The sequence below is a fragment of the Paracoccus salsus genome, assembly GCF_021556615.1.
Lineage (GTDB): Bacteria > Pseudomonadota > Alphaproteobacteria > Rhodobacterales > Rhodobacteraceae > Paracoccus > Paracoccus salsus.
This window is the reverse complement of the sequence record NZ_JAKGGD010000001.1, coordinates 228,525-283,165: the sequence shown is the minus strand read 5'-3', so window position 1 is coordinate 283,165 and position 54,641 is coordinate 228,525. Positions and strand designations below refer to the sequence as shown.

Genomic DNA, 54,641 nt, shown 5'->3' with positions numbered 1-54,641 from the left:
AACACGGCAGCACCATCTGCCGGGTGATGTCCAAGATGATGTGTCTCGAGCCCCGCGGCGCCGTCTTGCCCCAGGCACGGCGCCATCTCCTTTCGTCATGATCCGGCGTCATGGAGGAAATCCGAGATAGGCATGCACCAGATTTGAACGCCGGCTTACGCCTCGGCAAGGAAACGCCGCGCCGCTGCGAACCGTTTCCGTCCGGTTCTGGGCGTCTGCCCGTTGCGATCGAGCCGTCACCATTCATCGACTGACGAGCCCCGATCAGACCCACCCTGGCACAGCGATGCCGTCTCCCCGCCCCCCCGGGGGGGGGGTGGCGGACACATCATCAAGGCCTCGCAGCATCACCAGACCTGCCATTCGCTGCGTTTGCAGGGTCCTGTCCAATGCGGCGTTCGGCAGCCGGCGTTGACGGTTCCGGAGATGGCGATAACGCAGGGCGGGTGCAGGCCGGCCCCCCGGTCCTTGGCAATGGCCTTGCGCAGCGCGGAGCGGTCCATCCGGCAAGCCGCCTCGGAGGGCATGGTGTGGACGGCCTGTCCGACCTGCGGGCAGCGAGCGGAGGCGCCGCGCAACATGCGCGCAACGGCAGCGTGCGTTGCGTGAGGACTTCTGGGGCGCGGGAAGGGGATCCGGGTCAGCGGGTGCTGGGTTTGGGCCCGCACAGAGCGTGCACCAGGGCTGCACCGCGCGTGCACAGGCTGTACACCGACAACGCACGGTGGGTTAACGGGTGGTGACAGGTTCAGGCGGGAAAATTCTGGATCGCGCGCTTGCACAGGTCGTGGAGAGTGCCCCGACCAAGACCATGCTGGCTGGCCACGAAGATCAGTCGATGGCCGTATAGCCTGTTCCTTGCGCCAAACCGCGCGTTCCTGTGCTTCGTGAAATAGGTGAGCGCCGCGCTGACCGTCTCTGACGGCTTTTCCGAATGATGCAGCCGAACAATCAGTTCTTTGGGCAACGACACGCGGTGCAGATAGTCCAGCGCCTTGACGATTTCCGCTCCGTCGACCGGCCCGACGTCGAATTCTGTCCGCCTCTGCCTTTCGCGCGAAGGCCGGGTCAGGGCTTCGGCGCCCAGAGCGTCTGAGGCGCGATCCGTGGCACCGTGCCGGGCACAGACCTCATGCGCGATGCGCAACGCATCGCGAGGGTCGATGCCGTGCAGCCATTCGTGGAGCCGGCCAGTGCGTCCCCTCATCCGGAAGGCGCCGAAGCTGTTTTTCATGTCTCGCTCGACGGCCTCTGTGTCCCGGGTCAGCAGCAGGACCTGAAAATCGACCCGCGCTGCGCCGAAGCTGCGCTGGTAGCTTCTGTATCGCTGTTTCAGATTTCGCGCCTGTCCGAACTTGCTGTTCAGCCTGTTGACCCTGATGCAGACATCGCGCCGCGAGGGGTTGTGATCGATCGGAACAAGGTCGTCGCCAGAAATCCCGACGAAGTAGAGACCGGACGCCTCGGGGATCATGGGGAAAATCACCCCGCCTCCCGCACCCTCTTCTCGACCACCTCGAACGGCACCGAGGGTTCGTCCTTGGCGGCGCGGATGACCAGCGAGGTCTTGACGCTGGCGACGTTGGGGGCGGCGGTGAGGTTTTCGGTCAGGAAGCGCTGGAAGCTGGACAGGTCGGGCGAGACGCATTTGAGGATGAAGTCGATCTCGCCGTTCAGCATGTGGCATTCGCGCACCAGCGGCCAGCGGCGCACCAGATCCTCGAAGGCGGACAGGTCGCGTTCGGATTGCGAGGCCAGACGGACCATCGCGAAGACCTGCACCTCGAAGCCCAGCTCGCGGGCGTCGATATCGGCGTGATAGCCGCGGATGAAGCCCAGCTCTTCCAGCGTGCGGACGCGGCGCAGGCAGGGCGGGGCCGAGATGCCGACGCGGCGCGCAAGCTCGACATTCGTCATCCGACCGTCGGCCTGCAGCTCGGCCAGGATCTTGCGGTCGATGTCGTCCAGTTTCGCGCCAGCCATGCTGCTCTTTCTTGGATTGGATTGCGGCGTTTCGGGAAACTACAATGCGGGCCGGGTGCGCGCAACATTCTTTCGGGGGCAAGGCGGGATGCGGGGTCGCGTTGCAGAAGCCGCGCCCAAGGGTTAGCTGTGCATCAAATGGCTGATGAGGCGCAAGATGACTGAACGCACGCACGTGAAACTTCTGATCGTCGGCTCGGGGCCGGCGGGCTATACCGCGGCCGTCTATGGCGCCCGCGCGATGCTGGAGCCGATGCTGATCCAGGGCATGCAGCCGGGCGGCCAGCTGACCATCACCACCGAGGTCGAGAACTGGCCCGGCGAGGTCGAGATCCAGGGGCCGGAGTTGATGGTGAAGATGGAGGCGCACGCGAAGGCCATGGGCGCCGAGATCGTCACCGACGTCGTGACCCGGCTGGATCTGGCGCAGCGGCCCTTCGTGGCGGAATGCGACAGCGGCCGGCGGGTGACCGCCGATGCGGTGATCCTGGCGACCGGCGCGCAGGCGCGCTGGCTGGGCCTGCCGAGCGAGGAGAAGTTCAAGGGTTTCGGGGTCAGCGCCTGCGCGACCTGCGACGGCTTCTTCTATCGCAACCGCGAGGTGCTGGTGATCGGCGGCGGCAACACCGCGGTCGAGGAGGCGCTGTTCCTGACCAAGTTCGCCAGCAAGGTGACGCTGGTTCACCGCCGCGACAGCCTGCGCGCCGAGAAGATCCTGCAGCACCGGCTGTTCCGGAACCCCAAGGTCGAGATCGTCTGGGACCACGAGCTGGCCGAGGTCACGGGTGCCGACGATCCGTTGGGCGTGACCGGGGCGGTGCTGAAATCGACCAAGGATGGCAGCACGCGCGCGGTCGCGGCCGACGGCGTCTTCGTGGCGATCGGCCATGCGCCGGCCAGCGAACTGGTCAAGGGCCAGCTTGAGCTGCACAATGGCGGCTATGTGAAGGTCGAGGCGGGATCGACGCGGAGTTCGATCCCCGGCGTGTTCGCGGCGGGCGACCTGACCGATCATATCTATCGGCAGGCGGTGACCAGCGCGGGGATGGGCTGCATGGCGGCGCTGGACGCCGAGGCGTGGCTTGCCGAGCATGACGAGGCCGGCATGCCCGATCCGGCCGCCGCCGAGCTGCCCGAGGCGGCGACGGCGCAATAGAGGCGCGTCCTCCGGGCTGTGGCTTTCGGGTCTCGGGGTGCGGAAACGAACGGAATTGCTGCCGCGATGCCGGCGGCTGAACGGATGTTCCGCACCGGCCTGTCCGCCGGGACCGCTGTTCGTGCGGCATGCGCCCGCGACGCAGGGGCGTTCCGCGCGTCTCCGCGGCGTTCGGGCAGCATCGCGCGGAAATCGGCGCGGACACGACGGGCGCATGGTTGTATGTCCGCAACGGCGGGTCTATGGGCGTGCCGACGGCGCGAACCGCCCTGCGCAGACGCGGCGCCATTCCGTATACCGAACAGCCGAGCATTCGACATGACCCATCCGAACCAGACGCCGATTCCCGAACTTTACGTCTCTGAAGAGGCCGCCGCCGCGCTGAAGGACGAAGCGGGCAGGATGCCCAGCTGGGATCTGACCCCGCGCCAGATCTGCGATCTGGAACTGCTGATGAATGGCGGCTTCACGCCGCTGAGGGGGTTCCTGACCGAAGCCGATTACGATGGCGTCGTGAAGGACATGCGGCTGTCATCGGGCGCGCTGTGGCCGATGCCGATCAATCTGGATGTCAGCGAGAAATTCGCCGAAGGCGTGGCGCCGGGCACCGACATCGCGCTGCGCGACCAGGAAGGCGTGATCCTGGCGATCATGTCGGTCACCGACAAATGGGTGCCGAACAAGGCGCTCGAGGCCGAACATGTCTATGGCGCGGACGACCTGGCCCATCCGGCCGTGAACTATCTGCACAATGTGGCCGGTCCGGTCTATCTGGGCGGCCCGGTCAAGGGATTGCAGACGCCGACGCATTACGATTTCCGCGGTCGCCGCAACACGCCGAACGAACTGCGCGCGCAGTTCAAGAAGCTGGGCTGGCGCCGCGTCGTGGTGTTCCAGACCCGCAACCCGCTGCACCGCGCGCATCAGGAACTGACCTTCCGCGCCGCGCGCGAGGCGCAGGCCAACCTGATGATCCATCCGGTCGTCGGCATGACCAAGCCGGGCGACGTGGATCACTTCACGCGCGTGCGCTGCTACGAGGCGGTGCTGGACAAATACCCTTCGGCCACCACCACGCTGTCGCTGCTGAACCTGGCGATGCGGATGGCCGGCCCGCGCGAGGCGGTCTGGCACGGGCTGATCCGCAAGAACCACGGCGCGACGCATTTCATCGTCGGCCGCGACCACGCCGGACCGGGCAAGAACAGCGCCGGCGAGGATTTCTACGGTCCCTATGACGCGCAGGACCTGTATCGCCAGCACCAGGACGAGATCGGCGTCGAGATGGTTGATTTCAAGCACATGGTCTATGTGCAGGAGCGCGCCCAGTACGAACCCGCCGACGAGATCGAACCGGGCGTCACCGTGCTGAACATCAGCGGCACCGAACTGCGCCGCCGGCTGCGCGAAGGCCTGGAAATTCCGGAGTGGTTCAGCTTTCCCGAAGTGGTCCAGCAATTGCGCCGCACCTCGCCGCCGCGCGCGCATCAGGGCTTCACGGTGTTCTTCACCGGGCTTTCGGGCAGTGGCAAGTCGACGATCGCCAATGCGCTGATGGTCAAGCTGATGGAAATGGGCGGCCGGCCCGTCACGCTGCTGGACGGCGACGTGGTCCGCAAGCACCTGTCGAGCGAGCTGGGCTTTTCCAAGGAACATCGCGACATCAACATCAAGCGCATCGGCTATGTCGCGTCCGAGATCACCAAGAACGGCGGCATCGCGATCTGCGCGCCGATCGCGCCCTACACCGCGACCCGCCGTGCCGTGCGCGAGATGATCGAACAATATGGCGCCTTCGTCGAGGTGCATGTCGCGACCAGCCTCGAGGAATGCGAGCGCCGCGACCGCAAGGGCCTGTACAAGCTGGCGCGCGAGGGCAAGATCAAGGAGTTCACCGGCATCTCGGACCCCTACGAAGAGCCCAGGCAGCCGGAACTGCGCGTCGACACGCAGGATATCGAGGTGGACAACTGCGCCCATCAGGTGCTGCTGAAACTGGAAGGGATGGGGCTGATCGGCCTGAACTGAACCGGCAGGCGCCATGACCGGATCGCGGCCCCGCCCTGTTCCGGGCGGGGCCGCATGCGTTTGGGGGCAGGATGCGGCCGCGGCGACCGGTCCGACCCGTCCAGGAAAGGAGACCAGATGACAGGCCGCGACGCGGATTACGGGCTGGCGACCGCGCCGTCTGCGCCGGGGTCGATGGCGGGCAGCGATCTTGCCGGGCGCTTCGGGGCGCACGTGCAGGCGCCGATGATCGGGGCGGGCGCGACATGAGCGGATGGAGATCCTCGCTTGAAGTCTTCGACATCGCGACCGGCGGGATTCGTGTGGTGCTGCGCAGCCCGCGGCTGATCGAGGCGCCCAACTGGCATCCCGAAGGATGGTTCCTCGTCAACGCCGAAGGGCGGCTGTGGCGCGCCGATCCGTCGGGGCTGACGCCGATCGACACGGGCGGGCTGGCGCGCTGCAACAACGATCACGGCGTCCTGCCGGATGGGCGGATCGCATTCTCGTGCCACGACGAGAGCGGCGCCGGCATCTACCTGCTGGAGGCCGATGGCCCGCGCGAGCTGGCACTGGCGCGGCCAAGCTGGTGGCATGGGGCGCATGGCCGGCGGATCGCCTATGCCTGCGCGCGCCGCGACCGGGTGGTGCGGATCGCGGTGCTGGACCTGGATCGCGGCACGGAACAGGTGCTGACGCCACAGCCGGGCCATCACGACGGGCCGGACTTCTCGGCCTGCGGACGGTTCGTGTGGTTCAATTCGGACGCGACGGGGCACGCCCAGCTGTGGCGGGTCGGGGTCGATGGCGGGGATGCCGCGCCGGTCTTTCGCGACGCCAACGTGAACTGGTTTCCCCATCCTTCGCCCGATGGGAACCATGTGGTCTACCTGGCCTATCCGCCCGGCACCGAGGGCCATCCGCGCGATCGCGACGTGTCGCTGTGGCTGATGGCGCCGGATGGCAGCCGGCGGCGCCGGATCGTGGATCTGTTCGGAGGCCAGGGCTCGCTTAACGTGCCCTGCTGGTCGCCCGACGGACAGGCTTTCGCCTTCATGCGCTATGCGCCCGAGGCGGTGCCGCTGCGCGCCGACAGGGGCGCGAACCCTGCGCGGGTCAGTGGACGCTGACCGGCGTCAGTTCGTTCTGGCGGGCCAGCATGAAGGCCATCGCGCGTTCGCGCACCAGCGCAAGACGCTCTCCATCGGTGTCGTGCACGGCATACATGCTGTCCACGCCGGGCAGCTGTTGCTGGATCTCGTCCGGCAGGGTGCTGGTCGCAACCCGGCGGATATAGACAATGTTCTGGTCTTCGGTATCGCCGAAATCGAATTCTGTATCCATGGTGATCCCCTTATCTGCGGCTGATCGGAATTGTCTGCACCAACTGCTGCGTGGTCCGGCGCTTGAGGTCGATATGCAGCAGGCCGTTTTCCATGCGGGCGGACTCGACTTCGACGCCATCGGCCAGCACGAAGCTGCGCTGGAAGGCCCGCGCGGCGATGCCGCGATGCAGGAAGACCCGCTGATCGTCCGGTTCGGCCATGCGGCCGCGGATGACCAGTTGACGGTCCTCGGTGGTGACGGACAGATCGTCCTCGGCGAATCCGGCCACGGCCAGCGTGATGCGGAACCCGTCAGGGGCGATATGCTCGATATTGTAGGGGGGATAGCCCTCGGCGCCCTTCGCGGCACGTTCGGCCAGACGCTCGAGCTGGTCGAAACCCAGCAGATAGGGATGCGCCCCCAGAGAAATCTTTGTCATCTCAGCCCTCTCCGTTCAAGCGACTGGTCATTGCGGACCCCGTGACGGCGATCCGCTTCGACAGCAAATATGTGCATCATACCGCCGCGAAACAAGATCCCGCGGCGCCGGGGTCTGGTCAGCGGCTGATCCCGCAGCGCGCCATCGCGACGCCGATCGCCCGCGCCGAGCCGGCCAGCGGAAAGCCCGAGACGCTTTTGCCGGCCGGGTTGCGCAGCTGCGCCGAACGGCCCGCCAGCAGCGCCGCCAGCAGGTCGGAACCGGGCGGCAGCACGGTGTAATGCACCGTGTTCTGTCGCGCGAAGCGGGGCCGGAACTCGCGCCCGTCGACGGTCACGATGATTCCGTCGGACGGCCCCGGCAGCCCGTCGATGCCCAGCACGGCGGGTTTGCCGGGCTGGCAGGAATAGGCCAGCGTGCTGAGCCCGACGGTGATCGAGGCCATCTGCCCGCCACCCGAGGCATCGCCGGTATTGCCCCATCCCGAGGGCTGCGCGCGGGGCGGGGCCGGGTTCACGCACATCCGCTGCACGCAGGCATCGTATTGCTGGCTTGCCGCGCCCGGCGAATCGGCCAGGCAGCGCCAGACACAGCGCTGCATCTCGTCCTCGTCCATCTGGGCCTGCGCGGCCAGCGGCATGGTCACCGCGGCGAGTATGGCCAGTACCCTGATCGCCTTCATCTGATCGTCCCCTGCTGCCGATCCCGGTGACTCGCAGTGTCGCGCTTGCGGCCTCATCACGCAACCGCGCCGAATAGACAGGTCGGCCCCGCGATGCCCGGCAATTGAAGGATTCAGTTAACAGTGCCGTTCCGAAAGGCTATAAGCTGAAAAACAGCGTCCAAGCGCCAACAGGCAGATCGCCAGATGAACGTGCACCATGAAATGTCCCATGAGGAAATCATCCGCGCCAAGCTGGTCGCGCTGCGCTGCGAGCATCGCGATCTGGACGAGGCGATCGCGGCGCTGGCCTCGAAACAGCTGACCTCGTCGCTGGCCTTGCAGCGGCTGAAGAAACAAAAGCTGGTGCTGAAGGACAAGATCGCCCGGATCGAGGACGAACTGACCCCGGACATCATCGCCTGATTGCGATGACAGCGCCTGCGCGCTATGGCGTGCGGCAAGACAGCAAGGGGGACGGGCCACATGGAAAAGCCGGTGGGAATCATCATGGGCAGCCAGTCCGACTGGCCGACCATGCGCGAGGCGGCGGCCGTGCTGGACGAGCTGGGCGTGGCCCATGAGGCGCGGATCGTCAGCGCCCATCGGACGCCGGACCGGCTGTGGGACTATGGCAGGACCGCCGTCGAGCGCGGATTGAAGGTGATCATCGCGGGGGCGGGCGGCGCGGCCCATCTGCCCGGCATGATGGCCTCAAAGACCCGCGTGCCGGTGATCGGCGTGCCGGTCCAGACGCGCGCGCTGTCGGGGGTCGATTCGCTTTACTCGATCGTGCAGATGCCCCGTGGCTTTCCGGTCGCGACCATGGCGATCGGCGCGGCGGGAGCCGCCAATGCCGGGCTGATGGCCGCCGGGATCCTGGCCCTGGGCGATCCGGCGCTGGCGCGGCGGCTCGATGACTGGCGCGCGGCGCTTTCGGCCTCGATCCCCGAGGAGCCGTCCGATGACTGAGATCCGCAGCATCGGGATCCTGGGCGGCGGCCAGCTGGGCCGGATGCTGTCGGTCGCGGCCAGCCGGCTTGGGCTGCGCTGCCATGTCTATGAGCCGGGGGCGGCACCGGCCGGCGATGTGGCCCATGCGCTGACGACCGCGCCCTACGAGGACGTCGCGGCGCTGCGGCAATTTGCCGATTCGGTCGATGTCATCACCTATGAATTCGAGAACGTGCCGACCTCGGCGCTGGATCTGCTGGAATCGATCCGTCCGATCCGCCCGAACCGGCACGCTCTGGCGGTGTCGCAGGACCGGCTGACCGAAAAGACCTTCCTGAACGGGATCGGCCTGCTGACCGCGCCCTTCGCCGACGTGCCGGACCAGGCCGATCTGGATGCGGCGATCGACCGGATCGGCCGGCCCGCGATCCTCAAGACACGGCGCATGGGCTATGACGGCAAGGGGCAGGTCCGGATCGAGGACGGCGGCGGGCCGGTCGAATGGCCGGGCGCGCCCTCGGTGCTCGAGGGCTTCGTGGATTTCTCGGCCGAGATCAGCGTGATCGTCGCGCGTGGCGCCGATGGCCGGGTGGCCGCCTTCGATCCCGGGCTGAACGTGCATCGCGGCGGGATCCTGCGGACCACCACCGTGCCATGCGGGCTGCCGGCGGGGCTGACGACCGACGCCGTGCTGATCGCCGGCCGGATCGTCAACGCGCTCGACTATGTCGGGGTGATGGGGGTCGAGCTGTTCGTGACCGGCGCGGGGCTGATCGTGAACGAGATCGCCCCGCGGGTGCATAATTCGGGCCACTGGACCCAGGCCGGCTGCGCTGTGGACCAGTTCGAACAGCATATCCGCGCCATCGCCGGCCTGACCTTGGGTGATGGCAGGCGGCATGTCGACGTGGTGATGGAAAACCTGATCGGCGACGAGATCGACCGTGTGCCCGAACTGCTGGCGATGCCGGGCGCGCAGCTGCATCTCTATGGCAAGGGCGCCGCGCGTCCCGGCCGCAAGATGGGGCATGTCAACCTGATCGCGCCATGAGGCCGGAGCGGCCTCGGCTGGCGGTGCGCGCGGCGATCCTGCATCGCGACCGGCTGCTGATGGTCAACGCCTATCCGGGGTCCCGCAGCGACCTGTGGTGCCTGCCCGGTGGCGGCGTCGAACCCGGCCAGTCGCTGCACCAGAACCTGATCCGCGAGGTCGCCGAGGAAACCGGCCTGGTGATCCGGGTCGGCGTCCCGATCCTGGTGAACGAGTTCCACGACCCCCAGAGCGGCTTTCACCAGGTCGAGCTGCATTTCCGCGCCACCCTCGCAGGCAGCGATGCGATCGCCCTCGATGACCCCGATTGCGTCGTGAACCGCTTTCGCTGGGTGTCGCGCCGCGGGTTGGCCGGGCTGCGCCACAAACCCGATGGGCTGGCCGGTGCGGTCTGGGGAAACGGCGCGGCGCATTACGACCCGCTTGAGCCGATCGTTCCCTGATCCGGTCCGGCCAGGATGCCGATATCTCGTCGGGCAATCCGGGGGAGGGCGGGGGGCAAGCCTATTCGGCCGCCTCGGTCACCGCCGTCTCGGATCCGGGCTTCATGCGAAAGCCGCGCTCAAGCTGGTCGAAGGGCGCGACCGGGTAATCGCCCGAAAAACAGGCGTCGCAATATTGCGGGCATTTCGTGTCGCGGCCCTTGGCCTCGCCGACGGCCCGGTACAGCCCATCCAGCGACACGAAGGCCAGGCTGTCCACCCCGATCCAGTTCCGCATTTCCTCGGTCGACATCTGCGCCGCCAGCAGCTTGTCGCGATCCGGCGTGTCCACACCGTAAAAACATGGCCACGCGGTCGGCGGCGAGGCGATTCGGAAATGCACCTCGGCGGCGCCGGCCTCGACGATCATGTCCTTGATCTTGCGGCTGGTGGTGCCGCGCACCACGCTGTCATCGACCAGCACCACGCGCTTGCCGCGGATCAGCGCCCGGTTCACGTTCAGCTTCAGCCGGACGCCCATGTTGCGGATCTGCTCGCTCGGCTCGATGAAGGTGCGGCCCATATACTGGTTGCGGATGATCCCCATGCCGTAGGGGATGCCCGATTCCTGGGCATAGCCGATGGCGGCGGGGGTGCCACTGTCGGGGACGGGGCAGACCAGATCGGCCTCGACCGGTGCCTCGCGGGCCAGTTCCACGCCGATCTGGCGACGGGTTTCATAGACCGACCGCCCGCCGATGATCGAATCGGGGCGCGAGAAATAGACATGCTCGAAGATGCAGAACCGGCCCGTGGAGGGTCCGAAGGGGCGCGAGGTCTCGATCTTGCCGCGCGAGATCACGACCATCTCGCCCGGCTCGATCTCTCGCAGGAACTCGGCGCCGATGATGTCCAGCGCGCAGGTCTCGGACGCCAGCACGAAGCCGTCATCGCCGACCTTGCCCAGCACCAGCGGCCGCACGCCAAGCGGGTCGCGCACGCCGATCAGCTTGGTGCGGGTCATCGCGATCACGCTGAACGCCCCCTCGATGCGGCGCAGCGCGTCCTTCATCCGTTCGGGGATGTTGCGCTGGATCGAGCGCGCCATCAGGTGGATGATGCATTCGCTGTCCGACGAGGACTGGAAGATCGAGCCGCGCTCGATCAGTTCGCGGCGCAGGGCGGCGGCATTGGTGATGTTGCCGTTATGCGCGATCGCGCAGCCGCCCATGTGAAACTCGCCGAAAAACGGCTGCACGTCGCGGATCGCGGTGGCGGCCTTGGTGCCGGCGGTCGAATAGCGCACATGGCCGATGGCCAGCGGCCCCGGCAGCGTGCCCATCACATCGGCCTTGGTGAAGTTGTCGCGCACATAGCCAAAGCGGTGGGCGCTGTTGAAGCCATGCTCGGGGTCGTGGGCCACGATGCCGCCCGCTTCCTGTCCGCGATGCTGCAGGGCGTGCAGCCCAAGGGCGACAAAGCTTGAGGCGTCGGCCACGCCGGTCGCACCGAAGATCCCGCATTCTTCATGCAGGCGGTCCGAATCGAACGGATGGGCCAGGAATGGTTGCATCGCGGCATCCTGAATGGCTTTGGGCTGTCGAGAGCTATGTAGGGCCCGTGGAGTGCAAAGTCACGCCCCCGCGCAAGAACGGGGGCGGTTTTTCGTCACGAAACGGTCACCTCCCGGCCAGGATGCGGGCGGGGATCAGTTCGATTCCGGCGCATCCGGCTGCGGGGTGGCGTCGGGAGAAACGGTTTCCGTCGCGTTGCAGCCGCGCACCATCTGTTCGTAGCGGCTGACGATCCAGCCCGGCGCGTCATCGGGGATCTGCTCGTCCATCTGGCCGCGCATCCGCTCGAAGACCTGCGCCGAGCGGGAATTCTCGACCATCGGCACCTGCTGGCTGGTCATCACGCGGTCGTAGACGATGAAGGCGATGGCGACCAGCAGGATGCCCCGCACCACCCCGAACAGGAAGCCCATGCCCTGATCGATGCCGCCCAGTGCCGATCTTTGCACCACCGACGAGAACAGCGGCGTGACGATCGAGAACACCACCAGCGCCAGCGCGAACACCACCGCGAATCCGGCGATCGTGGCGAGTTCGCAACTGTCGCCCAGGAAACGGTCCAGAACCGGCAATTGCGCGATCATGGGGCGCGCGGTGGCGGCGAACAGGAAGGCCAGGACGGCGGCCGCGATCCAGCCCAGGATGGCCAGCGATTCGCGCACGAATCCCCGCGACCAGGCCAGGATCGCCGAAAGAATGATGACTGCGGCCACCACCGCGTCAATGATCGTGAATCCGTCCATGTTCTGCCCCTGCGCCGGATATCGTTGAAATTCAGGTGGTTCAGCCGGCGCCGAAAACCTCACCCACAAATCCCGTCAGATCGGCAATGCGCCGTGTGCTCATGCCGCCGCGACTGTTTCCCGTGCCCTCGACCTTCTGGCCTTCGGGCAAAATCGCCTGTGAAAAACCAAGTTTCTGTGCCTCTTTCAACCTGTTTTCGGCCTGTGCGACGGGACGGAGCGCGCCGGACAGGCTGATTTCGCCGAAAAGCACGGCTTCGGGCGGCAGGGCACTGTCCTCGCGCGCCGAGAGCAGCGCCCCGGCGATCGCAAGATCGGCGGCCGGTTCGTTGACCCGCATCCCGCCCGCCACGTTCAGGAACACGTCGAGACCGGCGAACGGAATGCCGCAGCGCGCCTCGAGGACGGCCAGGATGGTGCTGACCCGGCCGCTGTCCAGTCCGACGACCGTGCGGCGCGGCGAGGCCAGCGTCGAGGGCGCGACCAGCGCCTGCACCTCGGTCAGCACCGGGCGCGTGCCCTCGATGCCCGCAAAGACCGCGCTGCCGGGCGAGGGCTGCCCGCGTTCGCTGAGAAACAGCGCCGAAGGATTGGCGACCTCGGCCAGTCCGGCGCCGGTCATCTCGAACACGCCGATCTCGTCGGCGGGTCCGAAGCGGTTCTTGACGCTGCGCAGGATGCGGAACTGATGGCCACGCTCGCCCTCGAAATACAGCACGGTATCGACCATGTGCTCGACCACGCGCGGGCCGGCGATCTGGCCGTCCTTCGTGACGTGGCCGACCAGCACCACCGCGACGCCACGGCGCTTGGCGAAGGTCACCAGCTCGTGCGCGGCGGCGCGGACCTGGGCCACGCTGCCCGGCGCGGCGTCGACCGTGTCGGACCACAGCGTCTGGACCGAGTCGATGATCGCAAGGTCCGGGCGTTCGGTGTCCAGCGTGGTCAGGATGTCGCGCAGATTGGTCTCGGCGCCCAGCCTGACGGGTGCGTCGGCAAGCCCCAGCCGCTGGGCGCGCATGCGAACCTGGGCGCTGGCCTCTTCGCCGCTGATATAGATGGCGCTCAGCCCCTTGCGGGCGAAGGCTGCCGCGCCCTGCAGCAGCAGGGTCGACTTGCCGATGCCGGGATCGCCGCCGACCAGCACCGCCGAGCCATGCACCAGGCCGCCGCCCAGCACCCGGTCAAGCTCTGCCAGGCCCGACTGCCGGCGGGGTGGTGGCGGCTCATCGGTGGCAAGCGCGGACAAGGCCACCCTGCGGCCCTTGGCGGCGCCCAGTCCGCGACCGGGACCCTGCGACAGAGGCGCCTCTTCGACGATGCTGTTCCAGGCGCCGCAGGCGTCGCAACGCCCGGACCATTTCTTGTGTGCGGCGCCGCATTCCGAACAGGTGAAGGCAGAGACGGGTTTGACCATGCCACATGTTGTGGCATCTGGGGGCCCAGCCCGCAACATGAGTATTGCCTTGCTGCGGCGCGCTCACGGCTTTGTCGGCTTGATCTTTGCCTGCCGCGCGGTCAGGGTCTGCGCGATTTCCGCAAGGTCCGCCCATGTCCAGTCCAGCGCCCTTTTCCCGCTACGAGTTCTTGATCGCCTGGCGCTATCTGCGCGCGCGCCGTGCCGAGGGCGGGGTCAGCGTGATGACGTGGATCAGCCTGATCGGGATCGCGCTGGGGGTAATGGCGCTGATCGCCACGCTGTCGGTGCGGGCCGGTTTCCGGGCGGAATTCGTGGACACGATCCTGGGGGCGAACGCCCACAGCACGGTCTACATGGCGCCCGAGCGCGTCGAGAACGCGTTCACCGACGATGTCTATGTCGTGCCGGGGCGGATCCGCGACTATGACGCGATGGCGGCCACGCTGGCCGGGATTCCCGGTGTGGTGCGGACGGCGCCGATCATCCGCGGGCAGGTGATGGCGACCGCGAATGACAGTTCCAATGTCGCCGAGGTGTTCGGCGTGTCCGCCGGTGATCTGGCCGCGATGCCGCGAATCGTCGATCCGGCGACGTCGGTCGGCGATGTGGAAAATTTCGGCGGCGGTATCGCGATCGGGTCGGGGATCGCGCGCGAGTTGGCCGTCGGGATCGGCGACAAGGTCCGGCTGATCGCGCCCGAAGGCGCGCGCACACCCATCGGCACAACGCCGCGCGTCAAGGCCTATGAGGTGACCTATGTCTTCAGCGCCGGGCGCTATGACATCGACCGCACCCGCATCTACATGCCGATCGCCGAGGCGCAGGGCTATTTCAACCGCGAGGGCGTGGCCGACGAGATCGAAGTCTTCGTCGATGATCCCGAAAAGGTCGGCGACTGGACCCTGCCGCTGTTGCAGGCGGCGGGGCCGGGCGCGCAGGTCTGGACCTGGCGCGACGCCTCGGGGTCGTTCCTCGCGGCGCTGGACATGGAAGACGACGTGATGTTCGTGATCCTGTCGGTTCTGGTGCTGATCGCGTCGATGAACATCACCTCGGGGCTGATCATGCTGGTCAAGAACAAGGGGCGCGATATCGGCATCCTGCGGACGATGGGGCTGACCGAGGGCGCGGTGCTGCGGGTGTTCTTCCTGTGCGGCGCCTTCACCGGGGTGCTTGGCACGCTGGCCGGGGTCGTGCTGGGCGTGCTTCTGGCGCTGAACGTGGACAGCATCATGGCGGCCATCAACGCGCTGACCGGCGGCGGGGCGTGGCAGCCCGAGGTGCGTGGCATCTATCGTCTGCCCGCCGAATTGCGCGCCTGGGACATCCTGCGCGCCGTCGGGCTGTCGCTGACGCTGTCCTTCATCGTGACGATCTTTCCCGCGCGCCGGGCCGCGCGCATGAACCCCGTCGAGGCGCTGCGCTATGAGTGAGGTGCTGCGGCTGGAGGCGGTCGGCAAGACCTATGGCCGGACCGGACCGGCGCCCGTCGAGGTGCTGCGCGGGCTGGACCTGACGGTGGCGCGTGGCGAGGTGGTCGCGCTGGTCGCGCCCTCTGGGGCCGGCAAGTCCACGCTGCTGCATATCGCGGGGCTGCTGGACACGCCCGATGCCGGGCGGGTGCTGCTCAAGGGCCGCGACATGACCGGGCTGGGGGACAGGGCGCGCACCGAGGCCCGGCGTCGCGAGCTGGGCTTTGTCTATCAGTTCCATCATCTTCTGCCCGAATTCACCGCGGCCGAGAACATCATCCTGCCGCAGCTTGCGAACGGAACCCGCGCGCGCGCCGCCGCCGATCGCGCGGCCGACCTGCTGGACCGGGTCGGCCTTGCCCACCGCGCCGATCACCGGCCGGCCGAGCTGTCGGGCGGCGAACAGCAGCGGGTCGCGTTCTGCCGTGCGCTGGCCAACGCGCCCTCGCTGCTGCTGGCCGACGAACCGACCGGCAACCTGGACCCCGAAACCTCGGACCGGGTTTTCGCGGTGCTGATGGCGCTGGTGCGCGAAACCGGGCTGTCGGCGTTGATCGCCACGCATAATCACGCACTGGCCAGGCGGATGGACAGGGTGATCCGGCTGAACGAAACGGTTGCCTGAGACAGTCAGGCGGGGCAGAGTCGGCGCAAAGAAACCAGAGGGGGCAGCAATGAAGGCAGTATATTTGGCCGGGATCGGCGCCGTGGCGATGGCGGGACTGATCGCAGCCTGCGCGCCCGAGACGCAGGTGACGACCGGCCGCAGCGACTACATGAACCTGTGCGTGGACTGCCACGGCCCGACCGGGAAGGGCGACGGCCCGGCGGCCGCCGGCATGGAGCCTCGGCCCACCGACATCACCCGGGTTGCGCGCAACAATGACGGCGTGTTTCCCAAGAACCGCGTGATGAGCCATATCTACGGCTACACGATGGGCCGCAGCGAAAGCCCGATGCCGCAATTCGGCGACCTGCTGGAAGGGCGCACGGTGCTTTACGATACCGGCGACGGCATCGAGACGCCGACGCCCTGGCGGCTGGTGGCGCTGATGGAATATGTGGAAGGGATGCAGGAATAACAGAGCATACCTATGCCTTGAACAGCGCGTCCGCAGCCTCCAAGGTGGCTGGATGACCGGGATTGAACGTGACGGGCACCTTGCCATCCGCCAAGAAAATGTGGACGCGCTCGAGCGACTGGTCGAGTTCCTGGTGAATGAACTGGTCCATACCCGCCTTAAATGGCGTGTTTACCGTGCTTTCTACGGCACGAACAACGAGCGCGTTGAGCTGCTGAATGGTGTGTCTGGCACAACCGCCGGTATAATTCAGGATGCGCTCTATGACGATGTGATCCTCAGCCTGTGTCGTTCCGCTGACGCCGCGAGATCAGCAGGCAAAAGCAACAACAGCTTTGCAAGCCTGTTGTCATTTCTGGACGACGTGCCATTCAAGAAAGACCTTTCTGGGCGGATCAAAGTGTTTCAAGGTCTCTGCCGACCCCTCAGGGATCGTCGAAACTGGCACGTTGCGCATTCAGACCGCGAGGCCACATTCTCCGAAACGCAGATGGGAGGAGTCTCACGGAGCGACGTGGAAGCCTGCATCGAAGTAGCGCGGTCCACGCTTGTTGTCGTCTATTCCGCAGTCTTCAACACGCAAATATCGACAGAGCTTGTGTCGGGCCACAACGATGACGAAGTGGCCTTTCTTAGAACAATTTATCACGGCAGGGAACGATTGGCGGCCATTGAGGTGGAGGCATTGTCGATGGTGGCGCTGCCTGCCGATTCAAGACGAACGCCGCCCGAGATCAGGGCCTTGCGCGAACTACATGAGAAACCGGAATGGCTGAACTATCGGCCGCCACCACGGCACGACTGAACGTCAGACATCCAGTTCCTCGACGAACCGCGCGTTCTCCTGAATGTACTCAAAGCGCAGTTCCGGCTTCTTGCCCATCAGCCGTTCGACCAGATCGCCGGTCTCGCCGCCCTCGTCGTCGTCGATGCTGACCCGGATCAGCTTGCGCGAGCGGGGGTTCATCGTGGTTTCCTTCAGGTCCTTGGCGTCCATCTCGCCCAGGCCCTTGAATCGCTGGACGTCGATCTTGCCCTTGCCGCCCAGGCCCTTGGCCATCATCCGCTCTTTCTCGGCGTCGTCGGCGACATAGATGCGCTGCGCGCCCTGGGTCAGCCGGTACAGCGGCGGGCAGGCCAGATACAGATGCCCGCGGTCGATCAGCGGCCGCATCTGGGTGAAGAAGAAGGTCATCAGCAGCGATGCGATATGGGCGCCGTCCACGTCGGCGTCGGTCATGATGATGATCTTGTCATAGCGCAGGTCATCGATGCTGAACCTGCTGCCCATGCCCACGCCAAGCGCCTGGCAGAGGTCGTTGATCTCCTGGTTGGCGCCCATCTTGGACGACGCGGCCCCCAGCACGTTCAGGATCTTGCCGCGCAGCGGCAGCAGCGCCTGGGTCTGGCGTTCGCGGGCGGCCTTGGCGCTGCCGCCGGCCGAATCCCCCTCGACGATGAACAGCTCGGTCCCTTCGCGCGCATTGTTCGAACAATCGACCAGCTTGCCGGGCAGGCGCAGCTTTTTCGTGGCCGACTTGCGGGCGGTTTCCTTTTCCTGCCGGCGGCGCAGGCGTTCCTCGGCCCGCAGCACCAGAAAATCGAGGATCGCGCCCGCCGATTTCGTGTCGGCTGCCAGCCAGTTGTCGAAATGGTCGCGCACGGCGTTCTCGACCAGGCGCGCGGCCTCGGTGGTGGCCAGCCGGTCCTTGGTCTGGCCCACGAATTCCGGTTCGCGGATGAAGCAGCTGACCAGCGCGCAGCCCCCGGCCAGCAGATCCTCGCGGGTGATCTGGGCGGCCTTCTTGTTGCTGACGCGTTCGCCATAGGCGCGCACGCCCTTCAGGATCGCCGCCCAGAACCCGGCCTCGTGGGTGCCGCCCTCGGGCGTGGGGACGGTGTTGCAATAGGACTGGATGAAGCCGTCGCGCGAGGGCGTCCAGTTGATCGCCCAGTCCACCTTGCCCGGCGCGTTGAAACGCTTGAAATCGACGCTGCCGGCGAAGGGACGTTCGGCATAGGTCGAGGCGCCCGACAGGGTTTCCGACAGATAGTCGGCCAGCCCGCCCGGAAAATGGAACGTCGCCTCGACCGGCGTTTCGCCGTCATCGATCGCGGATTTCCAGCGGATCTCGACGCCCGAGAACAGATAGGCCTTGGATTTCACCATCTTCAGCATCCGCGCCGGCTTGAAGCGGTGATGGCCGAAGATCTGTTCGTCCGCGTGGAAGGTCACCGTGGTGCCGCGGCGGTTCGGGGCGGCGCCGATCCTCTGTACCGGACCCTCGGGCACCCCGCGCGAGAACCGTTGCTCGAACAGATCCTTGTTGCGTGCGACCTGGACGATCAGGCTGTCGGACAGCGCGTTCACCACCGATGCGCCGACCCCGTGCAGGCCGCCCGACGTCTCGTAGGCGTCGCCCGAGAACTTGCCGCCCGCGTGCAGCGTGCAGAGGATCACCTCGAGCGCCGACTTGCCGGGAAATTTCGGATGCGGGTCGATCGGAATGCCGCGCCCGTTGTCGCGCACCACGACGCTGAAATCGGCCAGCAGTTCCACCTCGATCCGGGTGGCATGGCCGGCGACGGCCTCATCCATCGAGTTGTCGAGGATTTCGGCGACCAGATGGTGCAGCGCGCGCTCGTCGGTGCCGCCGATATACATGCCGGGCCGCTTGCGGACCGGTTCCAGCCCCTCGAGCACCTCGATGGACGAGGCGGAATAGCTGTCAGCGGCCGCGTCGGCGGCGGAGAGAAGGTCGTCGGCCATCGGGTCTGCTCGTTTCTTGCGGGCTTTTGAGGACTATCTCATGCGCGGGGTGGCAGCGGCAAGGGGTTGTGGCGCGGGGCATTCACTGCCGCAATCGGTTGCGCGTGGACCGGCGCCCGCGGCGGGATCATTCCGGCTCGGCCAGCCGCGATTCCCACATCTTGCGAAAGGCGGGGCGCGCCTGACAATCCTGCAGCCAGGCGCGGATCGCGGGAAAATGGTCCATCAGCGGCGCATGGGGCTGCGCGTAGCGCAGGACCTCGGCCATGTTGATGTCGGCCACGGTGAAGCGGCGGCTGACCATGTGGCCCTGACGCGCCAGGTGATCCTCGACCACCTGCAACGGACGGAGCAGACGTTCGGCCGCCGTGGCGACCGCGGCCGCCTCGGCTCCGGCCAGCGCCTTGCCCGGCGCGTTCAGGAACAGAATTGTCAGGGCATCGGCCTCGATCGTGGTGGCCGCGTAAAAGCTCCATTGCAGCATCAGCGCGTCCTCGCCGGTGTCGGCAGGACCGAAGGGCTGCCCGAACTTGCGTGCCAGATACAGCGTGCAGGCCAGAGACTCGCTGAGGCACAGCCCGTCATCCTCGATCACCGGGATCGACCCGGCGGGCGACATCTTCAGGAACGATGGCGAGCGGGTGTTCAGCGGCGCGCCGGGGGCGTGGGGATCGGGCAGGCGATAGGCCTGGATCACCGGAACCTGCTGGAAGGGAAGGCCGATTTCATGGCACAGCCAGATGATGCGCGACGCGCGCGATCGCGTGACGCCGTGGATGGTCAGCATGGGCGGGCTCCTTCGGTTGTGCTGTCTTGCGGCGCCACGCTAGTCGCAAGCCTGGATGACGGGAAGTCGCATGATTTGATCCCGCTCAAGGCGCGCATCGCGAAAATGTGACAGAATGATGTCAGTTCAGCGCCATTCTGCCTTTGGAGATCCTTGCATGACCGACGATGTGACCCCGGCACCGGAAGCCGACGACCCGCAGCGCGCCGATGCTGGCCGCGACCCGGTCGCAAGTCCGGCGCCCGCGACGAAGCCGGCCGCCGTCAGACGAAAGCCTGCCCTGCGCGCGGGGTTTCCCATCGCGACGCCCGACGCCGTCCGGGCCGCCTTCGAGAGCGGGCGTTATCCCTATGCGCGCAAGATGGGACGCCGCCAATACGAGGTCGAAAAGGCGCGGCTTCAGGCCGAACTTCTGAAGCTTCAGCTGTGGGCGCTGGATCAGGGGGAAAAGTTCGTGATCCTGTTCGAGGGCCGCGACGCCGCCGGCAAGGGCGGCACGATCAAGCGTTTCAACGAACATCTGAACCCGCGCAGCGCCCGCGTCGTGGCGCTGAACAAGCCGACCGACGAGGAACGCGGCCAGTGGTTCTTTCAGCGCTATGTCCAGCATCTGCCGACGTCGGGCGAAATGGTGTTCTTCGACCGCAGCTGGTACAATCGGGCAGGCGTCGAACGGGTCATGGGGTTCTGCACGCCGAACGAGTATCTCGAGTTCATGCGGCAGGCGCCCGAATTCGAAAGGATGCTGGTCCGGTCGGGGGTCCGTCTCTACAAGTTCTGGTTCTCGGTCACGCGGGCCGAGCAGGCCCGCCGCTTTGTCCAGCGCGAAACCGACCCGCTCAAGCGTTGGAAACTGTCGCCGATCGACAAGGCAAGTCTCGACCGATGGGACGATTACACCGAGGCGAAGGAGGCGATGTTCTTCTATACCAATACGGCCGATGCGCCCTGGACGATCGTCAAGTCCGACGACAAGAAGCGCGCCCGGCTGAACTGCATGCGGCACTTCCTGTCGACCGTCGATTATCCCGACAAGGACCACGACATCGTGGTTCCGCCCGACCCGCTGATCGTCGGGCATGCCGGCCATGTCGTTCACAGCGCCGAACACATCCTTGGCACCGCGCTGCATCCCGACACACGGAAGACGGCCGCAGGCAAGCCTGGCTAGCGCAGTCCGGCGCGGTTGGCGGCACGGTCGATGGCGTCCACCACCTCCTGCGGGGCGGCGTGATGCGGCATGTGGCCGACGCCGGGCAGCACGGTCAGGCGGGATCTTGGCATTTCGGCGGCCATCCTGCGCGAGTGATAATCCAGCCCGACGGTCCTGTCGCGGTCGCCATGCACGATCTCGATGGGCTGCGGCAGGCCGGGATAGCGCGGCGCCATCTGCGCCAGATAGGGCTTGAGGTTGTCGACCTGCCTGGCATTGGCCAGAAAGCTGTCCCGGCGCAGCGACAGCCCGATGCCGACATGATCGAGATAGCCGTCCGGCACCGGGTTGGGCGCGAAGATGCGCGCAACGACATCATCGGCCCGGCTTTCCGGCGCGAAGGCCGAGATCAGCGGGATGGCCAGGTTCCGGCCGATGGCACTTGTGACGAATGGGTAGAACGCGCCCAGATCCGCCTCGTCGGGCCAGGGATGGGTCGCGCCCGACAGCAGGACGATCGCGGCCGGGCCGCCGGGGTCGCGCAACGCCCAGGCCATCGCCACCGCGCCGCCGTAGCTGTGGCCCAGCAGGATCGGGCGGCGGATGCCCAGCTGGTCGGCGGCCGCCCGCAGCAACTCGGCCTGGGCGATCGGGTTGTCGTTCTGCGCGCCGATATTGTCGGTCCAGCCCAGCCCCGGCCTGTCGAAGGCGATGACGCGATAATCGTCACGCAACCGGCCGATCAGATCGAAACTGAAATCGCGGGTGTTGCCGCTGGCGCCGTGGATCAGAACCAGATCCGGACCGCTGCCCTCGACATGGGCATGCACCCTGTGTCCGTTCACCTGCAAAAGCCGGCCGGTCGGCGGATAGGCCCGCTCGGCCTGCTGCTCGCGGGCGTCGGCGCGATCCTCGACGATGGCCGCACATCCGGCCACGGAAACAGCCAGCAGCACCAGCGCCGCGAGTCCCGGTTTCAATCCTGCCATGTCGTTCCCGCTCCTGTCGCGCCAATACCATGAACAGTCACGGCGGGACTGCGGTTCCCGTGCGCGCCAAAGCCGCGACCTCGCATGAATGTCATGGCCCGCCGCTACTTCGTGCCCGGCGCCGCCGCAAGTCGCATTTGCGCTGAGGCGTCGGGCGCACTAATGGGGGGGGTGAACAGCCGCTCGATAGGATCGCCCCCCGTGACATTGCGCCGCCTTTGCCTGTCCCTTGCCCTTGCCCTGTCTGCGCAGGCCGCGTCCGCGCATCCGCATGTCTATATCGATGCGGCGCTGGGGCTGGTCTATGACGATGCCGGGCGATTGAGCGCGGTCGAGGTGGGATGGTCCTATGACGAGCTTTACTCGCTGCTGATCGTCGAGGATCTGGGACTGGATCCCGATGGCGACGGGGTTCTGACGCCCGAGGAAAACGCCGCGTTGCAGGGCTTTGACGCCGACTGGGAGCCTGGTTTCGACGGCCGGCTTTATCTTGCCAGCGACGCCGGGCCGGTCAGCTTGCTGGCCCCCGCCGATTTCACCGCCACCTATCGCGACGGGCGCATCATCTCGCGCCATCTGCGCCCGCTGGCCACGCCGCTGGCCGGCGAGGAGCCGGCGCGTTTCCAGGTCTATGACCCCGAATTCTATGTGGATTTCAACCTGCTGGCGCAGCCGCGGATGCTGGGCCGCGACGATTGCAGCGCCAGGCTGACCGAGGGCGACCCCGACGCCACGCGTGAGGCCTATCGGCGGGCGCTTGAGGACGCGCTGGACGGCGCCACCGATGATTCCGAGGCCGAGATGGTGACGGTGGATATCGGCGCCGTCGGCGCGGGCGAGATGGAGGTGATCTGCGGCACGGGGCAGGGCAGTTGAGGATGGCCGCCACGCCACGCCATGTCGCGGCGCGCGCGCTGGCGCTCAGCGGACTGGCTGTCGCGGTGCTGCTGGTGCTGGTCTGGCAAGGCGGCGGTCTTGCCGGGATCGAGGGCTGGGCGGCGGAACGGCAGCGCGAGGCGCAGACCCTGATGGCCGGGGCGCTGCGCGGCCTGCGGGCGGGCGAGCCCGGGGCCACCGCGGCGCTGCTGTCGATCTGCTTTGGCTATGGATTCGTCCATGCGGTCGGGCCCGGCCACGGCAAGTTGCTGATCGGCGGCTATGGCTACGGCACGCAGGTGCCGCTGCAACGCCTGGCGGTGCTGGCGGTGCTGGCGTCGCTGGCGCAGGCGCTGACGGCGGTGGTGCTGGTGTGGGGCGGGATCGCGCTTCTGGACCTGTCGCGCCAGACGCTGACCGACCTGACCGAGGATGCCATGGCCCAACTCAGCGCCGGCATGATCGGTCTGGTCGGGTTATGGCTGGCCTGGCGCGGCCTGCGGCAGGTGTTGCGGACGGCGCGCGGCGCACCTGAACGGGACGCGTCGCGCGCAGATCATCATCATGACGAGGATCACGGCTGCGGCCACGCGCACGGCCCGACCGCGTCCGAGGTCGCCCAGACCCGGTCCCTGCGCGATGCGCTGGTGCTGATCGGTGGTATTGCGGTGCGACCCTGCACGGGCGCGCTGTTCCTGCTGATCCTGACCTGGCGGATGGGCATTTTCGGAACCGGCGTCGCCGGCGCGCTGGCGATGGGATTGGGCACGGCCTCGGTCTCGCTGGTCGTGGCGCTGCTTTCGGTCTGGGCGCGCCAAGGCAGCATGGCGATGCTGCCGGCAAGCGGGCCGCTGGCTGCCCTGGCGCGCTGGCTGCCCGGGATCATGCAGGTGGCCGCCGGGATGCTGATCGCCCTCGTCGCCGCCGGGCTGATGGTCTGACCGTCCTTTTCGGCTGCGACAACCTGCCGGGCTTCCCGAATTCATGCTAGGGAATACATGTCGCCACGGGGGTTGATGCAGGTCAATGCAGCTCATTGGCTCCGGCCCTAAGACCCGAGGCGCGAAACAGGAGCGATTCAGACCATGTCCACACCCCAGATGGACCCGCCCAGCCTCTACGCTGCGCGCGAGCCGATTTTCCCCAAGCGCGTCAAGGGCCGTTTCCGGAATCTCAAATGGATCATCATGGCAGTGACGCTGGCGATCTACTATGTCACGCCGTGGATCCGCTGGGATCGCGGCCCGAGCATGCCCGATCAGGCGGTGCTGGTGGACCTGGCGAATCGGCGCTTCTTCTTCTTCTGGATCGAGATCTGGCCGCATGAATTCTACTTCGTGGCGGGTCTTCTGGTGATGGCGGGGCTGGGGCTTTTCCTGTTCACCTCGGCGCTGGGTCGGGTCTGGTGCGGCTATTCCTGCCCGCAGACCGTCTGGACCGACCTCTTCATGCTGGTCGAGCGCTGGATCGAGGGGGACCGGAACGCCCGCATCCGCCTGCACCGCCAGAACTGGAACGGCCAGAAGATCCGGTTGCGGGCGATCAAGTTCACGGTCTGGCTGCTGATCGCCCTGCTGACGGGCGGGGCGTGGGTGTTCTACTTTACCGACGCTCCGACCCTGCTTGCGGACCTGCTGACCGCGCAGGCGCGGCCCGTCGCCTATATCACGATCGCCATCCTGACCGCGACGACGTTCCTGTTCGGCGGTTTCGCCCGCGAGCAGATCTGCATCTATGCCTGCCCGTGGCCACGCATCCAGGCGGCCATGATGGACGAGGACACGCTGACTGTCGCCTATCGTGAATGGCGGGGCGAGCCGCGCGGCAAATCCGGGCACGACCGCAGGCAACCCAAGGGGCAGGGTGCCGCGGGCGTCGTCGGCGACCCGGCGGCCGCCGCCCCCGGCGCCCTGGTTGCCGAGGCGCCGCAGCTGAAATCCGCGGCGCCGGCCGACAGCGCGCATGGCGACTGCATCGACTGCATGGCCTGCGTCAATGTCTGCCCGATGGGCATCGATATCCGCGATGGCCAGCAACTGGAATGCATCACCTGCGCGCTGTGCATCGACGCGTGCGACGATATCATGGAAAAGATCGGCAAGCCGCGCGGGCTGATCGACTACATGGCGCTGAAGGACGAGACCGCCGAGCGCACCGGCGCCGCGCCCAAGCCGTTGCTCAAGCACATCCTGCGGCCCCGCACGATCATGTATTTCACGCTCTGGTCGGGGATCGGCGTGCTGCTGGCGGTGGCGCTTATCATGCGCTCATCGGTGGATCTGAACGTCTCGCCCGTCCGCAATCCGCTTTTCGTCACCATGTCCGACGGTGCGGTCCGCAACACCTACGAATTGCGCTTGCGCAACAAGCAGCATGACGCGACCAGCTATGCCTTCAGCGTCGAAGGCGAGGGGGCAGAGGACCTGTCCCTGGCCATCGAAGGTGTCACCGGCAAGGCTGTCGAGGTCGCCTCCGACGCAACCCTCAGCGCGCGGCTTTACCTGACCGCGCCAGCCGGATCGCCGCTGACGTTCAGCGCAAGCACATCTTTGCAGCTGGTCGTCGACGAGGTGGACGGCGAAGGCAGCACGGCGGTCGAGACCGTATTCCACGGAAGGAGCCGATAATGCGTCGAGAACTGACCGGCCGGCATGTGCTGGCCATCACCGTCTCAGCCTTTGGCGTCATCATCGCCGTCAACCTGTTTCTGGCCTTCAAGGCGGTGAACACGTTCCCGGGGCTGGAGGTGCCGAATTCCTACGTCGCCTCGCAGAGCTTCGACAGGGAACGCAACGCCCAGGCGGCGCTTGGATGGACGGTCACGCCATCCTATGACGGGCAACAGCTGACGCTTGCCATCACCGACGCCCAGGGCCTGCCCGCGCCGGTGGAACGTCTTGCGGCGACGATCGGGCGACCGACCCACAAGCGGGCCGACCGGGTGCCCGAATTCCGCTATGAGGGCGGGCTTTACACGGCGCAATTGGAGCTTGAACCCGGAATCTGGAACATTCACGTCGTGGCCACCGCGCCGGATGGAACCCAGCTTCGTCAGCGGCTGGACCATTTCGCGGGCGCCATGGTGAAATAGGATGACCGATCTCGGCGCCCCAAGGATCAGTGCCTGCCCGGCCTGCGATGCCGCCCCTCTGGCGCAGCGCATGGCCGAGCAAGGCGCGGTGACCGCCCCGGTTGGCGACGTGATCCTGTCGCTTCCGACCGCCCATTGCGCGGTCTGCATCACCGATGTCGAGCGTGCGTTGAATGCCGTGCCGGGGGTGCGCGGGGCGCGGGTCAATTTGACGCTGCGCCGGGTTACCGTCGATGCTCCGGGGTTGACCGCAGGCGACCTGATCCCGACGCTGGAGCGCATCGGATACGAGGCGCACGAGCTGGACCCCGAGGCGCTGTCCTCGACGACCGCCGATCGTCAGGGTCGCGACCTGCTGATGCGGATCGGGATCGCCGGGTTCGCCATGATGAACATCATGATCCTGTCCGTCGCGGTCTGGTCGGGCGCCGAGACCGCCACCCGCGACATGTTTCACTGGATCAGCGCGGCCATCGCCCTGCCGACCATCGCCTTTGCCGGCCAACCATTCTTTGCCAGTGCGCTTGCCGCGCTGAAGGCCGGCAGGCTGGGGATGGATGTTCCGATCTCGCTGGCGCTGGTTCTTGCCACCGCCATCTCGGTCTACGAGACCTCGCAATCCGGTCATCACGCCTATTTCGACGCGGCCGTGATGCTGTGCTTCTTCCTGCTGGTCGGCCGCTATCTGGACCACCGCACCCGCGCCATTGCCCGTTCGGCGGCGGCCGAGCTGACCGCGCTCGAGGTTCCGCGCGCGACCTTGCTTCGCCCGAGTGCGGTGACCGGCGCCTCGATCGCCGACGCGGCCGAGGAGGTGGTGCCGGTGGCAAGCCTGGCCGCGGGCGACCTGATCCGGATCCGGCCCGGAAACCGAATCCCCGCCGATGGCGAGATCGTCGCCGGACGCAGCGAGATCGACCGCGCCCTGCTGACCGGCGAGACATTGCCGGTCGCCGCCGCGCCGGGGCTGATGCTGTCGGCCGGCGAGGTCAACCTGACCGGGCCGTTGGTCATGCGGGTCACGGCGGCCGGACGCGACAGCTCTCTGGCCCGACTGACCGCGCTGGTCGAGGCGGCCGAATCCGCCCGCGGCCGCTATACATCGCTGGCCGAGCGCGCGGCGCGCGCCTACTCGCCGCTGGTCCATCTGATGGCTCTGGCCAGCTTTGCCGGCTGGGTCTGGGCGACGGGGGATCTGCGACTGGCGGTCAATATCGCGGCCGCGGTCCTGATCATAACCTGCCCCTGTGCGCTGGGGCTGGCGGTGCCCGCCGTCGCGACCGCGGCCTCGGGCCGGTTGTTCCGGCGCGGCCTGCTGATCAAGGACGGCACGGCGCTTGAGCGTCTGGCCCAGATCGACACGGTCGTCTTCGACAAGACCGGCACGCTGACGATGGGGCGGCCGTGGCTGGTGTCGGCCGATCCGTTGCCCGCGTCGCTGCGCCCGGTCGCCCTGGCCCTGGCCCGTGGGTCTGCCCATCCGCTGTCCCGCGCGCTGGCCGAGGCGCTGTCCGCCGAGACGGCGGCCGTCATCGAGGACCAGCAGGAACATCCCGGCCGGGGCAGCTCGGCCTGCTGGCAAGGGCGCGAGGTCCGTCTGGGTCGCGCGGACTGGCTGGGCGTGACCGATGACGAGGCCGCGCGGCCCGGCAGCGCGGCCTGGTTCTCGGTCGCGGGCGAGGCTCCGATCCGTCTGGAATTCGCTGACAGCCTGCGCCCCGGCGCCCGGGAATGCGTGGCCAGGCTGCGCGCGGACGGGCAGCGCCTGATCCTGCTCTCGGGTGACCGGCCGGCCGCTGTCGCCGAACTGGCGGCGACGCTTGGGATCGAGCAGTTTCATGCCGGCATCGACCCGATGGGCAAGGCCGACCTGATCGAGGCTCTCGCCGCCGAGGGCGCGCATGTCCTGATGGTGGGGGACGGCTTGAACGACACCGCGGCGCTGGCGCGGGCGCATGCCTCGATCTCTCCGGCATCGGCGCTGGACGCGGCCCGGGTGGCCAGCGACATGGTGCTGACCGGACAGGATCTGAGCCCGGTCGCCGATGCCCTGCTGACCGCGCGCCGCGCCACGGCCCGCATCCGCGAAAACTTCGCGATCTCGATCATCTACAACATCGTCGCGGTGCCGGTGGCGATTGCCGGTTTTGCAACGCCGCTGATCGCCGCGTTGGCAATGTCGGCCAGTTCGATTACCGTGACACTGAACGCGCTGCGTCTGCGGCGCTGAACGGAGGACGATATGGAAATCCTTGCGATCCTGATCCCCGTTTCGCTTGGCCTTGGCGGTGTCGGGCTTGCCGCCTTCATCTGGGCGCTGCGATCTCGACAGTTCGAGGATCCGAAGGGCGACGCCGAGCGGATCCTGAGCGATGCCTGGGACGACCGGCCGCGGCCGGACTGAAACCACGATCCGCTGCTGCGATGCTGTGCGCCCTGTGGGGAAGGAGGGATCACATCCAGTCGAGCGGATGGCCCTCTTGGGCGCGCCTGGCCGAGCGGAGAGCAGGCTTGCGACAACGAGAAAGGGCGAGGCTGTCAGCCCCGCCCTTGTCAGGTTCCATGCCCCGGCGCAATCCGGCTCAGGGGCCGGTGACGCGGCATTCCTGCGATCGGGCTTTCAGCCTTTCGCAGGCCAGATGGGCGTCGGCCTTCGACAGGTTGACGAAGGCCGCCTCGAAGCCGCGCGCCGTATCGGCGATGCGCCGGTCCGCGCCCTCAAGGGCCGTGCCATCCTGCAACGCGGTGCGCAGAAGCAGTTTTTCAGCCTCGACCTGCGAGCCGAAGCGACCCAGCGCGATGCCCCAGCTGCGCCCGCTGCCCGAGGGGCGCGAGACGATTTCCAGCGCCGCCGGCTCTGAGATGTCGCCCTCGCCCATGGCGGCAAGGATCACCGTTTCCGAACGCGGTTTGGGCGCGGGTGAGGCCAGAAGCGACATCGTTCCGGCGCTTTCCGCCGAGGCTTCGGCCACCGCCTGCGCCACGGCATCGGCCTGACCGCTGTCGGGCTGCGCGACTGCGGCGGTGCTGGCCTGGCCGTTGCCGGTGCGCGAACGCGGGGCGGGGACGGGGCGGTCGGACGCCTCGAGGACTGGTGCCGCGAGGCTGGGCGACTGCGCACTGGGTGTCGCGCTTTCAGCCGCAGCGACCGCGGTCGCAAGCGCGTCGGCCACCGCTGCGCGCTGCGCGAGGGGACGCAAGGGCGGCCGTGTGCTGGCGGCCAGGTTCAGGCTCTTTGCGGTGATCGGGGCCCGTGTCGCCTGCCTCACCGCCTCCGCCAGCGGATCAGCGACCGCAATCGCCGCGGTCGAGGCCGTGGGACGGCGGACCCGCGCCGGAGGCTCAGAAGCGGACAGCACAAGCTGTTGCGGTTCGGGGGCGGTCGCCGCGACCGTCGGCGCAACCTGGGCACGGCGCACGATCTTCTGCTGCGCCGCGAAACGGGGCGGAGAGGGGCGCGTCTCGCGCACGCGGTCCGGGATGCGGGTGAAGGACGAATCCAGCAACTCTCCCATCACCTGATTGCGCTGCGCGGTCGAGGTGCCGCCGAACACGGTGGCGATCAGCCGCTTGTTGCCGCGCTGTGCCGATGCGGTCAGGTTGAAGCCGGCTGCGCGCGTGTAGCCGGTCTTGATGCCGTCCGCGCCGGAATAGCCGTCCAAGAACCGCTTGTTGGTGGAGGATACCTTGCTGATCCCCGCATCGGCCGAGCGCCGCGAGAAAAGATTGTAGTATTGCGGGAAATCATAGAACAGGTGACGCCCGAGGATGGTCATGTCATGCGCGGTGGAAAAATGGCCGTCCTGGGTCAGTCCGTTGGCATTGCGGAACTGGGTGTTCTGCATCCCCAGGGCGCGCGCCATTGCCGTCATCTGCTGGCCGAAGGCAGCCTCCGAACCGGCCAGTCCCTCGCCGATCGCGGTGGCTGCATCATTGGCGGACTTGATCGCGGCCGCGCGCAACAGATAGCGGAGTTCGATCTTCTGTCCGGCCCGCAAGCCCAGCTTGGACGGTGGCTCCGCCGCCGCGTTCGATGAGATCGTGAACTGCGAATCCAGTCGCACCTGCCCGCGTTCGACCGCGGTGAATGCCAGGTAGAGCGTCATCATCTTCGTCAGGGACGCGGGATGAAGCCTGGTGTCGGCGTTCTGTTTGTAGATCGGCTGCCCGGTTCGCGCGTCCATCACATAGGCGGCGAAGGGAGCCGCCGAAAGCGTCGCCGGGGCCAGAACAGCCAACATGATATAAGCCCACAACCGGGCCTTCAGGGAAAATCGGGTCACTGTCGCGGTCTCTCTGCCTCGTGCGGGCGTTTCTTTTGTTGCACACCCGTCATTAACAAAGTCACAATAGCACGAGTATATTGTGCTTGAAACCGGGCATTTGACTTATTTGGTCCCTTCTCCCCGCACCGGGGCAACGACCCGCGCGGGGCTTTCATCCACCGCAGAATTGACTATATTTCCGTTTCGGACGGGCTGCCGGAACGGCGGGCCAAGATTTCATACAAGGCCTGCAATGGCCGGAACGTGACCTGATGACGCACTGGATGACCGACAGCGACAAACCCGACGGCCAGTCCGAACTGGCCGTGAAGCCGCGGACCAAGCCGCAGCGTCCGCCGATGTACAAGGTCATGATGCTGAATGATGATTTCACACCCATGGAATTCGTTGTCCATGTGCTGGAGCGGCTTTTCAACATGACCCACGCCCAGGCGATCGAGATCATGCTGACGGTCCATCGCCGCGGCGTCGCCGTGGTCGGTGTCTTCTCCCATGAGGTCGCCGAAACGAAGGTCGCGCAGGTCATGGAACTTGCGCGCCGGCAGCAGCACCCGCTGCAATGCACCATGGAAAAAGAGTAGAACGTGACAGCAAGCAGATTAATGCTGGCCTTTCCGGATGGTCACCCGGCAGGGCGTTTTCTGGTCGTCGGCGCGCGCGGCGATGATGACCTGTCGCCGCTTGACGTGAACGCGACCCGGATACAGCAGGGGTATTTCCCCGATCATCAGGCCCTTGCCGCGCGCGGTTATCACGTGTCCGTCGCGATCGACGGAGATTTCGACGGCGCCCTTGTGGTCCTGCCACGCTCGAAGCAGCAGGCACGGGCGCGCATCGCGGACGCTGCCGCAAGGCTGGTTCCCGGGGCGCCTTTGTGGATCGACGGGCAAAAGACCGATGGCGTCGATTCGATCCTGAAGGAATTGCGTCGGCTTGCCGATATCGACGAGGTTCACAGCAAGGCGCATGGCAAGATCTTTCGGGTGACTCTGCCCGTCGAAAACGGGTTGCCGCCGGAGTGGCGATCCCGGCCCTCCGAGGTCGCACCCGGCTTTGTCACGCGTCCCGGGGTCTTTTCTGCCGACGGGATCGATCCCGGTTCGGCCTTGCTGGCGCAGCATCTGCCCGATCGCCTGCCGACACGCGTCGTGGACCTGGGCGCGGGATGGGGGTGGCTGGCCGCGCAGGCGCTGGCCCGTCCTGGCCTCGAGATCATCCATCTGGTCGAGGCTGATCACGCCGCGCTGCAATCCGCCCGCGACAATATCAGCGACCCGCGCGCGCAGTTTCACTGGGCGGATGCGCGTGATTTCACCCTGCCCGAACCGGTGAACGGCGTGATCATGAATCCGCCCTTTCACGAGGGGCGCCAGCCCGAACCGAAACTGGGGGCTGCCTTCATCGCGACCGCGGCACGGCTGTTGACCGGGGCCGGCAGGCTCTGGATGGTGTCGAACCGGCATCTGCCCTATGAAAACGTCCTTGCCGGGCATTTCGCCAAGGTCACGGAAATCGGCGGCGACAGTCGCTACAAGATCATCGAGGCCACCGGCGCAGGGCGCCAGGCGGGGAACAGGGGAGGCCGCCCATGAGCCTGTCGATCCAGGGCAAGACTGCAATCGTCACCGGCGCCTCGCGCGGCATCGGGCTGGCAATCGCCAGGCACTTCGTCGAACGGGGCGCCAACGTCGTGTTTGCCGACAGCGACGAGGAGGCGCTGGATCAGGCCATGTCGGACCACGTCAAGGAAAACGCACATCTTGTGAAATTCGCCGGCGACATCTCGCAGAAGCTGGCGATGGCCAATCTGCTTTCGGCCACGCTGGATGCGTTTGATCGGGTCGATGTGCTGGTGAACGCACATCGTTTCGTCAAGGGTTCCGACCCGCTTGACACCGACACGGGCGTGCTGGACGAGATGATGCGTCAGAACATGACCGCCGGGCTTCGCCTGTCGCAGATGGTCGCAAAGCGAATGATCAAGCAGGCCGAGGGCCAGACCGACGTGATCCAGGCCGGCGCGATCGTGAATATCTCGACGCTGGCATCGGTCAAGCCGGTTCCCGCCATGCTGGGTTATTCCATCGCCTGCGCGGCGCAGGAGCAGGCGACCCGCGGGCTTGCGCTGGCGCTGGCCCCGCATCGCATTCGCGTCAACGGTGTGCGGTTCAGCAGCGTGATGTCGCACGAACTGAAATGCGCGCTGCGCGAGAATTCCGAGATCCGAGACCAGATCATCGCGGGAACGCCGCTGGGGCGGATCGCCTCGGCCGACGAACTGTCCGAGACGGTCCATTACCTGGCAAGCGAGGGCGCGCGCTTCATGACCGGTCAGATCGTGACCGTCGATGGCGGGCGCAGCCTTGCCGATCCGGTGACCGCTCAGGACCTCTAGCGCCGCGGTGCTATTTCTGCGGCTCGGGAAATGCCGATTTGCACGCCGCCACCGATGCGAGCGCGCGATCGGCCAGGGCGGCCTTTCGCGCGGCAAGGTTTTCGCGCTTGCGCGATTCGGCTGCGGGGTCGATGGGAACGCGAAAGCGTTCGGTATCCACATAGTCGCGCCAGCAGCCCCGGGTGGTGACGCCGATGACCTCGCCCTGCCTGTCGCGTTCGACCGTGCGGCACTGGGTGTAGCGGTCGCGCACCACCTGCCTTTCTTCCCAGGCGTAACCCCTGGCAAGATTGGCCTCGACCTCGGCCAGCAGGCGGCTGACGGTTCGGAATTCCCCGGTGTGGCGGCTGATGCACCGTTCCTGCGGGGTCGCGCAGGCCGCCATCAGCAGCGGAAGGACCATCAGGGCAAGGGCGGTGTTGCGGGGCATGGCCTGTCTCATTACAGCGGTTTGTGAAATGCTATCCGCCGGGGCGCTCGCTTGGCAATTCACGAATGGGGGTCACATGGACGATCAACGCCGCCAGGCAGCGGATTGGTTCCGCGAATTGCGCGACCGCATCGTGATGGCGTTCGAGGCACTTGAGGATCGTGGCCCCGGCGAGGCCCCGGTGGGCCGGTTCGTGGTCACCCCGACGCAGCGCGGCGAGGATGGCGGCGGCGGCCTGATGTCGGTCATGCGCGGCGGCCGCGTGTTCGAGAAGGTCGGCGTGAACTGGTCCGAGGTGCACGGAACCCTGGCCCCCCGGGCGCAGGCGGCGATGGCGGCGCGTGGCGTGCCGGGCATGGACAAGGACCCGCGTTTCTGGGCATCGGGCATCAGCCTTGTCGCGCATATGCAGAACCCGCACGCGCCGGCCGTCCACATGAACACCCGGATGTTCTGGACGCCGGGCGCATGGTGGTTCGGTGGCGGCAGCGATCTGAACCCGTGCCTCGAATATCCCGAGGACACGGCCCATTTCCACGACACACTGCGCGCGGCCTGTGCACCGCATGGCAACGAACTTTACGACCGCTACAAGGCCTGGGCGGACGAATATTTCTTCATCCCGCACCGGGGACGCGCCCGGGGCGTCGGCGGTATCTTCTACGACGATCTGAACAGCGGCGACTGGCAGGCCGATTTCGACTTCACGAAAGCGGTGGGCGAAGCTTTCCTGCCCGCCTTCCTGCCGCTGGCTGAAGCCCGGATGAGCCAGACCTGGGACGAGGCCGACAAGGATGCGCAGCTGGTTCATCGCGGGCTTTATGCGGAATACAACCTCGTCTATGACCGCGGCACGAAATTCGGTCTTGAAACCGGGCACAACGCCGATGCCGTGCTGATGAGCCTGCCGCCCGTTGCGAAATGGATCTGACGCAGATTCCGGCCGTGTCCGGCGCACCGCCTTGTGGGGTTTTCTTCTGGCCCCGATCCTGATGGAAATCACGCATGGGCCGAACAAGGTCCAGGCGTGACCCGCCGTCAGCCGACCCAGTCCGTGCAAGAGGCCGACCAATCGACATCGGACATGTTGAGCCAGCCAAGCCTGCCGTCCTCCGCCCCGGATGCGACCGAGATCACGTTCCAGTCGCCCTCGCCAATGAAGCCGAAATCCACCCGATCGCCAGGCCGCAGCTGGCCGATGACCCTCGATCCGGGACCATACCCATCATGCAGCGGCACGGTCTTGCCGCGCCACGACACGCAGGCGCTGCCGCCATTGTCCGGCAGCGGCATGTCGCGCAGTCGCCGCAGGCCCTGCATGTCGACACCACCCAGTTCCGTTGCCGTGGTGTCGACCCGGCAGCCGATCCGGCTCTCGAGCGCCTGGATTTTGCTGACCTGCCGGCGTTGGTCCGGCCCGGGATCGATGTCGGCACCGCTGCAGTCCCGGTTGTCGAACAGCGCCCTGCCCAGGGCCGAACCGAAGCAATAGCCCGCCCGGTCCATGATCAGGTTTCGCATGAACCACAACTCGCGGCACTCGCGGTCGCCATATTCCCAGACCTCGGCCGCGACGGGGTTTGCCGACAGAAGGACGACCAGGGCAGGGAACAGACGACGCATGGCGTACACGCATGACCGACAGATGGCTGATGGTTCCATAGCTGCGGCAGCGTGTCAAACCCGCGCGCTCCGCCGGTCCGTGTTCCGGGTCCGCCGCGCCCGGGTCACGGGCGGCGGCCCTGTGCGAGCCGTTGCCACGCAGATCAGGGGCGCTGGACTGTCACGGCCAGCAGCCACCCGACGCCGATGACGATCAGCGCCATCCCGGCCCGTTGCATCCGGCCGGTCTTCTCGCGCAACACCCTGCCAGAGACGGCCTGCGCGAAGACCACCTCGACCAGCGCCAGTGTCCTCACATTGGCCGCTGGCGTCAGTGCGAAGCCGATGAACCAGAATAGCGACGCAAAGGCGCCAAGTGCGCCCGCCGCCAGCGAGACGCGCCATTCGGTCACGATCCCGCGCAGGGATGCGCGATCGGCCAGGCCCAGCCAGAGCAGCATGACGGCGGACTGCATCGCCAGTGTCAGAACCAGCACTGTCAGCGCATGGATGAAAAAGCCGCCCGCGGGCATGGTCAGCAACGCGCCGCGGAAGCCGATGGCCGACAGGCCGAAAAGCCCGCCCGCGGTCACGCCCGTCAGGATCGGGCGAAGACCAGCGCGGGACCATCTAGCCCCGGATGCCAGCATCACCCCCAGCGTCGCCAGTGCAATCGCGCCCAGTCGGGCCGGCCCCAGCGGTTCGGCCAGAACCAGCGCGCCGATGATTGCAAGGCTGACCGGCTCGGTTTTCAGCAGCGCGGTCGCGATCCCAAAGCCCTGGCCGCGCATGGTCAGCAGCATGAACACGGTCGCGGCGATCTGCGCGGCTGCGCCCATCGCGGTGAAGGCCAGCGTCTGCGGTCCGACAGGCGGGACCGGCATGACCGGCGCCAACAGCAGCAGCACTATCAGCGCGAAGGGCAGACCGAAGACAAATCGAACCGCTGTCGCGCCAATGGTGCCTATGCGGCCGGAAAGCCCCGCTTGCGCCGCGTTGCGCCCTGTCTGCGCCAGCGCCGCGATCAGCGTGGCCGCGACCCAGATCATGCGCTGCGGACGGCCTCGATCATCCTGGCAACATTGTCGGGATCGGCGTCTGGGGTGATCCCGTGGCCGAGGTTGAACACATGCGGACCGCCGCGCAGCGCCCGCGTGATGCGCTGCGCCTCGGCCTTCAGATCGGGTCCGCCCGTGACCATGTGGTGGGGGGCCAGATTGCCCTGCACACAGCCATCGACCTGCACGTTCCGGGCCGCCCATTCCGCATCGACCGAGTTGTCCAGCGCCACGCAATCGGCCCCGGTCGCCCTTGCAAATCCGACATAGCGATCGCCCGCCTCACGCGGAAAGGCGATGACCGGAATACCCGGATGGCGCGTCTTGAGCGCTGCGATGATCCGCCTTGCGGGCGCGACCGCGAACGCGTCGAAATCGTCGCCGGCAAGGCTGCCTGCCCAACTGTCGAACAGTTTCACGACTTCCGCGCCGGCTTCGATCTGGGCGGAAAGATACAGGATCGTGGCCTCGGTGATGCGGTCGATCAGCGCGGCGAACGCGCTACGGTCGGCGGCCTTGAATGCGTGCGCCGGCCCCTGATCGGGCGTGCCGCGCCCCGCGATCATGTAGGTCGCTACGGTCCAGGGCGCCCCCGCGAACCCGATCAGCGCGGTTTGCGGCGGCAACTCGCCGGCCAGGATGCGAACGGTTTCATAGATCGGAGACAGCGTCTCGTGGACATCGTCGGCCGGCTTGAGCGCGGACAGATCGGCCGCGCTGGTGATGGTCGAGAGCCTGGGCCCTTCGCCCTGCACGAACCACAGATCTGCCCCCAGCGCCTGTGGCACAAGCAGGATGTCTGCGAACAGGATCGCCGCGTCGAACCCGAAGCGGCGAATCGGCTGCAGCGTCACCTCGGCGGCGAGTTCGGGATTGTAGCACAGCGACAGGAAATCGCCCGCCTGTGCCCGGGTCGCGCGGTATTCCGGCAGATAGCGACCGGCCTGGCGCATCATCCAGATTGGCGGCGTCGGCAGCGTCTCACCCGCCAGTGCGCGCAGCAGAAGTTTGGTCATGGTGCCTCCTTGCGCCCCATCAAGTCGAGGCGGCGGGCGTTGTCAAGCGCACGCCCGGCAGCTATGGCATGCCCATGAGACAGACGATCGACACGAAGAACCCGCTTAAGATCGGCACCCGCGGCTCGGTGCTGGCGCTGGCGCAGGCGCATGAGACCCGCGCCCGTCTGATGGCCGCCCATGACCTGCCCGCCGAGGCGTTCGAGATCGTGGTCATCAAGACGACCGGCGACCGGATCACGGACCGGCCCCTCAAGGACATCGGTGGCAAGGGCCTGTTCACCAAGGAGATCGAAGAGGCGCTGGGGCAGGGCGGGATCGATATCGCCGTGCATTCGATGAAGGACATGCCCACGCTGCAACCGGCCGGACTTTTGATCGACTGCCTTCTGCCGCGCGAGGATGTGCGCGACGCCTTTGTCAGTCCGCATGTCTCCGCGATCGCGGATCTGCCCGAAGGCGCGGTGGTCGGATCATCCAGCCTGAGACGCCGTGCCCAGCTGGCCCATCGTCGGCCCGACCTGAAGCTGGTCGAGTTTCGCGGGAATGTGCAGACCCGTTTGAAAAAGCTCGAGGACGGCGTCGCGATGGCGACGTTCCTGGCGATGGCGGGATTGCGGCGGCTGGACATGCTGCATGTCGCCCGCAGCGCCATCGACCCGGCGGAAATGCTGCCGGCCGTGGCGCAGGGGGCGATCGGCATCGAGCGCAGGACGGACGACGAGGCTGTCGCTGCCTTGCTGCATCCGATCAACGATGTCGCGACGACCCAGCGGATCACGGCCGAAAGGGCGTTTCTGGCCCGGCTTGACGGGTCCTGCGAAACACCGATCGGTGGCCTTGCCGAACTGATCGACGGCCGGCTTGTCCTGCGCGGCGAAATCCTGATGCCCGACGGGTCGATCGCCATCGATGGACGCCGTGAGGGCGAGATCGCGGACGGCGCGGCGATGGGTCGTGATCTGGCCGAGGAGTTGCTGTCCCAGGCGGGACCAGGGTTTTTCGATCATCTGTGATCGCCAGTCGGACCGTCACGCCGCCGCACAGCGCCGCAGAGGCCGAATTCCCGGCCAACCGGCGTTGTCGCGCCCTTGCCGGTCAGTAGCTGCGGATCAGCCCGACCAGCCGGCCCTGCACGCGGACGCTTTCTTCAGGCAGGATGCGTGTCTCGTAGGCCGGATTGGCAGCCTCGAGTGCGATCATCGAGCCGCGGCGGCGATATCTCTTCAGCGTCGCCTCGTGCCCTTCGACCAGCGCGACGATGATGTCGCCGTTGTCGGCCGTATCCTGTTCCCGGATGACCACCACATCGCCGTCGTTGATTCCGGCCTCGATCATCGAATCGCCCTTCACCTCCAGCGCGTAATGATGCTCGCGTCCCGAAAGCATGGTTCCGGGAACCGAAATGTGGTGCGAAACCTCGGAAATCGCCTCGATCGGAACGCCTGCGGCAATTCGCCCCATCAGAGGCAGTTCGACCGATGCGCTGTCCGCGATGCTCAGTGCGCCGCGCGGCCGGCCGGGGCGTTCATTGTTGATGACGCGCAACGAGAACCCTGTGTCTGTCGACGCCTCGGGCCTGGTCGCCACTGCGGCCAGACCCGCCAGAGCTTCTGGCAGGCGCACGATTTCCAAGGCGCGGGCACGATGCGGCAGGCGGCGGATGAAACCGCGCTCTTCCAACGCAGTCACCAGCCGGTGAATGCCGGACTTGGAGCGGAGATCCAGCGCATCCTTCATCTCGTCGAACGAGGGCGGGACGCCATCGCGCGCCATGCGCTTCTGGATGAACTCCAGCAGTTGAATCTGCTTCTTCGTCAGCATCGGCCCCACCCCGCCTCAAATGTTCCATGAATGTTCTAGCCCAAGGGGCGAATCACGTCAACAAACAGAACAGGATGCGGTGAAAAAACGATTAAGGCTCAGCGGTGAAGCGGCAGGAACTGCATGATCTCGCCGGCCTTGCGGGCGATATCGCCCGCCGGGCGGATCAGCAGCGCATCCGCCTGCGCCATCAGAGAGAGGCGGGCCGAGTCCTGGTCCGGAAAGGCCCGGATCGACGGCAGGTCGGCACCATCCTCCAGCCCCGCGCGCAAATAGTGTTGACGCCCTCCCTCGGGGGGCATGTCCTCGGCCAGCCTTGCGCGCCGATGCCGAAGCCCATCCGGCAAACCCTGCATCCCGCGAATGAGAGGCTGCATGAATAACATGCCGCAAATCATTGCAGAAACAGGGTTTCCAGGAAGGCCGATCATGGCTGTGCCGGCAATGCGCCCGGCCATCAGCGGCTTGCCGGGGCGCATCGCGATCTTGTAGAAGGCGCGCTGCATTCCAAGATCGCCTGCGACCTTGCCAATCAGGTCGTGGTCGCCGACCGACGCGCCGCCGATGGTCACGATCAGGTCCGCATCCGCGGCTGCGGCGAAGCTTTCGCGCAGGCTTTGTTCGGTGTCGCGCGCAATCGGCAGGATCCGCGCCTCGCCTCCCGCGTCGGTCACCTGCGCGGCAATTGCCAGATCGTTGGAGCTGATGATCTGTCCTTCGCGGGGCGTTTCGCCGGGCCGAATCAACTCGTCTCCTCCGGCCAGCACCGCGACCAGGGGGCGGCGCGCGACGGTCACATGCGGGACATTCATCGCCGCCAGCAGGCCGATATCGGCGGCGCTGAGCCGGCGTCCCGGCGCCAGCGCGTCGCCAGTCGAGAAATCGCCGCCGCGGGCGCGGATATGCCTCGCGTCGCCGCGGGTCGTGACGGTCAGCAGGTCGCCGTCGCGGCGCGCCTCCTCCTGCATCACGACGCGGTCATATCCCTTCGGAACCGGTGCGCCGGTGAAGATGCGGATGGCCGTTCCGGGCGAGGGTTGCCCATGCCAGGGATGGCCCGCCGCAGCCTCGCCGACCACCCGAAGCGGACCGGCCAGATCGGCATTCCGCATCGCATACCCGTCCATGGCCGCCGAATCGAAAGGCGGCTGTGTGAGTTGCGCGATCGCCGGTTCCAGCAGGGCGCGGCCCGCGGCCTGCGCCAAGGCCACGGTTTCGCCTTCCGGCGTGGAAGCCAGCGCCAGAACGCGGCTCAGCGCTTCCGCGACCGAAATCATCGATCTGCCCTGTAGTCGCCTGATTTTCCACCGCTTTTTGAAACCAGACGGATCCCTTCGATGGACATCGATTTCTGCGCGGCCTTCAACATGTCGTAGATCGTGAGACACGCGGTCGAGACGGCGGTCAGCGCCTCCATCTCGACCCCGGTGCGGCCGGTGGTGCGGACGGTGGCGGTGACGCGGATGCCGGGCAGTTGGTCATCGGGGTTCAGGTCAAGCGAGACCCTGGAGATCGGCAGCGGATGGCAAAGCGGGATGAGGTCGGCGGTGCGTTTCGCCCCCATGATGCCGGCCAGTCGCGCCACCCCCAGCACGTCCCCCTTCTTCGCGCCGCCACGGGCCAGTTCCAGAGTGTCGGCGGACATGATGACGCAGCCCTCGGCCGTGGCTTCGCGCGTTGTCTCGGACTTGTCCGAGACGTCGACCATGTGCGCCTGACCGGCGCTGTCGAAATGCGTCAGGCTCATGCCGCGCCTGCCGGGGCGACGTCAAGAATGCCGCGTGTCGCGGCGGCCACGTCGTCCTGCCGCATCAGGCTTTCTCCGATCAGGAAGCGACGCGCGCCGACCTGCATCATCCGCCTCAGGTCGCCGGGCGTGAAAAGGCCGCTTTCGCAGACGATGTCGCGATCCGGCGGAATGCGCGGAGCCAATGTGCGCGTCACATCAAGAGTGACCTCGAAGGTCTTGAGATTTCGATTGTTTATTCCGATCAGCGGGGATTTCAGGCGCAAGGCCCGATCCAGTTCGGCCGCGTCATGAACCTCGATCAGCGCATCCATGCCCCAATGAATGGCGGCATCCTCCAGTTCGGCCGCCAGGGCGTCATCGACCGAGGCCATGATGATGAGGATGCAGTCGGCCCCCCAGGCGCGCGCCTCGGCCACCTGATAGCTGTCGTAAAGGAAGTCCTTTCGCAGCGCGGGCAGGTCGCAGGCATCGCGCGCGGCGGTCAGGAATTCCGGCGCGCCCTGAAAGCTGGGTCCGTCGGTCAGGACCGACAGGCAGGCCGCGCCGCCGTCCTGATAGGCGCGGGCCAGCGCCGGCGGATCGAAATCGGGACGGATGACGCCCTTGGAGGGGCTGGCCTTCTTGATCTCGGCGATCAGGGCCGGTCCGGTCCGCGCCGTTTCGGTCAGGGCGCGGGCAAAGCCGCGCGGCGCCGAGGCTGTGCGCGCTGCGGCCTCGATATCGGCCAGCGGACGCGCGCGCCTTGCGGCGGCGACTTCGTCCAGCTTGTAGGCCTTGATCTTGTCGAGAATATCCATGGCTTGTTTCTAGCGCCGCGCATCCGGTGTGGAAAGGGGGCGGCGTCACCTTCCGCGCCTTCACGGGGCGTGATCGCCCTGGCCCGTCCAGTCGATGGGCCGGTCTCCGCGCGCGGACAACCAGTCATTGATCCGGCTGAACGGGCGGCTGCCAAAAAACCCGCGTCGGGCCGATAGCGGCGATGGATGAGCGGTCGCGATCACGAGGTCCTGCGGGCGTGGCAGCCCGGCGACGGCTTTGCGTGCCTGCGCGCCCCACAGGAGAAACGCGACCGGACCGTGTGCCTGGCTTGTGGCGACGGCTTGACGCGCAAGCCTGTCCCATCCCCAGCCTGCGTGGGCCCCGGCGCATCCCGGCGTCACCGAAAGCGACGTGTTCAACAGCAGAACGCCCTGCCGCGCCCAGGGCGACAGATCGCCCGTGACGGGGGCACTGCCAAGATCGTCTCGCAGTTCGGTGAAGATGTTGCTCAGCGATCGCGGCAAGGCGATGTGCGAAGCCACTGAAAAGGCAAGACCGTTGGCATGGCCCGGTGTCGGGTAGGGATCCTGGCCCAGGACGACGACACGGACCTGTTGCGGTGTGGTGGCCTCGAGCGCCGCAAAGAGCCGATCCTCGCCGGGAATCCAGTCCGGCCCGGCCAGACCGTCCAGCCGGGCGCGGATCGCCGGCCAATCCTCTCGAAAGAAGGGCAGATCGGCCCAGGCGGCGGGCGGCGTCACGTCTCGGGCGGGCCGGTGACCTCGGCCAATTGCGTCAGCCGTGCCTTCGCGGCGCCGCTGTCGAGCGACTCGACCGCGATCGCGACTCCTTCGCGCAGATCGCGGGCCTTCTCGGCGACCAGCAGGGCGGCGGCGGCGTTCAGCAGCACCGCGTCGCGATAGGCGCCGGCCTCGCCATCCAGCAGCGCGCGGAATGCCGCGGCGTTTTGCGATGGCTCGCCGCCAAGGATCGCCTCGAACGGGTGTCGCGACAGGCCCGCATCCTCGGGCGTCACGGTGAATTCTGTGATCTCGCCCTGCTTCAGGGCGGCGACCGCGGTATCGCCGGCAATGCTGATCTCATCGGTGCCGTCGCTGCCATGGACCAGCCAGGCTGCGTCGCTGCCCAGATCGCGCAGCACCTCGGCCATCGGGCGGATCCAGTCGGCCGAGAATGCGCCGGTCAACTGGCGGCGGACCGAGGCCGGGTTGGTCAGCGGCCCCAGCAGGTTGAAGACGGTGCGCGTGCCCAGTTCGGCGCGTGGCGGCCCGACATGGCGCATCGCCGGGTGGTGCATCGGCGCCATCATGAAGCAGATGCCCGCACGGTCGATGGCCCGCTGCGCGACGGCGGGCCCGCCCATGACGTTGATGCCCATCTGTGTCAGCGCATCCGCCGCGCCCGATTTCGAACTGAGGTTGCGATTGCCGTGCTTGGCGACAGGCACGCCCGCGCCCGCCACCACGAAAGCGGTCGCGGTCGAGATGTTCAGCGTGCCCTTGCCATCGCCACCGGTGCCGACGATGTCCATCGCGCCGGAAGGCGCGTGGACCCGATTCATCCGCGCACGCATCGCGCGGGCGGCGGCGGCGATTTCGTCAACGGTCTCGCCCCGCACCCGCAGCGCCATGAGGATACCACCGATCTGGGCGGGGGTCGCCGCGCCGTCGAACAGCGCCGAAAAGGCCGATTCGGCCTCGGGTCCGGTCAGCGGGCGAACGGCGGCAATGCCGATCAGCGGGCGGATATCGGTAATCATGCGGCGGCTTCGTCCTTGCGGCAGCGGCTCAGAAAATTCCGGATCATCTCGTGGCCGTATTCCGAGGCGATCGATTCCGGGTGGAACTGCACACCCTCGACCGGCAGGCTGGTGTGGACCAGCCCCATGATCGTCCCGTCATCCGAGGTCGCGGTGACCCGCAGGCAATCGGGCAGGCTCTCGGGCTGGACGGTCAGCGAATGATAGCGCGTCGCGTTCAGGGGCGAGGGCAGGCCGCTGAACACGCCGCTGCCGTCATGGCTGATGGCGTCAACCTTGCCGTGCAGGATCCGATTGGCGCGCACGACCTTGCCGCCGAACGCCTCGCCGATGGCCTGATGTCCAAGGCAGACACCGAACAGCGGAATGGCGCGGTCCGCGGCGGCGCGGATCAGATCGAGGCAGATCCCCGCCTGTGCCGGATCGCAGGGTCCCGGCGAGATCACGATGCCGTCAGGGCTGGTGGCCAGCGCCTCCGGGACGGTGATCTGATCGTTGCGGCGCACGCTCACCTCTGCCCCAGCCTCGCCCAGGTAATGCACAAGGTTCCAGGTGAAGCTGTCGTAATTGTCGATCAGAAGGATCATCTTGGGCGCCTTGATCTGTGGTGGCGGCTTGGGGGCGGTTTCCCCCCGGAAAACGGTTCGCTATAGATGGGGCAAAGCGCGCCGGGGGGTCAAGCCCGGCCGGGGGAAGAAGAGGCGCATGGCACGCGGATTCTGGACGGGTTTGACACATGGGGCCGCGCTGAGCGCGGCTGTCCTGGTGGTGGTGTCGCTGCTGTCGCCGTTGCCGGTGCCAAGGGCACCCGGCGACGACGGTCGTCTGGCGAATCCGGACGAGGCTGCGCCAGCGGCGGACCGGATGCCCATGACTGCGCCTGAGACTGCGCCTGGAATGCCGCAGGATGCCGCTTCGGACCCCCTCGAGGCCGCACCGGCGCAGCCCGAGGCCGCCGATGCCCCGCCGCCCGAAACACGGCCGATCACGTCACCTGCCGAGCCCCGCGGACAACCCGACGCCGAGGCGGTGGGGCTGCCCGTCGGTTCGGAATTCGGGCGTGGGGGCGATATCGCGCCGCGCTTGCCGGCCCAGCTGCGCGCGCCCGCCGACCGGCTGGACCAGAGCGACGCTCCGGCGGTCAGCGCGCCCGCGGCGGAACCGGCGCCGGTGGCGATCACCGGCAGCAATGCACGACCCGAGGTGCCCGGCGACGCGGCGCAACCCGCGCAGGACCTGCCTGCGGCGGGCGAGACGGCCCCCGCCTTCGAGCGCCCGCAGCCGCTGGACAGTCCGCTGCGGCGTTCCGTCCCGGACATGGCGCTTTCGGGCGAGGCAGACCGCAGCCCTGCGGCGCCGGGCCCGGCCACGCCGCAGCCGGTCGCCGCGGACCCCGACGCCGAGGCGGCGCAACCCGGGGACGAGACCGCGCCGGCGGCAGACACGGGCGATGCGATGCGGGCCCCCGCCATGCCTGCGCCTGCGCTGGATCTGACACTGCCCCCTGACCTGTCTGACCTGCGCCTGCGGAGGGAAGACTGACATGGCAGCCATCAACCCGGCCATCGCCGCAAGCCTTGCGCCCCCGGTGATGGCCGCGCGGCGCTGGTTGCAGGGGGTCGATTTTCCGGCCGACCGTCCGCTGCTGAATGTCAGTCAGGCCGCGCCGGTCGATCCGCCCCCCGAAGCGCTTCGACAGGCCATCGCCGAGGCCGCCCTGACACGGCCCGACGCACATCTCTACGGCCCTGTGCTGGGCAACCCGGATCTGCGCGATGCCGTCGCGGCCGAATTCAGCCGGGCCTATGGCGGGACGGTCGCGGCGGGGCAAGTCGCGATCACTCAGGGCTGCAATCAGGCCTTTTGCGCTGCCATCACGACCCTGGCCGGCGCGGGCGATGAGGTGATCCTGCCGGTGCCGTGGTATTTCAATCACAAGATGTGGCTGGACATGCAGGGCATCACCGCCCGGCCTCTGGGCTGCGGACCGGACATGCTGCCGGACCCGGAGCGGGCACAGACCCTGATCGGGCCGCGCACCCGCGCGATCGTGCTGGTCACGCCCAACAATCCCTCTGGCGCCGAATATCCCGCCGCGCTGGTGGCCGCTTTTCACGATCTGGCGCAGCGTCATGGAATCGCGCTGATCCTTGACGAGACCTATCGCGACTTCGACAGTCGCGACGGCGCGCCCCACGACCTGCTGACCCGTCCGGACTGGGATCGGACGGTCATCCAGCTTTACAGTTTCTCGAAGGCCTATCGCCTGACCGGACATCGCGTCGGCGCCATGATCGCCTCGGTCGAGCGGATGGCGGAGGTCGAGAAATTTCTGGATACCGTCGCCATCTCGACGTCGCAGCTTGGTCAGATCGGCGCGCTTTGGGGCATGGTGCATCTGCGCGACTGGCTGGCCGGCGAACGGGCCGGGATCCTTGCCAGGCGCGCCGCGACCCTTGCCGCGCTGGACGGCTTGCCGGGCTGGGAAACGCGCAGTGCGGGCGCCTATTTCGCGTGGGTCCGCCACCCCTTCGATCGCTCATCGGCGGAACTGGCGCCGCGCATGGTCAGCGAGATCGGCGTGCTGACGCTGCCGGGCACGATGTTCACCCCCGGCAACGATCCGCAGGGCGCCGACCATTTCCGGCTGGCCTTCGCGAATGTCGGGGCGGACGACATGGCGGAACTGGCGCGAAGGCTTGGCCGGTTCCGGGCCTGAAGGCTTGTGGCGGGGCGGTGGCCGTCATAAAGACGGCGGCACGACGTTTCCAAGGAAGGCTGCGTGATGAAAAACCTGCGTACGCAAGGAAAATCGCTCATCGTCTGGATCCTGATGGGCCTGCTGGTTCTGGGTCTTGGCGGATTCGGGGTGACCAGCTTTTCGGGCGGCTCGGTCGAGATAGGCTCGGTCGGCGACACGAAGGTGACGGCTGACGAATACGCACGCAGTCTGCAGAACGAGATCAATTCCTATTCGCGCCAGACCGGTCAGCCCTTCTCGATGGCTCAGGCGCAGGCGATCGGTCTGCCGCAGGCCGTTCAGGCGCAGTTGTTCACCGGCGCGGCGCTTGAAGAACAGGCGCGGCGGATCGGCGTGTCGGTCGGCGATGAACGCGTCCGCCAGACGATCCTTGAAGCGGACGCCTTCACCGGACCGAACGGCAATTTCGATCGCGTCGCCTATGCCGAGATTCTGCGTCGCGAGCGGATGTCCGAGGCCGAATTCGAAGCCGCCGTCCGCACCGACGAGGCGCGGATGCTGATCCAGCGCGCGGTGGTCGGCGGGGTCACGGTGCCCGAGGCGATGGTTCATCAAACGACGAAGTGGTTGCTGGAGACGCGCGATCTGTCCTGGCGCGAACTGACCGAGGACGATGTATCGGCTTCGGGCACCAGCCCGGACGAAGAGACCCTGAAATCCTGGCACCAGGCCAATGCGGCCCGGTTCACCGCTGCCGAGATCCGCAAGCTGACCTATGTCTGGCTGACACCCGAGGCGCTGGCCGGCGAGGTCGATCTGGACGAGAAAGCCCTGCGCGACCTGTACGAGGCCAGCATCGACCAGTATCGCCAGCCCGAACGCAGGATCGTGGGCCGTCTGGTGTTTTCCAGCCGTGACGAGGCCGAGGCCGCGAAGGCCAGCATCGACGCCGGTGAACAGCCGTTCGAGGCCTTCGTGCTGCAGCGCGGGCTGACGCTGGACGATGTCGATCTGGGCGAGATGACCCGGCAGGATCTGGGCGCGGCCGGCGATGCCGTGTTCGCCCTTGAGCAGCCGGGCGTGGTGGGCCCGGTGGACACCGACCTGGGGCCGGCGCTGTTCTCGATGAACGCGATTCTCGAACCGGTCGACATCCCGTTCGAAAAGGCCCGGGCCGATCTGCGCCAGGAGGCGGCCCTGGATCGTGCCGCCCGCATCATCGACGACCGCAGCGGCGAGTTCGAGGATCTGCTGGCCGGGGGGGCGACGCTGGAAGAGGTGGCCGACGAGACACCGATGCAGCTGGGCCAGATCGACTGGATCGCGGGCGAGCCGGCCGAAGAAGGCAGCATCGCGGGTTATGAAGCGTTCCGCGAGCAGGCCGCGCAGGCGACGGAAGCCGATTTCCCGCAGCTGACGCGGCTGGCAGATGGCGGGGTGTTCGCGCTGCGCGTCGATCAGATCGTCCCGCCGACGCTGAAGCCCTTTGACGAAGTCCGTGACGCGGTGGCCGATGACTGGCGTGCCGCCGAGATTCACCGGCAGCTTCTGGCGCGTGCCGAGGAAATGCGGGTCCAGGCCTCCGCCGCCGCCGCGTCGCCCGGCCCGGACGTGTCGCCCTCGCCCGACGCCGGCACCTCACGCGTGGCAACGCCCGAGGCGCCCGAAGATGCGCCGCGGCCGGATGCGGCGGGCGAAGACCCGGCCGCGGATTCCGGTGCCGGTACCGGCCAGGCGTCGCCCGCCCAGACCCTCGCCTGGCGGTCCGAAACGGATGTGACACGCGATGGCTGGATCGAGAGCGTTCCGGCCGAGATCATCGCGCGGGCCTTTTCCATCGACCAGACCGGCGAGATCGAGGTCGTCGATGCCGGGAACCGGGTGTTCCTGGTGCGGCTCGACGCGATCGGCGAGGCGGATCTGACCAGCGAGGATGCCCTGAGGGTGATGGATGCGGTGACGGCACGCCTGAGCCAGACACTTCAGGCCGATCTGTTTGATTATTATGCCCGCGCGGCGCAGCGGCTGGGCGGATTGCAGCTGAACCAGTCTGCCATCAATGCGATCGACGCGCAGGTCCAATGATGGAGCTGACGCCGGATTTTCCGACCTTCGAGGCTGGCTGGACGGCGGGACAGAACCAGCTTGTGACGATCCGGCTGGCCGCCGATCTGGACACTCCGGTCAGCCTGATGCTGAAGCTGGCCGAGGCGGCGCCGCAAAGTTTCATGCTGGAATCGGTGACGGGTGGCGAGCTGCGTGGTCGCTATTCGGTCGTCGGCATGAAGCCGGACCTGATCTGGGACTGTCGCGACGGCAAGGCGCGCATCAACCGTCAGGCGCGGTTCTCGGACGAGTTCCTGCCCGACGAGCGCCCCGCGCTGGACAGCCTGCGCGCCCTGATCGCCGAGAGCGCGATCAAGACCCTGCCGGATGGTGTCCCGCCGGTCGCCGCGGGTCTGTTCGGCTATCTCGGCTATGACATGATCCGTCTGGTCGAATATCTGCCGGACGTGAATCCCGACCCGCTGGACTTGCCGGATGCGATGCTGATGCGCCCCTCGGTGGTGGCCGTGCTGGATGGTGTGAAGGGCGAGGTGACACTGTGTGCCCCCGCCTGGCATGACGGATCGGACAATGCGCGCGCCGCCTATGCCCGCGCCGCGGAACGGGTGATGGACGCGCTGCGGTCGCTGGACCGGCAGCCTTCGGAACCGCGGGCGCTTGGCCAGGACGCCCGGATCGGCGAGCCGGTTTCGAACTTCAGCAAGGCGGACTATCTGGCCGCCGTCGAGAAGGCCAAGGATTATATCCGCGCCGGCGACATCTTTCAGGTCGTGCCGTCGCAACGCTGGCGCATGGATTTTCCGTTGCCGCCCTTTGCGCTGTATCGCAGCCTGCGGCGCACCAACCCGTCGCCCTTCATGTTCTTTCTGAACATGGGCGGGTTCCAGATCGTCGGGGCCAGCCCCGAAATCCTGGTGCGGCTGCGTGATGGCGAGGTGACGATCCGGCCGATCGCGGGCACGCGCCCGCGCGGCGCCGACGAGGCCGAGGATCGCGCGCTCGAGGCCGACCTTCTGGGTGACCAGAAGGAGCTGGCCGAGCATCTGATGCTGCTGGATCTGGGTCGAAACGATGTGGGCCGCGTGGCGCGTCCCGGCACGGTGCGTCCGACCGAGCAATTCACCATCGAACGCTACAGCCATGTGATGCATATCGTGTCGAATGTCGTGGGTGAACTGCGCGAGGGCGAGGATGCCTTGTCGGCTCTGCTGGCGGGGTTGCCCGCCGGAACCGTATCGGGCGCGCCAAAGGTGCGCGCGATGCAGATCATCGACGAGCTGGAACCCGAAAAGCGCGGGGTCTACGCGGGCGCTGTCGGCTATTTCGCCGCCAACGGCGAGATGGACATGTGCATCGCCCTGCGGACCGGCGTCATCAAGGACCAGACGCTGTATATCCAGGCCGGCGGCGGCGTGGTCTATGACAGCGACCCCGAGGCGGAGTTCGAGGAAACCGTGAACAAGAGCCGCGCGTTGCAGCGCGCGGCCGAGGGCGCGGCGCGATTCGTGCGCGGGAACACCTGAGCCGGCTGTGCAGCCTCATCGACGGGCTGAGCGGCAGGGATGAAAAGAGGGCGGCCCGAAGGACCGCCCTTTTTGCTGTTTGCGCAACTGATCAGTTGCTGGCCGGCTGCTCGGCCTCCGCGTCATCTTCCATCGGCTCCATCTCCGACGGGGCCGCCTCGTCGTCCATCATCTGCCCATCCGCGGGGGCCATGGTGCCGTCGGCGGGCGACATCGTGTCATCCATCGGGGCCATGGTGCCGTCGGCCGGTGCCATGGTGTCATCCATCGGGGCCATCATGTCATCGGCTGGCGCCATGGTGTCATCCTCCGGGGCCATCGCGCCGTCCGCCGGTGCGCTTTCGTCCTCAGGCGCCACCGCGTCGGCTGCGGGGCCGACTCTGGGCACTTCCGCACGCTCGCGGAAGACGTATTGGGGGGCCGCTTCGGCTTCTTCCTTGGTCAGTTCGGTGATGATCTCTTGCGCGTCGTGGTTGACGGTCAGCCGATCCCACGGGACGGCAATCTGCTTTTCGCCAATGCCAAGAAAGCCGCCGACGCCGATGATGGCCGCAATCATCTCGCTTGTCTCGCCATCCACGATCAGGTCATTGATGTCACCGATCGCAGCACCCTCGGGCGACATCACGGTCGCATCGGTGATCCATTCCAGCCGAATCTCGTTGGCGGCCTGCTGCTGAGCGATCTTTCCGCTGGATGCCAGTTCGGCCTTCATCGCCTCTTCATCGGCCGCGGCGGCGTCCGCATCGGCGGCCATCTCGCCTTCTGCCGGGTCCGTGGCCAATTCGCCTTCGGCCGGTTCGGTCGCCAACGGCATCGTTTCGCCATCCGCCTCCTGGGTGGTCATCGCCGGATCTTCGCTGGCCGCGTTCTCGTCCTGCGCGAACGCAGGAACAAGCGAGAGGGGCAGCACCAGGGCGGTCGTCATGAGAATCTTGCGCATATTGTCCTCCATATCGTGAGTGCGTTACACCGGTATGCGCCGGTGTCTCGCTTTCATCAGACTTCGAAAAGACAACGTGGGGGCCCGGCCCGCGGTTCCGGCAAACCGACACATGCCCGCGGATTTTCGCCATCGGATCATCGACAGCACGCAGAATCCGGGACCGGGCCGGATGAATTCGGTCTGCGGTATCAGATGGTGTCGTAACGGATTTCGGCTCTGGCGGCGGCTTGCCTGCCGGTTCCGGGCGATCGCCCTCGCTCAGTCCTCGCCGCGGTAGGGCTGGACATATTGCAGCGCCATGTCCCAGGGAAAGAAGATCCAGGTGTCCTGGCTGACCTCGGTGATCCAGCTCTGGACCATGGGCTTGCCCTTTGGCTTGGCATAGACCGTCGCGAAATGCGCCTTGGGATACATCTGGCGGATCAGTTCCAGCGTGCGACCGGAATCGACCAGATCATCGACCACCAGGATGCCGTCGCCATCGCCCATCAATGTGGCATCGGGGCGTTTCAGAACCTCCAGCTGGCCTTGTCCGGCCTCGTTGCCGACGCCCTTGTAGGATCGGATCGAGATCGTGTCGATCGTGCGGATGTCCAGTTCGCGCGCAACGATCATGGCGGGCACCAGCCCGCCGCGCGTCACCGCCACGACGGCCCGCCACGCCGTCCCGTCCAACCGCCATGCCAGCGCACGCGCATCGCGATGCAATTGATCCCAGCTGACGTGAAAACCCTTCTCGTGGGGCAGGCGGTCCGTCATCGCAGTCTCCTTCATTGGCGCAGGATCAGCGAGACGCCCAGCAGGCCGATGGCCATGGCCGCCCCCCTGTCGATCCAGAATTTCGCCGCATAATAGCGTCGCCGCAGCAAAGGCAAAGCCATCAGGCAGGCCAGCGCGGTATAAAAACCGATCTCGACGGTCAGGGCGGTGAGATAGATCGCCGCCTTGTCGGCCAGGAACAGCGCCGACGGGAAGATCGACAACAGCACCGCCGAGTAGAACAGCGCAGGCTTGGGGTTGGACAGGTTCAGGACCATGCCGCCCCAGAATGTCATCCCCAGACGCGATTCGGCCGGATCGGGCAGCGGATCGGCGGCGTGGTGCCACATTTTCCACGCAATCCAGACCAGATAGGTCCCACCCGCGAACTTCAGTGCCACATAGGTCCAGGGGAACAGCCGGAACATCACCGTCAGTCCCAGCAACGCGGCCAGGCACCAAGCCGACGCGCCCATCGCCAGGCCCCAGCCATAGGGCAGGGCGCGGGCGCGACCCATCGCGAAGGCCGACTGGCTGACCGCGATGATGCCGGGGCCGGGCGACAGGATTGCCAGCGCCAGCGTGCCCACGAACAGGGACAGCTGCTCTGCCGTGATCTGCATCATGCTGCGTCGTCGCGGCCCGGATGGTGACGATCCGGCTGGATCATTCCTTGACCACGGTTGCGATGTCGGGCGCGTCCACGGCCTTCATGCCGACCACATGATAGCCGGCATCGACGTGATGGGTCTCGCCGGTGACGCCAGCGCCCAGGCGCGACAGCAGGTACAACGCCGAATTGCCGACATCCTCTTGTGTGACATTGCGGCGAAGGGGCGAGTTCAGTTCGTTCCATTTCATGATGTAGCGGAAATCGCCGATCCCGCTGGCGGCCAGCGTCCGGATCGGGCCGGCGCTGATGGCGTTGACGCGAATGCCGTCCTTGCCGAAATCCTCGGCCAGATAGCGGACGCTGGCCTCAAGCGCGGCCTTGGCGACGCCCATGACGTTGTAGTGCGGCATCACGCGCTCGGCCCCGTAATAGGTCAGGGTCAGCAGGCTGCCGCCATCGGGCATCATCGCCGCGGCACGCTTGGCAACGGTGGTGAACGAGAACACCGAGATGTCCATCGTCTTGAGAAAGTTGTCGCGCGTGGTTTCGGCATAACGTCCGCGCAACTGATCCTTGTCGGAAAAGCCGATGGCGTGGACGAGGAAGTCCATCCTGCCCCATTCTTCCCCGAGGCGGTCGAACAGCCTTTCGACCGAACTTTCGTCGCCCACATCGCAGGGCAGAACCAGCGACGATCCAAGCTGTGCCGCCAGCGGATCGACCCGCTTCTTCAACGCCTCGCCCTGATACGAGAACGCAAGCTCGGCGCCGGCGCCCGCCAGCGCCTTCGCGATGCCCCACGCGATCGACTTCTCATTCGCGAGCCCCATGATGAGACCGCGCTTGCCGGCCATCAGGCCTGTACCTTGCTCGCTTGACATGTGCCGCCCCTCGCGCTTTCAACCCTTTGTAACGTGATTAGGGCAACTATACAGTCGTATCAAGCACAAGGGGACGATGATGAGCGACCGGACCGGAATATTCGCGGGTGACGACCCGTTCGCGATCGCCCGCGCCTGGCTGGCCGAGGCCGAAGCGACCGAACCGAACGATCCCAACGCGATCGCGCTGGCGACGGTCGATGCCGACGGCCTGCCAGATGTGCGGATGGTGCTGTTGAAAGAGATCGAGGGCGAGGGCACCGAGGGCGGCTTTGTCTTCTACACCAACTACGAAAGCGCCAAGGGCCGGCAGATCGAAGCGACCGGCAAGGCGGCCTTCGTGATGCACTGGAAATCGCTGCGGCGTCAGATCCGCGTGCGTGGGACGGTGACTCGCGAGGAGGGCCCGCGCGCCGACGCCTATTACGACAGCCGCTCGCTGCAAAGCCGGATCGGGGCGTGGGCCTCGGCCCAGTCACGCCCTCTGGACAGTCGCGGGACGCTGCTGGCGGCCGCGGCACGTCAGGGCCTGATCCACGGGACGCGCCCGAAGCGTCCGCCCTTCTGGGGCGGGTTTCGGATTTCCCCTCAGCAGATTGAATTCTGGAGTGACGGTGCGTTCCGCTTGCATGATCGTTTCGTCTGGCAGAAACAGTCCGACCTTGGCTGGAAGGTGTGCCGTTTGTCTCCATGAGGGTTGACCGACCCGGGCATGTGGTCGACCATCACGTCATGTTGTGTGCCGAAAGGCTTGGGATATCAGCCCTGTCTGCTATGATTCTGCGTAATCAATTCATTTGAATGAAATGAGAGGAACGCGTAATCTCGCAGGAGGCGCAGTGTTCGTTGCGCGATGTGTGGTGGGAAGATGACTGACGAAACCGGCGTGAAACTCATCTCGGGCGAGGTCAAGTGGTTTGACCCGACAAAGGGCTATGGGTTCATCCTGAATGCCGATGGTGGCCCCGATATTCTGTTGCACGCCAATGTGCTGCGCAATTTCGGCCGCAGTTCGGTCGCCGACCAGTCGCGCGTGACCGCCTGGGTCCAGCCGACGAATCGCGGCCTGCAAGCCACCGAAGTCACCGAGATCAGGCCGCCGGCGTCCGACGGGACACCGCCGATCGCCGATCTCAACAGCACGGTCATCGAACATCTCGAATCGTTGCCCCTGCGTCCGGCGCGGGTGAAATGGTTCGACAAGGGCAAGGGCTTCGGCTTTGCGAATATCTTTGGTCATCCCGACGATGTGTTCATCCATGTCGAGGTTCTGCGCCATTCCGGTTTTTCGGATCTGGTGATCGGCGAAGCGATCGGCATCCGCGTTGTCGAGGGACCGCGCGGGCTGATGGCCGCCCAGATCACCAGCTGGGATCGTGGCGACGAAAAAGCGGACCTCGCCATGTCCCCGGAGTTCGACATGTCCCCCGACCTCGCTGACGAGGACGACACGGACCGGAACGACTACATGGCCCATGTCGCGGAATAGCGGCCGCGGCGTCTTTGCTCTTGTCGCAGTGCTGTGCTCCGCCCTGGCGGTCTTTCCGCTTGCGTCGGCCGCGGCCGGGACGCAGACGGCAGACTGCGCGGTTGATCGCGCAATCTTCATGACCGCGACGGGCATCGTGCCGTTCACGGTCGAGGTGGCCGATGACGCCGATGAGCGCGCCCGCGGGTTGATGTTCCGGCGCGACCTGGCTGCGGGGCAGGGGATGCTGTTCATCTACGACACGCCGCGCAAGGTCTCGTTCTGGATGCGCAACACGCTGATTCCGCTGGACCTGATCTTCATGGATTCGCGCGGCGTCATCCGGCACATCCACCCGATGGCGACACCGCTGGACGAAACGCCGATCCCGGGCGCTGCCGACGGTGATTCGCAGCCCGAGCGGCTGATGGTCCTGGAAATCGCCGGAGGCGAGGCCGCGCGGCTGGGTCTGGCGCCGGGTCAGGCCATGGCCTATCCGCGTCTTGACCGCGGGCAGGCCGCCTGGCCATGCCGCTGACGCCCTCTTCCCCCTGCCAGGATCATCGGCTAGAAGCCTGTGTGTCGGGGCGTAGCGCAGCCTGGTAGCGCGACGGTTTTGGGTACCGTAGGTCGGAGGTTCGAATCCTCTCGCCCCGACCATCTGCAATCCGCCAGCGACAGGGCCAGCGACAGGGAATTGCCTGCGCGGGATCGCGTGCGCTGAAAATGCCTGTCGCATGGGTCGCCGCCAGCGTCGAAAGATGCGCGACGAAACCGGAAAACCGCGATAGGACGACAGGATGGATGAACGTTTGATCGGCAGACGC

At 66.8% G+C, this 54,641-nt stretch carries 60 protein-coding genes and 1 tRNA gene (2 of these 61 cut by a window edge); 34 read left to right on the top strand and 27 right to left on the bottom strand.

Translation table 11 applies throughout. From position 1 onward, the window contains the following. A protein-coding gene (locus L1965_RS01375) for a hypothetical protein (RefSeq protein ID WP_235754618.1) crosses the window boundary here: on the top strand, positions 1-101 show its end. 154 nt of this gene lie to the left of the window's left edge; 101 of the gene's 255 nt are visible here — the last part of the coding sequence; the start codon falls outside the window, past its left edge; it ends in the stop codon at positions 99-101. A 647-nt stretch (positions 102-748) separates the two neighbouring features. On the opposite strand, the gene L1965_RS01370 is transcribed toward L1965_RS01375, so the two are convergent. Then, positions 749-1,486, bottom strand: coding sequence for a hypothetical protein (locus L1965_RS01370; RefSeq protein WP_235754617.1), 738 nt, complete (start codon positions 1,484-1,486; stop codon positions 749-751). Further along, positions 1,483-1,983, bottom strand: a complete 501-nt coding sequence (locus tag L1965_RS01365; RefSeq protein WP_235754616.1) for an Lrp/AsnC family transcriptional regulator — start codon at positions 1,981-1,983, stop codon at positions 1,483-1,485. The genes L1965_RS01370 and L1965_RS01365 overlap by 4 nt, the downstream gene beginning before the upstream one ends. Before the next feature lie 145 nt (positions 1,984-2,128). Between L1965_RS01365 and trxB the strand changes: the two genes are divergently transcribed. The 4 genes from trxB to L1965_RS01350 all read left to right on the top strand — a co-directional run bounded on the left by trxB (position 2,129) and on the right by L1965_RS01350 (position 6,276). After that, on the top strand, positions 2,129-3,139 hold the full coding sequence (gene trxB, locus L1965_RS01360) for a thioredoxin-disulfide reductase (RefSeq protein ID WP_235754615.1): 1,011 nt from the start codon (positions 2,129-2,131) through the stop codon (positions 3,137-3,139). A 318-nt stretch (positions 3,140-3,457) separates the two neighbouring features. After that, positions 3,458-5,167, top strand: a complete 1,710-nt coding sequence (locus L1965_RS01355; protein WP_235754614.1) for a bifunctional sulfate adenylyltransferase/adenylylsulfate kinase — start codon at positions 3,458-3,460, stop codon at positions 5,165-5,167. A 117-nt stretch (positions 5,168-5,284) separates the two neighbouring features. Next, positions 5,285-5,416: a hypothetical protein gene (locus L1965_RS16000; RefSeq protein WP_277882921.1), complete on the top strand. Its 132-nt coding sequence runs from the start codon at positions 5,285-5,287 to the stop codon at positions 5,414-5,416. Next, positions 5,413-6,276: a TolB family protein gene (locus tag L1965_RS01350; RefSeq protein WP_235754613.1), complete on the top strand. Its 864-nt coding sequence runs from the start codon at positions 5,413-5,415 to the stop codon at positions 6,274-6,276. The genes L1965_RS16000 and L1965_RS01350 overlap by 4 nt, the downstream gene beginning before the upstream one ends. Here L1965_RS01350 and L1965_RS01345 read toward each other — a convergent pair. From L1965_RS01345 to L1965_RS01335, 3 genes are all read right to left on the bottom strand, one after another. Beyond that, positions 6,263-6,490, bottom strand: a complete 228-nt coding sequence (locus L1965_RS01345; RefSeq protein ID WP_235754612.1) for a DUF1150 family protein — start codon at positions 6,488-6,490, stop codon at positions 6,263-6,265. The two genes, L1965_RS01350 and L1965_RS01345, sit on opposite strands and share 14 nt — an antisense overlap. 10 nt (positions 6,491-6,500) lie before the next feature. Continuing rightward, positions 6,501-6,911 carry an Hsp20 family protein gene (locus tag L1965_RS01340; protein WP_235754611.1) on the bottom strand — a complete coding sequence of 137 codons (411 nt, stop codon included), beginning with the start codon at positions 6,909-6,911 and terminating at the stop codon, positions 6,501-6,503. A gap of 118 nt (positions 6,912-7,029) precedes the next feature. Continuing rightward, positions 7,030-7,593, bottom strand: coding sequence for a hypothetical protein (locus L1965_RS01335; protein ID WP_235754610.1), 564 nt, complete (start codon positions 7,591-7,593; stop codon positions 7,030-7,032). Between the two features lie 186 nt (positions 7,594-7,779). Here L1965_RS01335 and L1965_RS01330 point away from each other — a divergent pair, with 186 nt between their 5' ends. Genes L1965_RS01330 through L1965_RS01315 form a run of 4 tightly spaced genes read left to right on the top strand, consistent with a single transcriptional unit; the run spans position 7,780 to position 10,020 of the window. Then, on the top strand, positions 7,780-7,998 hold the full coding sequence (locus tag L1965_RS01330) for a YdcH family protein (protein ID WP_235754609.1): 219 nt from the start codon (positions 7,780-7,782) through the stop codon (positions 7,996-7,998). Positions 7,999-8,058: 60 nt separating this feature from the next. After that, positions 8,059-8,544 carry a 5-(carboxyamino)imidazole ribonucleotide mutase gene (gene purE, locus L1965_RS01325; RefSeq protein WP_235754608.1) on the top strand — a complete coding sequence of 162 codons (486 nt, stop codon included), beginning with the start codon at positions 8,059-8,061 and terminating at the stop codon, positions 8,542-8,544. Then, positions 8,537-9,577 (top strand): 5-(carboxyamino)imidazole ribonucleotide synthase, encoded by a 1,041-nt coding sequence (locus L1965_RS01320; protein ID WP_235754607.1) that lies wholly within the window; start codon positions 8,537-8,539, stop codon positions 9,575-9,577. The genes purE and L1965_RS01320 overlap by 8 nt, the downstream gene beginning before the upstream one ends. Then, a complete protein-coding gene (locus L1965_RS01315; protein WP_235754606.1) occupies positions 9,574-10,020 on the top strand; it encodes an NUDIX domain-containing protein in 447 nt (148 codons plus the stop codon). The genes L1965_RS01320 and L1965_RS01315 overlap by 4 nt, the downstream gene beginning before the upstream one ends. Before the next feature lie 61 nt (positions 10,021-10,081). On the opposite strand, the gene purF is transcribed toward L1965_RS01315, so the two are convergent. The 3 genes from purF to radA all read right to left on the bottom strand — a co-directional run bounded on the left by purF (position 10,082) and on the right by radA (position 13,733). Beyond that, a complete protein-coding gene (purF, locus tag L1965_RS01310) occupies positions 10,082-11,572 on the bottom strand; it encodes an amidophosphoribosyltransferase (RefSeq protein WP_235754605.1) in 1,491 nt (496 codons plus the stop codon). A gap of 135 nt (positions 11,573-11,707) precedes the next feature. After that, a complete protein-coding gene (locus tag L1965_RS01305) occupies positions 11,708-12,316 on the bottom strand; it encodes a CvpA family protein (protein ID WP_235754604.1) in 609 nt (202 codons plus the stop codon). Between the two features lie 40 nt (positions 12,317-12,356). Further along, entirely contained in the window at positions 12,357-13,733 is a 1,377-nt protein-coding gene (radA, locus tag L1965_RS01300; RefSeq protein WP_235754603.1) for a DNA repair protein RadA, read from the bottom strand. Positions 13,734-13,867: 134 nt separating this feature from the next. On the opposite strand from radA, the gene L1965_RS01295 reads away from it, so the two are divergent. Genes L1965_RS01295 through L1965_RS01280 form a run of 4 tightly spaced genes read left to right on the top strand, consistent with a single transcriptional unit; the run spans position 13,868 to position 17,095 of the window. After that, positions 13,868-15,169 (top strand): lipoprotein-releasing ABC transporter permease subunit, encoded by a 1,302-nt coding sequence (locus L1965_RS01295; RefSeq protein ID WP_235754602.1) that lies wholly within the window; start codon positions 13,868-13,870, stop codon positions 15,167-15,169. Then, entirely contained in the window at positions 15,162-15,833 is a 672-nt protein-coding gene (locus L1965_RS01290; RefSeq protein WP_235754601.1) for an ABC transporter ATP-binding protein, read from the top strand. The genes L1965_RS01295 and L1965_RS01290 overlap by 8 nt, the downstream gene beginning before the upstream one ends. A gap of 49 nt (positions 15,834-15,882) precedes the next feature. Continuing rightward, complete coding sequence (locus tag L1965_RS01285; protein ID WP_235754600.1) at positions 15,883-16,290, top strand: c-type cytochrome; 408 nt, start codon at positions 15,883-15,885, stop codon at positions 16,288-16,290. Between the two features lie 52 nt (positions 16,291-16,342). Beyond that, positions 16,343-17,095: an AbiU2 domain-containing protein gene (locus tag L1965_RS01280; RefSeq protein ID WP_235754599.1), complete on the top strand. Its 753-nt coding sequence runs from the start codon at positions 16,343-16,345 to the stop codon at positions 17,093-17,095. Between the two features lie 3 nt (positions 17,096-17,098). Here the strand turns inward: L1965_RS01280 and parE are convergent, their stop codons facing one another. Together parE and L1965_RS01270 are read right to left on the bottom strand one after the other, a co-directional pair. Continuing rightward, positions 17,099-19,060 (bottom strand): DNA topoisomerase IV subunit B, encoded by a 1,962-nt coding sequence (parE, locus tag L1965_RS01275; protein ID WP_235754598.1) that lies wholly within the window; start codon positions 19,058-19,060, stop codon positions 17,099-17,101. 127 nt (positions 19,061-19,187) lie between these two features. Beyond that, entirely contained in the window at positions 19,188-19,847 is a 660-nt protein-coding gene (locus L1965_RS01270; protein ID WP_235754597.1) for a glutathione S-transferase family protein, read from the bottom strand. A 157-nt stretch (positions 19,848-20,004) separates the two neighbouring features. Between L1965_RS01270 and ppk2 the strand changes: the two genes are divergently transcribed. Further along, the gene (ppk2, locus tag L1965_RS01265; protein ID WP_235754596.1) at positions 20,005-21,018 is read left to right on the top strand and encodes a polyphosphate kinase 2; all 1,014 of its coding nucleotides are present in this window, start codon (positions 20,005-20,007) and stop codon (positions 21,016-21,018) included. Here the strand turns inward: ppk2 and L1965_RS01260 are convergent. Next, positions 21,015-21,989: an alpha/beta fold hydrolase gene (locus tag L1965_RS01260; protein WP_235754595.1), complete on the bottom strand. Its 975-nt coding sequence runs from the start codon at positions 21,987-21,989 to the stop codon at positions 21,015-21,017. The two genes, ppk2 and L1965_RS01260, sit on opposite strands and share 4 nt — an antisense overlap. A 201-nt stretch (positions 21,990-22,190) precedes the next feature. Here L1965_RS01260 and L1965_RS01255 point away from each other — a divergent pair, with 201 nt between their 5' ends. The 6 genes from L1965_RS01255 (at position 22,191) to ccoS (ending at position 28,360) form a co-directional block, all read left to right on the top strand. After that, positions 22,191-22,865, top strand: a complete 675-nt coding sequence (locus L1965_RS01255; RefSeq protein ID WP_235754594.1) for a DUF1007 family protein — start codon at positions 22,191-22,193, stop codon at positions 22,863-22,865. Between the two features lie 2 nt (positions 22,866-22,867). Further along, positions 22,868-23,806 (top strand): nickel/cobalt transporter, encoded by a 939-nt coding sequence (locus L1965_RS01250; protein ID WP_235754593.1) that lies wholly within the window; start codon positions 22,868-22,870, stop codon positions 23,804-23,806. A gap of 144 nt (positions 23,807-23,950) precedes the next feature. Next, positions 23,951-25,492, top strand: coding sequence for a cytochrome c oxidase accessory protein CcoG (ccoG, locus tag L1965_RS01245; RefSeq protein WP_235754592.1), 1,542 nt, complete (start codon positions 23,951-23,953; stop codon positions 25,490-25,492). Continuing rightward, positions 25,492-25,956: a FixH family protein gene (locus tag L1965_RS01240; RefSeq protein ID WP_235754591.1), complete on the top strand. Its 465-nt coding sequence runs from the start codon at positions 25,492-25,494 to the stop codon at positions 25,954-25,956. The genes ccoG and L1965_RS01240 overlap by 1 nt, the downstream gene beginning before the upstream one ends. A gap of 1 nt (position 25,957) precedes the next feature. Further along, entirely contained in the window at positions 25,958-28,186 is a 2,229-nt protein-coding gene (locus L1965_RS01235) for a heavy metal translocating P-type ATPase (protein ID WP_235754590.1), read from the top strand. 12 nt (positions 28,187-28,198) lie between these two features. Continuing rightward, positions 28,199-28,360 carry a cbb3-type cytochrome oxidase assembly protein CcoS gene (gene ccoS / locus L1965_RS01230; protein ID WP_235754589.1) on the top strand — a complete coding sequence of 54 codons (162 nt, stop codon included), beginning with the start codon at positions 28,199-28,201 and terminating at the stop codon, positions 28,358-28,360. Between the two features lie 178 nt (positions 28,361-28,538). Here the strand turns inward: ccoS and L1965_RS01225 are convergent, their stop codons facing one another. Next, the gene (locus L1965_RS01225; RefSeq protein ID WP_235754588.1) at positions 28,539-30,197 is read right to left on the bottom strand and encodes a serine hydrolase; all 1,659 of its coding nucleotides are present in this window, start codon (positions 30,195-30,197) and stop codon (positions 28,539-28,541) included. 308 nt (positions 30,198-30,505) lie between these two features. Between L1965_RS01225 and clpS the strand changes: the two genes are divergently transcribed. The 3 genes from clpS to L1965_RS01210 are packed head-to-tail and all read left to right on the top strand — an operon-like array spanning position 30,506 to position 32,637. Next, positions 30,506-30,823, top strand: a complete 318-nt coding sequence (clpS, locus tag L1965_RS01220; RefSeq protein WP_235754587.1) for an ATP-dependent Clp protease adapter ClpS — start codon at positions 30,506-30,508, stop codon at positions 30,821-30,823. A gap of 3 nt (positions 30,824-30,826) precedes the next feature. Next, positions 30,827-31,834, top strand: a complete 1,008-nt coding sequence (locus L1965_RS01215; protein WP_235754586.1) for a class I SAM-dependent methyltransferase — start codon at positions 30,827-30,829, stop codon at positions 31,832-31,834. Further along, complete coding sequence (locus L1965_RS01210; RefSeq protein ID WP_235754585.1) at positions 31,831-32,637, top strand: SDR family NAD(P)-dependent oxidoreductase; 807 nt, start codon at positions 31,831-31,833, stop codon at positions 32,635-32,637. Before L1965_RS01215 ends, L1965_RS01210 begins: the two co-directional genes overlap by 4 nt. Before the next feature lie 10 nt (positions 32,638-32,647). Here the strand turns inward: L1965_RS01210 and L1965_RS01205 are convergent, their stop codons facing one another. Further along, a complete protein-coding gene (locus L1965_RS01205; protein ID WP_235754584.1) occupies positions 32,648-33,067 on the bottom strand; it encodes a hypothetical protein in 420 nt (139 codons plus the stop codon). 76 nt (positions 33,068-33,143) lie between these two features. On the opposite strand from L1965_RS01205, the gene hemF reads away from it, so the two are divergent. Beyond that, positions 33,144-33,998 (top strand): oxygen-dependent coproporphyrinogen oxidase, encoded by an 855-nt coding sequence (hemF, locus tag L1965_RS01200; protein WP_235754583.1) that lies wholly within the window; start codon positions 33,144-33,146, stop codon positions 33,996-33,998. A 107-nt stretch (positions 33,999-34,105) separates the two neighbouring features. On the opposite strand, the gene L1965_RS01195 is transcribed toward hemF, so the two are convergent. From L1965_RS01195 to hemE, 3 genes are all read right to left on the bottom strand, one after another. Next, positions 34,106-34,690 (bottom strand): DUF4453 domain-containing protein, encoded by a 585-nt coding sequence (locus L1965_RS01195; RefSeq protein WP_235754582.1) that lies wholly within the window; start codon positions 34,688-34,690, stop codon positions 34,106-34,108. Positions 34,691-34,833: 143 nt separating this feature from the next. Continuing rightward, a complete protein-coding gene (locus tag L1965_RS01190; RefSeq protein ID WP_235754581.1) occupies positions 34,834-35,718 on the bottom strand; it encodes an EamA family transporter in 885 nt (294 codons plus the stop codon). Further along, positions 35,715-36,743, bottom strand: a complete 1,029-nt coding sequence (hemE, locus tag L1965_RS01185) for a uroporphyrinogen decarboxylase (protein WP_235754580.1) — start codon at positions 36,741-36,743, stop codon at positions 35,715-35,717. The genes L1965_RS01190 and hemE overlap by 4 nt, the downstream gene beginning before the upstream one ends. A 74-nt stretch (positions 36,744-36,817) precedes the next feature. On the opposite strand from hemE, the gene hemC reads away from it, so the two are divergent. After that, positions 36,818-37,759 carry a hydroxymethylbilane synthase gene (hemC, locus tag L1965_RS01180; protein WP_235754579.1) on the top strand — a complete coding sequence of 314 codons (942 nt, stop codon included), beginning with the start codon at positions 36,818-36,820 and terminating at the stop codon, positions 37,757-37,759. A gap of 82 nt (positions 37,760-37,841) precedes the next feature. Here the strand turns inward: hemC and lexA are convergent, their stop codons facing one another. The 7 genes from lexA to L1965_RS01145 all read right to left on the bottom strand — a co-directional run bounded on the left by lexA (position 37,842) and on the right by L1965_RS01145 (position 43,443). Then, positions 37,842-38,567, bottom strand: a complete 726-nt coding sequence (lexA, locus tag L1965_RS01175; protein WP_235754578.1) for a transcriptional repressor LexA — start codon at positions 38,565-38,567, stop codon at positions 37,842-37,844. Between the two features lie 98 nt (positions 38,568-38,665). Continuing rightward, positions 38,666-39,844: a molybdopterin molybdotransferase MoeA gene (locus L1965_RS01170; protein ID WP_235754577.1), complete on the bottom strand. Its 1,179-nt coding sequence runs from the start codon at positions 39,842-39,844 to the stop codon at positions 38,666-38,668. Next, a complete protein-coding gene (gene moaC / locus L1965_RS01165; RefSeq protein ID WP_235754576.1) occupies positions 39,841-40,314 on the bottom strand; it encodes a cyclic pyranopterin monophosphate synthase MoaC in 474 nt (157 codons plus the stop codon). The genes L1965_RS01170 and moaC overlap by 4 nt, the downstream gene beginning before the upstream one ends. Next, positions 40,311-41,114, bottom strand: a complete 804-nt coding sequence (gene trpC, locus L1965_RS01160) for an indole-3-glycerol phosphate synthase TrpC (protein ID WP_235754575.1) — start codon at positions 41,112-41,114, stop codon at positions 40,311-40,313. The genes moaC and trpC overlap by 4 nt, the downstream gene beginning before the upstream one ends. 60 nt (positions 41,115-41,174) lie before the next feature. Beyond that, the gene (locus L1965_RS01155; protein WP_235754574.1) at positions 41,175-41,837 is read right to left on the bottom strand and encodes a uracil-DNA glycosylase; all 663 of its coding nucleotides are present in this window, start codon (positions 41,835-41,837) and stop codon (positions 41,175-41,177) included. Next, on the bottom strand, positions 41,834-42,856 hold the full coding sequence (gene trpD, locus L1965_RS01150; protein WP_235754573.1) for an anthranilate phosphoribosyltransferase: 1,023 nt from the start codon (positions 42,854-42,856) through the stop codon (positions 41,834-41,836). The genes L1965_RS01155 and trpD overlap by 4 nt, the downstream gene beginning before the upstream one ends. Then, a complete protein-coding gene (locus L1965_RS01145; RefSeq protein ID WP_235754572.1) occupies positions 42,853-43,443 on the bottom strand; it encodes an anthranilate synthase component II in 591 nt (196 codons plus the stop codon). Before L1965_RS01145 ends, trpD begins: the two co-directional genes overlap by 4 nt. Before the next feature lie 118 nt (positions 43,444-43,561). On the opposite strand from L1965_RS01145, the gene L1965_RS01140 reads away from it, so the two are divergent. The 4 genes from L1965_RS01140 to trpE all read left to right on the top strand — a co-directional run bounded on the left by L1965_RS01140 (position 43,562) and on the right by trpE (position 49,147). Continuing rightward, positions 43,562-44,398 (top strand): hypothetical protein, encoded by an 837-nt coding sequence (locus tag L1965_RS01140; RefSeq protein WP_235754571.1) that lies wholly within the window; start codon positions 43,562-43,564, stop codon positions 44,396-44,398. 1 nt (position 44,399) lies between these two features. Continuing rightward, positions 44,400-45,575 carry an aminotransferase gene (locus tag L1965_RS01135; RefSeq protein ID WP_235754570.1) on the top strand — a complete coding sequence of 392 codons (1,176 nt, stop codon included), beginning with the start codon at positions 44,400-44,402 and terminating at the stop codon, positions 45,573-45,575. Positions 45,576-45,641: 66 nt separating this feature from the next. Continuing rightward, entirely contained in the window at positions 45,642-47,642 is a 2,001-nt protein-coding gene (locus L1965_RS01130) for a SurA N-terminal domain-containing protein (protein WP_235754569.1), read from the top strand. Continuing rightward, on the top strand, positions 47,642-49,147 hold the full coding sequence (trpE, locus tag L1965_RS01125; RefSeq protein ID WP_235754977.1) for an anthranilate synthase component I: 1,506 nt from the start codon (positions 47,642-47,644) through the stop codon (positions 49,145-49,147). The genes L1965_RS01130 and trpE overlap by 1 nt, the downstream gene beginning before the upstream one ends. 91 nt (positions 49,148-49,238) lie before the next feature. On the opposite strand, the gene L1965_RS01120 is transcribed toward trpE, so the two are convergent. The 4 genes from L1965_RS01120 to fabI form a co-directional block, all read right to left on the bottom strand. After that, positions 49,239-50,090 (bottom strand): PRC-barrel domain-containing protein, encoded by an 852-nt coding sequence (locus tag L1965_RS01120; protein WP_235754568.1) that lies wholly within the window; start codon positions 50,088-50,090, stop codon positions 49,239-49,241. 261 nt (positions 50,091-50,351) lie between these two features. Further along, on the bottom strand, positions 50,352-50,852 hold the full coding sequence (gene gpt / locus L1965_RS01115; protein WP_235754567.1) for a xanthine phosphoribosyltransferase: 501 nt from the start codon (positions 50,850-50,852) through the stop codon (positions 50,352-50,354). A gap of 11 nt (positions 50,853-50,863) precedes the next feature. Continuing rightward, a complete protein-coding gene (locus tag L1965_RS01110) occupies positions 50,864-51,478 on the bottom strand; it encodes a LysE family translocator (protein WP_235754566.1) in 615 nt (204 codons plus the stop codon). Positions 51,479-51,518: 40 nt separating this feature from the next. Continuing rightward, a complete protein-coding gene (gene fabI / locus L1965_RS01105) occupies positions 51,519-52,346 on the bottom strand; it encodes an enoyl-ACP reductase FabI (protein ID WP_235754565.1) in 828 nt (275 codons plus the stop codon). 79 nt (positions 52,347-52,425) lie between these two features. Here fabI and pdxH point away from each other — a divergent pair, with 79 nt between their 5' ends. The 5 genes from pdxH to L1965_RS01080 all read left to right on the top strand — a co-directional run. Beyond that, positions 52,426-53,040 (top strand): pyridoxamine 5'-phosphate oxidase, encoded by a 615-nt coding sequence (gene pdxH, locus L1965_RS01100; RefSeq protein ID WP_235754564.1) that lies wholly within the window; start codon positions 52,426-52,428, stop codon positions 53,038-53,040. Positions 53,041-53,214: 174 nt separating this feature from the next. Further along, positions 53,215-53,835: a cold-shock protein gene (locus tag L1965_RS01095; protein ID WP_235754563.1), complete on the top strand. Its 621-nt coding sequence runs from the start codon at positions 53,215-53,217 to the stop codon at positions 53,833-53,835. A gap of 118 nt (positions 53,836-53,953) precedes the next feature. Then, positions 53,954-54,352, top strand: coding sequence for a DUF192 domain-containing protein (locus L1965_RS01090; protein WP_235754562.1), 399 nt, complete (start codon positions 53,954-53,956; stop codon positions 54,350-54,352). A 45-nt stretch (positions 54,353-54,397) separates the two neighbouring features. Then, positions 54,398-54,474 (top strand) — tRNA-Pro (locus tag L1965_RS01085). 140 nt (positions 54,475-54,614) lie between these two features. After that, positions 54,615-54,641: the 5' end (the start) of a hypothetical protein gene (locus L1965_RS01080; RefSeq protein ID WP_235754561.1), read on the top strand. It continues 834 nt past the right edge of the window; 27 of the gene's 861 nt are visible here — the first part of the coding sequence; its start codon is at positions 54,615-54,617; its stop codon lies off the right edge, out of view.

Coding starts and splice junctions, on each gene's coding strand:
- L1965_RS01365 (WP_235754616.1), bottom strand. CDS start 1,983: ATGGCTGGCGCGAAACTGGACGACATCGACCGCAAGATCCTGGCCGAG.
- trxB (WP_235754615.1), top strand. CDS start 2,129: ATGAGGCGCAAGATGACTGAACGCACGCACGTGAAACTTCTGATCGTC.
- L1965_RS01355 (WP_235754614.1), top strand. CDS start 3,458: ATGACCCATCCGAACCAGACGCCGATTCCCGAACTTTACGTCTCTGAA.
- L1965_RS16000 (WP_277882921.1), top strand. CDS start 5,285: ATGACAGGCCGCGACGCGGATTACGGGCTGGCGACCGCGCCGTCTGCG.
- L1965_RS01350 (WP_235754613.1), top strand. CDS start 5,413: ATGAGCGGATGGAGATCCTCGCTTGAAGTCTTCGACATCGCGACCGGC.
- L1965_RS01345 (WP_235754612.1), bottom strand. CDS start 6,490: ATGGATACAGAATTCGATTTCGGCGATACCGAAGACCAGAACATTGTC.
- L1965_RS01340 (WP_235754611.1), bottom strand. CDS start 6,911: ATGACAAAGATTTCTCTGGGGGCGCATCCCTATCTGCTGGGTTTCGAC.
- L1965_RS01335 (WP_235754610.1), bottom strand. CDS start 7,593: ATGAAGGCGATCAGGGTACTGGCCATACTCGCCGCGGTGACCATGCCG.
- L1965_RS01330 (WP_235754609.1), top strand. CDS start 7,780: ATGAACGTGCACCATGAAATGTCCCATGAGGAAATCATCCGCGCCAAG.
- purE (WP_235754608.1), top strand. CDS start 8,059: ATGGAAAAGCCGGTGGGAATCATCATGGGCAGCCAGTCCGACTGGCCG.
- L1965_RS01320 (WP_235754607.1), top strand. CDS start 8,537: ATGACTGAGATCCGCAGCATCGGGATCCTGGGCGGCGGCCAGCTGGGC.
- L1965_RS01315 (WP_235754606.1), top strand. CDS start 9,574: ATGAGGCCGGAGCGGCCTCGGCTGGCGGTGCGCGCGGCGATCCTGCAT.
- purF (WP_235754605.1), bottom strand. CDS start 11,572: ATGCAACCATTCCTGGCCCATCCGTTCGATTCGGACCGCCTGCATGAA.
- L1965_RS01305 (WP_235754604.1), bottom strand. CDS start 12,316: ATGGACGGATTCACGATCATTGACGCGGTGGTGGCCGCAGTCATCATT.
- radA (WP_235754603.1), bottom strand. CDS start 13,733: ATGGTCAAACCCGTCTCTGCCTTCACCTGTTCGGAATGCGGCGCCGCA.
- L1965_RS01295 (WP_235754602.1), top strand. CDS start 13,868: ATGTCCAGTCCAGCGCCCTTTTCCCGCTACGAGTTCTTGATCGCCTGG.
- L1965_RS01290 (WP_235754601.1), top strand. CDS start 15,162: ATGAGTGAGGTGCTGCGGCTGGAGGCGGTCGGCAAGACCTATGGCCGG.
- L1965_RS01285 (WP_235754600.1), top strand. CDS start 15,883: ATGAAGGCAGTATATTTGGCCGGGATCGGCGCCGTGGCGATGGCGGGA.
- L1965_RS01280 (WP_235754599.1), top strand. CDS start 16,343: ATGACCGGGATTGAACGTGACGGGCACCTTGCCATCCGCCAAGAAAAT.
- parE (WP_235754598.1), bottom strand. CDS start 19,060: ATGGCCGACGACCTTCTCTCCGCCGCCGACGCGGCCGCTGACAGCTAT.
- L1965_RS01270 (WP_235754597.1), bottom strand. CDS start 19,847: ATGCTGACCATCCACGGCGTCACGCGATCGCGCGCGTCGCGCATCATC.
- ppk2 (WP_235754596.1), top strand. CDS start 20,005: ATGACCGACGATGTGACCCCGGCACCGGAAGCCGACGACCCGCAGCGC.
- L1965_RS01260 (WP_235754595.1), bottom strand. CDS start 21,989: ATGGCAGGATTGAAACCGGGACTCGCGGCGCTGGTGCTGCTGGCTGTT.
- L1965_RS01250 (WP_235754593.1), top strand. CDS start 22,868: ATGGCCGCCACGCCACGCCATGTCGCGGCGCGCGCGCTGGCGCTCAGC.
- ccoG (WP_235754592.1), top strand. CDS start 23,951: ATGTCCACACCCCAGATGGACCCGCCCAGCCTCTACGCTGCGCGCGAG.
- L1965_RS01240 (WP_235754591.1), top strand. CDS start 25,492: ATGCGTCGAGAACTGACCGGCCGGCATGTGCTGGCCATCACCGTCTCA.
- L1965_RS01235 (WP_235754590.1), top strand. CDS start 25,958: ATGACCGATCTCGGCGCCCCAAGGATCAGTGCCTGCCCGGCCTGCGAT.
- ccoS (WP_235754589.1), top strand. CDS start 28,199: ATGGAAATCCTTGCGATCCTGATCCCCGTTTCGCTTGGCCTTGGCGGT.
- L1965_RS01225 (WP_235754588.1), bottom strand. CDS start 30,197: ATGTTGGCTGTTCTGGCCCCGGCGACGCTTTCGGCGGCTCCCTTCGCC.
- clpS (WP_235754587.1), top strand. CDS start 30,506: ATGACCGACAGCGACAAACCCGACGGCCAGTCCGAACTGGCCGTGAAG.
- L1965_RS01210 (WP_235754585.1), top strand. CDS start 31,831: ATGAGCCTGTCGATCCAGGGCAAGACTGCAATCGTCACCGGCGCCTCG.
- L1965_RS01205 (WP_235754584.1), bottom strand. CDS start 33,067: ATGCCCCGCAACACCGCCCTTGCCCTGATGGTCCTTCCGCTGCTGATG.
- hemF (WP_235754583.1), top strand. CDS start 33,144: ATGGACGATCAACGCCGCCAGGCAGCGGATTGGTTCCGCGAATTGCGC.
- L1965_RS01195 (WP_235754582.1), bottom strand. CDS start 34,690: ATGCGTCGTCTGTTCCCTGCCCTGGTCGTCCTTCTGTCGGCAAACCCC.
- L1965_RS01190 (WP_235754581.1), bottom strand. CDS start 35,718: ATGATCTGGGTCGCGGCCACGCTGATCGCGGCGCTGGCGCAGACAGGG.
- hemE (WP_235754580.1), bottom strand. CDS start 36,743: ATGACCAAACTTCTGCTGCGCGCACTGGCGGGTGAGACGCTGCCGACG.
- hemC (WP_235754579.1), top strand. CDS start 36,818: ATGAGACAGACGATCGACACGAAGAACCCGCTTAAGATCGGCACCCGC.
- lexA (WP_235754578.1), bottom strand. CDS start 38,567: ATGCTGACGAAGAAGCAGATTCAACTGCTGGAGTTCATCCAGAAGCGC.
- L1965_RS01170 (WP_235754577.1), bottom strand. CDS start 39,844: ATGATTTCGGTCGCGGAAGCGCTGAGCCGCGTTCTGGCGCTGGCTTCC.
- moaC (WP_235754576.1), bottom strand. CDS start 40,314: ATGAGCCTGACGCATTTCGACAGCGCCGGTCAGGCGCACATGGTCGAC.
- trpC (WP_235754575.1), bottom strand. CDS start 41,114: ATGGATATTCTCGACAAGATCAAGGCCTACAAGCTGGACGAAGTCGCC.
- trpD (WP_235754573.1), bottom strand. CDS start 42,856: ATGATTACCGATATCCGCCCGCTGATCGGCATTGCCGCCGTTCGCCCG.
- L1965_RS01145 (WP_235754572.1), bottom strand. CDS start 43,443: ATGATCCTTCTGATCGACAATTACGACAGCTTCACCTGGAACCTTGTG.
- L1965_RS01140 (WP_235754571.1), top strand. CDS start 43,562: ATGGCACGCGGATTCTGGACGGGTTTGACACATGGGGCCGCGCTGAGC.
- L1965_RS01135 (WP_235754570.1), top strand. CDS start 44,400: ATGGCAGCCATCAACCCGGCCATCGCCGCAAGCCTTGCGCCCCCGGTG.
- L1965_RS01130 (WP_235754569.1), top strand. CDS start 45,642: ATGAAAAACCTGCGTACGCAAGGAAAATCGCTCATCGTCTGGATCCTG.
- trpE (WP_235754977.1), top strand. CDS start 47,642: ATGGAGCTGACGCCGGATTTTCCGACCTTCGAGGCTGGCTGGACGGCG.
- L1965_RS01120 (WP_235754568.1), bottom strand. CDS start 50,090: ATGCGCAAGATTCTCATGACGACCGCCCTGGTGCTGCCCCTCTCGCTT.
- gpt (WP_235754567.1), bottom strand. CDS start 50,852: ATGACGGACCGCCTGCCCCACGAGAAGGGTTTTCACGTCAGCTGGGAT.
- L1965_RS01110 (WP_235754566.1), bottom strand. CDS start 51,478: ATGATGCAGATCACGGCAGAGCAGCTGTCCCTGTTCGTGGGCACGCTG.
- fabI (WP_235754565.1), bottom strand. CDS start 52,346: ATGTCAAGCGAGCAAGGTACAGGCCTGATGGCCGGCAAGCGCGGTCTC.
- pdxH (WP_235754564.1), top strand. CDS start 52,426: ATGAGCGACCGGACCGGAATATTCGCGGGTGACGACCCGTTCGCGATC.
- L1965_RS01095 (WP_235754563.1), top strand. CDS start 53,215: ATGACTGACGAAACCGGCGTGAAACTCATCTCGGGCGAGGTCAAGTGG.
- L1965_RS01090 (WP_235754562.1), top strand. CDS start 53,954: ATGACCGCGACGGGCATCGTGCCGTTCACGGTCGAGGTGGCCGATGAC.